The 57671-nt window shown below is 58.0% G+C and carries 47 protein-coding genes, 1 tRNA gene and 2 pseudogenes (2 of these 50 cut by a window edge); 26 read left to right on the top strand and 24 right to left on the bottom strand.

Features of this window, described 5'->3' with window-relative positions; translation table 11 throughout:
• Window positions 1-178, bottom strand: the 5' end (the start) of a protein-coding gene (locus AACY07_RS23270) for an OsmC family protein (RefSeq protein WP_003444470.1). Its footprint begins 245 nt before the window's first position; only the first 178 of its 423 coding nucleotides appear in the window; it begins with the start codon at window positions 176-178; its stop codon lies off the left edge, out of view.
• 222 nt (window positions 179-400) lie between these two features.
• Here AACY07_RS23270 and crp point away from each other — a divergent pair, with 222 nt between their 5' ends.
• Window positions 401-1045, top strand: coding sequence for a cAMP-activated global transcriptional regulator CRP (crp, locus tag AACY07_RS23265; protein WP_019823132.1), 645 nt, complete (start codon window positions 401-403; stop codon window positions 1043-1045).
• Here the strand turns inward: crp and AACY07_RS23260 are convergent.
• The 4 genes from AACY07_RS23260 to AACY07_RS23245 form a co-directional block, all read right to left on the bottom strand.
• The gene (locus tag AACY07_RS23260; protein WP_339478024.1) at window positions 1042-1743 is read right to left on the bottom strand and encodes a lipoate--protein ligase family protein; all 702 of its coding nucleotides are present in this window, start codon (window positions 1741-1743) and stop codon (window positions 1042-1044) included. The genes crp and AACY07_RS23260 overlap by 4 nt on opposite strands.
• Window positions 1744-1878: 135 nt before the next feature.
• On the bottom strand, window positions 1879-2715 hold the full coding sequence (gene trpC / locus AACY07_RS23255; RefSeq protein WP_339478022.1) for an indole-3-glycerol phosphate synthase TrpC: 837 nt from the start codon (window positions 2713-2715) through the stop codon (window positions 1879-1881).
• Window positions 2712-3761: an anthranilate phosphoribosyltransferase gene (gene trpD, locus AACY07_RS23250; RefSeq protein WP_133075326.1), complete on the bottom strand. Its 1050-nt coding sequence runs from the start codon at window positions 3759-3761 to the stop codon at window positions 2712-2714. Before trpD ends, trpC begins: the two co-directional genes overlap by 4 nt.
• A gap of 9 nt (window positions 3762-3770) precedes the next feature.
• Window positions 3771-4364: an aminodeoxychorismate/anthranilate synthase component II gene (locus tag AACY07_RS23245; protein WP_133075325.1), complete on the bottom strand. Its 594-nt coding sequence runs from the start codon at window positions 4362-4364 to the stop codon at window positions 3771-3773.
• Between the two features lie 398 nt (window positions 4365-4762).
• Here AACY07_RS23245 and estP point away from each other — a divergent pair, with 398 nt between their 5' ends.
• Window positions 4763-6682 carry an esterase EstP gene (estP, locus tag AACY07_RS23240; RefSeq protein WP_339478019.1) on the top strand — a complete coding sequence of 640 codons (1920 nt, stop codon included), beginning with the start codon at window positions 4763-4765 and terminating at the stop codon, window positions 6680-6682.
• 163 nt (window positions 6683-6845) lie between these two features.
• Here the strand turns inward: estP and trpE are convergent, their stop codons facing one another.
• The 3 genes from trpE to rpe all read right to left on the bottom strand — a co-directional run bounded on the left by trpE (window position 6846) and on the right by rpe (window position 9887).
• Window positions 6846-8327 (bottom strand): anthranilate synthase component I, encoded by a 1482-nt coding sequence (gene trpE, locus AACY07_RS23235; protein WP_133075323.1) that lies wholly within the window; start codon window positions 8325-8327, stop codon window positions 6846-6848.
• A gap of 70 nt (window positions 8328-8397) precedes the next feature.
• Entirely contained in the window at window positions 8398-9216 is an 819-nt protein-coding gene (locus AACY07_RS23230; protein WP_133075322.1) for a phosphoglycolate phosphatase, read from the bottom strand.
• Window positions 9213-9887, bottom strand: a complete 675-nt coding sequence (rpe, locus tag AACY07_RS23225; protein WP_133075321.1) for a ribulose-phosphate 3-epimerase — start codon at window positions 9885-9887, stop codon at window positions 9213-9215. The genes AACY07_RS23230 and rpe overlap by 4 nt, the downstream gene beginning before the upstream one ends.
• A 260-nt stretch (window positions 9888-10147) precedes the next feature.
• Between rpe and AACY07_RS23220 the strand changes: the two genes are divergently transcribed.
• A complete protein-coding gene (locus AACY07_RS23220; RefSeq protein ID WP_339478016.1) occupies window positions 10148-10606 on the top strand; it encodes an REP-associated tyrosine transposase in 459 nt (152 codons plus the stop codon).
• Here the strand turns inward: AACY07_RS23220 and AACY07_RS23215 are convergent.
• The 6 genes from AACY07_RS23215 to AACY07_RS23190 form a co-directional block, all read right to left on the bottom strand.
• Window positions 10603-11427 (bottom strand): ABC transporter permease, encoded by an 825-nt coding sequence (locus AACY07_RS23215; protein WP_133075319.1) that lies wholly within the window; start codon window positions 11425-11427, stop codon window positions 10603-10605. The two genes, AACY07_RS23220 and AACY07_RS23215, sit on opposite strands and share 4 nt — an antisense overlap.
• A gap of 10 nt (window positions 11428-11437) precedes the next feature.
• Window positions 11438-12685 (bottom strand): ABC transporter permease, encoded by a 1248-nt coding sequence (locus tag AACY07_RS23210; RefSeq protein WP_133075318.1) that lies wholly within the window; start codon window positions 12683-12685, stop codon window positions 11438-11440.
• Window positions 12686-12753: 68 nt separating this feature from the next.
• Complete coding sequence (locus AACY07_RS23205; RefSeq protein ID WP_133075317.1) at window positions 12754-13794, bottom strand: ABC transporter substrate-binding protein; 1041 nt, start codon at window positions 13792-13794, stop codon at window positions 12754-12756.
• Window positions 13795-13834: 40 nt separating this feature from the next.
• Window positions 13835-14959, bottom strand: coding sequence for an ABC transporter ATP-binding protein (locus AACY07_RS23200; protein WP_339478012.1), 1125 nt, complete (start codon window positions 14957-14959; stop codon window positions 13835-13837).
• A 326-nt stretch (window positions 14960-15285) separates the two neighbouring features.
• Window positions 15286-15915 (bottom strand): response regulator transcription factor, encoded by a 630-nt coding sequence (locus tag AACY07_RS23195; protein WP_339478009.1) that lies wholly within the window; start codon window positions 15913-15915, stop codon window positions 15286-15288.
• A gap of 13 nt (window positions 15916-15928) precedes the next feature.
• Complete coding sequence (locus tag AACY07_RS23190) at window positions 15929-18319, bottom strand: PAS domain-containing sensor histidine kinase (protein WP_339478007.1); 2391 nt, start codon at window positions 18317-18319, stop codon at window positions 15929-15931.
• A gap of 74 nt (window positions 18320-18393) precedes the next feature.
• On the opposite strand from AACY07_RS23190, the gene AACY07_RS23185 reads away from it, so the two are divergent.
• Entirely contained in the window at window positions 18394-19377 is a 984-nt protein-coding gene (locus tag AACY07_RS23185; RefSeq protein ID WP_339478005.1) for an alpha/beta hydrolase family protein, read from the top strand.
• A gap of 6 nt (window positions 19378-19383) precedes the next feature.
• On the opposite strand, the gene AACY07_RS23180 is transcribed toward AACY07_RS23185, so the two are convergent.
• The 3 genes from AACY07_RS23180 to AACY07_RS23170 are packed head-to-tail and all read right to left on the bottom strand — an operon-like array spanning window position 19384 to window position 21843.
• Window positions 19384-20148 (bottom strand): TerB family tellurite resistance protein, encoded by a 765-nt coding sequence (locus AACY07_RS23180; RefSeq protein ID WP_339478003.1) that lies wholly within the window; start codon window positions 20146-20148, stop codon window positions 19384-19386.
• A 1-nt stretch (window position 20149) separates the two neighbouring features.
• Complete coding sequence (gene murU, locus AACY07_RS23175; protein WP_339478001.1) at window positions 20150-20821, bottom strand: N-acetylmuramate alpha-1-phosphate uridylyltransferase MurU; 672 nt, start codon at window positions 20819-20821, stop codon at window positions 20150-20152.
• Complete coding sequence (locus AACY07_RS23170) at window positions 20818-21843, bottom strand: aminoglycoside phosphotransferase family protein (RefSeq protein ID WP_133075312.1); 1026 nt, start codon at window positions 21841-21843, stop codon at window positions 20818-20820. The genes murU and AACY07_RS23170 overlap by 4 nt, the downstream gene beginning before the upstream one ends.
• Window positions 21844-21974: 131 nt before the next feature.
• On the opposite strand from AACY07_RS23170, the pseudogene AACY07_RS24355 reads away from it, so the two are divergent.
• The 12 genes and pseudogenes from AACY07_RS24355 to AACY07_RS23115 all read left to right on the top strand — a co-directional run.
• Window positions 21975-22167 (top strand): annotated as a pseudogene (locus AACY07_RS24355) (hypothetical protein); the annotation flags it as partial.
• Between the two features lie 53 nt (window positions 22168-22220).
• Window positions 22221-24728: pseudogene (locus AACY07_RS23165) on the top strand (LPS-assembly protein LptD); the annotation flags it as partial.
• Window positions 24709-26043: a peptidylprolyl isomerase SurA gene (surA, locus tag AACY07_RS23160; RefSeq protein WP_133075310.1), complete on the top strand. Its 1335-nt coding sequence runs from the start codon at window positions 24709-24711 to the stop codon at window positions 26041-26043. The pseudogene AACY07_RS23165 and the gene surA, both read left to right, overlap by 20 nt.
• Window positions 26040-27029, top strand: a complete 990-nt coding sequence (pdxA, locus tag AACY07_RS23155; RefSeq protein WP_339477997.1) for a 4-hydroxythreonine-4-phosphate dehydrogenase PdxA — start codon at window positions 26040-26042, stop codon at window positions 27027-27029. The genes surA and pdxA overlap by 4 nt, the downstream gene beginning before the upstream one ends.
• Window positions 27026-27844 (top strand): 16S rRNA (adenine(1518)-N(6)/adenine(1519)-N(6))-dimethyltransferase RsmA, encoded by an 819-nt coding sequence (gene rsmA / locus AACY07_RS23150; RefSeq protein WP_219262876.1) that lies wholly within the window; start codon window positions 27026-27028, stop codon window positions 27842-27844. The genes pdxA and rsmA overlap by 4 nt, the downstream gene beginning before the upstream one ends.
• 122 nt (window positions 27845-27966) lie before the next feature.
• Entirely contained in the window at window positions 27967-28347 is a 381-nt protein-coding gene (apaG, locus tag AACY07_RS23145; RefSeq protein ID WP_133075307.1) for a Co2+/Mg2+ efflux protein ApaG, read from the top strand.
• Window positions 28347-29228, top strand: coding sequence for a symmetrical bis(5'-nucleosyl)-tetraphosphatase (locus AACY07_RS23140; protein WP_339477994.1), 882 nt, complete (start codon window positions 28347-28349; stop codon window positions 29226-29228). Before apaG ends, AACY07_RS23140 begins: the two co-directional genes overlap by 1 nt.
• Before the next feature lie 33 nt (window positions 29229-29261).
• Window positions 29262-29591, top strand: a complete 330-nt coding sequence (glpE, locus tag AACY07_RS23135; RefSeq protein WP_019823082.1) for a thiosulfate sulfurtransferase GlpE — start codon at window positions 29262-29264, stop codon at window positions 29589-29591.
• 299 nt (window positions 29592-29890) lie between these two features.
• On the top strand, window positions 29891-31813 hold the full coding sequence (locus AACY07_RS23130; RefSeq protein WP_019823081.1) for a PrkA family serine protein kinase: 1923 nt from the start codon (window positions 29891-29893) through the stop codon (window positions 31811-31813).
• 102 nt (window positions 31814-31915) lie between these two features.
• Window positions 31916-33190 (top strand): YeaH/YhbH family protein, encoded by a 1275-nt coding sequence (locus AACY07_RS23125; RefSeq protein ID WP_133075305.1) that lies wholly within the window; start codon window positions 31916-31918, stop codon window positions 33188-33190.
• Window positions 33187-34749, top strand: a complete 1563-nt coding sequence (locus AACY07_RS23120; protein WP_219262874.1) for a SpoVR family protein — start codon at window positions 33187-33189, stop codon at window positions 34747-34749. Before AACY07_RS23125 ends, AACY07_RS23120 begins: the two co-directional genes overlap by 4 nt.
• A 62-nt stretch (window positions 34750-34811) precedes the next feature.
• A complete protein-coding gene (locus AACY07_RS23115; RefSeq protein WP_339477990.1) occupies window positions 34812-36035 on the top strand; it encodes a multifunctional CCA addition/repair protein in 1224 nt (407 codons plus the stop codon).
• Window positions 36036-36166: 131 nt separating this feature from the next.
• Here AACY07_RS23115 and folK read toward each other — a convergent pair whose 3' ends face one another.
• Both folK and folB read right to left on the bottom strand, forming a co-directional pair.
• The gene (folK, locus tag AACY07_RS23110) at window positions 36167-36691 is read right to left on the bottom strand and encodes a 2-amino-4-hydroxy-6-hydroxymethyldihydropteridine diphosphokinase (RefSeq protein WP_339477986.1); all 525 of its coding nucleotides are present in this window, start codon (window positions 36689-36691) and stop codon (window positions 36167-36169) included.
• The gene (gene folB, locus AACY07_RS23105) at window positions 36682-37035 is read right to left on the bottom strand and encodes a dihydroneopterin aldolase (RefSeq protein WP_133075301.1); all 354 of its coding nucleotides are present in this window, start codon (window positions 37033-37035) and stop codon (window positions 36682-36684) included. Before folB ends, folK begins: the two co-directional genes overlap by 10 nt.
• Before the next feature lie 74 nt (window positions 37036-37109).
• Between folB and plsY the strand changes: the two genes are divergently transcribed.
• Window positions 37110-37679, top strand: coding sequence for a glycerol-3-phosphate 1-O-acyltransferase PlsY (plsY, locus tag AACY07_RS23100; RefSeq protein ID WP_339477983.1), 570 nt, complete (start codon window positions 37110-37112; stop codon window positions 37677-37679).
• Between the two features lie 44 nt (window positions 37680-37723).
• On the opposite strand, the gene tsaD is transcribed toward plsY, so the two are convergent.
• Window positions 37724-38749, bottom strand: a complete 1026-nt coding sequence (tsaD, locus tag AACY07_RS23095) for a tRNA (adenosine(37)-N6)-threonylcarbamoyltransferase complex transferase subunit TsaD (RefSeq protein WP_048361129.1) — start codon at window positions 38747-38749, stop codon at window positions 37724-37726.
• A 199-nt stretch (window positions 38750-38948) separates the two neighbouring features.
• Between tsaD and rpsU the strand changes: the two genes are divergently transcribed.
• The 5 genes from rpsU to AACY07_RS23070 all read left to right on the top strand — a co-directional run bounded on the left by rpsU (window position 38949) and on the right by AACY07_RS23070 (window position 47087).
• On the top strand, window positions 38949-39164 hold the full coding sequence (gene rpsU / locus AACY07_RS23090; RefSeq protein ID WP_002551877.1) for a 30S ribosomal protein S21: 216 nt from the start codon (window positions 38949-38951) through the stop codon (window positions 39162-39164).
• Between the two features lie 471 nt (window positions 39165-39635).
• Window positions 39636-41591, top strand: coding sequence for a DNA primase (dnaG, locus tag AACY07_RS23085; RefSeq protein WP_339477980.1), 1956 nt, complete (start codon window positions 39636-39638; stop codon window positions 41589-41591).
• A 67-nt stretch (window positions 41592-41658) separates the two neighbouring features.
• Entirely contained in the window at window positions 41659-43506 is a 1848-nt protein-coding gene (gene rpoD / locus AACY07_RS23080) for an RNA polymerase sigma factor RpoD (RefSeq protein ID WP_048361132.1), read from the top strand.
• Between the two features lie 117 nt (window positions 43507-43623).
• Window positions 43624-46995, top strand: a complete 3372-nt coding sequence (locus AACY07_RS23075) for a bifunctional diguanylate cyclase/phosphodiesterase (RefSeq protein ID WP_339477976.1) — start codon at window positions 43624-43626, stop codon at window positions 46993-46995.
• Window positions 46996-47010: 15 nt separating this feature from the next.
• Window positions 47011-47087, top strand: a tRNA-Ile gene (locus AACY07_RS23070).
• 117 nt (window positions 47088-47204) lie between these two features.
• On the opposite strand, the gene AACY07_RS23065 is transcribed toward AACY07_RS23070, so the two are convergent.
• The 3 genes from AACY07_RS23065 to AACY07_RS23055 all read right to left on the bottom strand — a co-directional run bounded on the left by AACY07_RS23065 (window position 47205) and on the right by AACY07_RS23055 (window position 51214).
• Entirely contained in the window at window positions 47205-49640 is a 2436-nt protein-coding gene (locus tag AACY07_RS23065; protein WP_339477973.1) for a TonB-dependent siderophore receptor, read from the bottom strand.
• A gap of 102 nt (window positions 49641-49742) precedes the next feature.
• On the bottom strand, window positions 49743-50711 hold the full coding sequence (locus AACY07_RS23060) for a FecR family protein (RefSeq protein ID WP_339477970.1): 969 nt from the start codon (window positions 50709-50711) through the stop codon (window positions 49743-49745).
• Window positions 50708-51214, bottom strand: a complete 507-nt coding sequence (locus tag AACY07_RS23055; RefSeq protein WP_339477968.1) for a sigma-70 family RNA polymerase sigma factor — start codon at window positions 51212-51214, stop codon at window positions 50708-50710. The genes AACY07_RS23060 and AACY07_RS23055 overlap by 4 nt, the downstream gene beginning before the upstream one ends.
• 221 nt (window positions 51215-51435) lie before the next feature.
• On the opposite strand from AACY07_RS23055, the gene AACY07_RS23050 reads away from it, so the two are divergent.
• Together AACY07_RS23050 and AACY07_RS23045 are read left to right on the top strand one after the other, a co-directional pair.
• Window positions 51436-52191 carry a response regulator transcription factor gene (locus tag AACY07_RS23050; protein WP_339477966.1) on the top strand — a complete coding sequence of 252 codons (756 nt, stop codon included), beginning with the start codon at window positions 51436-51438 and terminating at the stop codon, window positions 52189-52191.
• Window positions 52192-52223: 32 nt separating this feature from the next.
• On the top strand, window positions 52224-53567 hold the full coding sequence (locus AACY07_RS23045) for an ATP-binding protein (protein WP_445261400.1): 1344 nt from the start codon (window positions 52224-52226) through the stop codon (window positions 53565-53567).
• On the opposite strand, the gene AACY07_RS23040 is transcribed toward AACY07_RS23045, so the two are convergent.
• Window positions 53551-55518 (bottom strand): TonB-dependent receptor domain-containing protein, encoded by a 1968-nt coding sequence (locus AACY07_RS23040; protein ID WP_339477963.1) that lies wholly within the window; start codon window positions 55516-55518, stop codon window positions 53551-53553. The two genes, AACY07_RS23045 and AACY07_RS23040, sit on opposite strands and share 17 nt — an antisense overlap.
• Window positions 55519-55688: 170 nt before the next feature.
• On the opposite strand from AACY07_RS23040, the gene AACY07_RS23035 reads away from it, so the two are divergent.
• The gene (locus tag AACY07_RS23035; protein ID WP_019823049.1) at window positions 55689-56141 is read left to right on the top strand and encodes an Lrp/AsnC family transcriptional regulator; all 453 of its coding nucleotides are present in this window, start codon (window positions 55689-55691) and stop codon (window positions 56139-56141) included.
• Between the two features lie 150 nt (window positions 56142-56291).
• Window positions 56292-57671: the 5' portion of a flavin monoamine oxidase family protein gene (locus tag AACY07_RS23030; RefSeq protein WP_133075290.1), read on the top strand. The gene runs 303 nt beyond the window's last position; only the first 1380 of its 1683 coding nucleotides appear in the window; its start codon is at window positions 56292-56294; the stop codon falls past the right edge of the window.

Raw genomic sequence — 57671 nt, 5'->3', positions numbered from 1 at the left:
GAATGCTGACAACGTCAAAGTTGCTGCAACCCCCGAGACCTAACAACAGCATCTCCATCGGGCGTACGCCCAGATTGCGACCACCGCTTTCAGGCGGGCCATCCATCACAACGACGTGGCCGCTGCCTGACTCGCCCAGAAACATGGCTTCGCCAGCCCATTGAATGCGTGCCTTCATCACCCAGACTCCACTGATTTAAAAGGGGCGCCAGCTTAGCACAGGGTCAGAAACTGATAACTCACCACACTGAAGCGTTTCTCTGGCCTGGCACTCCGAAAATTCTGCAATCCGTACAGAACCTGTCTGGTAAGCTGGCGCCAAATCGCTGGCGCCTGCCAGAAAGCGCTCTATATAAAAATAGATTTAATCCTTACTGTGTACGCTTCTCGGGATACAACCATGGTTGCTCTTACTCCCATACCCAAGATCAAGAACCTCGACAAGTTTTTGACTTTTTGCCAACGCAAACGATATCCAGCCAAGAGTAATATCATTTGTGCAGGTGAGTCTTCACACACCCTGTTCTTCATTATCAAAGGCTCGGTAACGGTTTTGATTGAAGACGAGGAAGGTCGTGAAATGATCATTGCCTATCTCAACAGCGGAGACTTTATTGGCGAATTGGGCCTGTTTGAACAAGCGGGACAAGAGCAGTCACGCAGCGCATGGGTTCGAGCCAAGACCGAGTGCGAAGTTGCAGAGATCAGCTATCCAAAGTTCAGAGAATACACTCAGCAAGAGCCAGAGATTCTTTACGCGCTAAGTGGCCAAATAGCACAACGCCTGCGCAACACTACGCGCAAGGTCGGTGACTTGGCATTCTTTGATGTCACCGGAAGGGTTGCGCGCTGCCTGCTTGAGTTGTGCAAACAACCCGATGCCATGACCCATCCGGACGGCATGCAAATCAAGATCACCCGTCAGGAAATCGGCAGAATCGTCGGTTGTTCTCGAGAGATGGTAGGACGCGTACTAAAAGGTCTGGAAGAACAGAACCTGGTAAACGTCAAAGGCAAAACCATGGTGGTGTTCGGTACACGTTAAGACTTGAGCAAGGGCGCCAGGATCTGTTGATAACTGGCACTCAAGCGCTCAAAGAAGTCGGGGGCCGCAAACGCTTCGTGCAAAGCGATGTGACTGTCGGCAAGACAGCGTTGCTCAAGATCACACAACTGATTGAAACGATTGACCGCCGCCACCATCGACTCACGCTCGTTCTCTACCAGCAATGCACCATGAACCAAACCGACAGGCCGCTGCCCGCCTTGACTCTGACGCCAGCGCTGAGCGGTACCCACCAGTTTCCGGGCATTGAGATTGACGTTGAAACGCCCATCACAGAACGCACCCTCAACTTCACCCAAAGAAGCGGTGCCACCCAACTGCATCAGCAAATCGCAAATCGGCTCGCACAAACGGCGATAGGCCGTTTCGATACGCCCATGATCGCCTTCACTGCGTAAAGGCGCATAAACCAGTGCAATATTGACCGTCGAGGCGGACTGCGGGACAGGCTCGCCGCCCGTCTCACGCAACAGAATCGGCCAGCCGCTGGCAGCCAACTCAATACTGGCCTGCTCAAAACCCGGCAAGCGACTCAGTCGCCGCGGCATGACCAGCGCCCGATCCGTGGGCTGCCAGAACAGCACCCCTGCCTCCAGCTCTGCGGCACAGACCGAGGCCAGTAAATCCTGCTCGGCCTTGAGGCCGGCTTCGACGGTGAGGTGCTGGATGGGTGCCATGGGATTCCTTGTCAGACACTGAGCCGCTGCAGATACAGGTTCGATCGCTGTGGGAGCGGGCTTGAGGCGCCGCAGCCTGCCAGGAAAATCGCGGGGCTGCTATCGCGAGCAAGCCCGCTCCCACAAGGGGATGAGTCAATCCAGAGTCGAACCCGTCACTGGCACAACACGCTCCGGGAAAAACAGACGCTGCAGTTCATTGCCCGGGTTCTCGGCGCGCATAAAGGCTTCACCAACGAGGAACGAATACACCTCGCTGATTTCCATCAGCTCGACATCCGCACGGTTGAGAATGCCGCTCTCGGTAATCACCAGGCGATCACGCGGTACACGGGGCAACAGATCCAGTGTGGTTTCCAGGCTGACTTCAAAAGTGTGCAGGTTGCGGTTGTTGATGCCCACCAACGGCGTATCAAGGGTTTTAAGTGCGCGCTCAAGCTCGTCGCCATCATGCACTTCAACCAACACATCAAGCCCGACGCTTTTGGCGACGGCTGCCAGCTCTGCCATCTTCACGTCGTCCAGGGCGGACACGATCAACAGCACGCAATCGGCCCCCAAGGCACGGGCTTCGACGATTTGATAAGGGTCGATCATGAAATCCTTGCGGATCACCGGCAAGGTACAGGCCGCACGGGCCTGCTGCAGGTACGCGTCGGCACCCTGGAAGTAATCGATATCGGTCAGCACGGATAAACACGTCGCACCGCCCGACTGATAGCTCTTGGCAATGTCGGCAGGCACGAAGTGCTCGCGAATCACGCCTTTGCTCGGTGAAGCCTTTTTGATTTCGGCAATCACTGCAGGCTGTTTTTTCTTGGCCTGCGCCAGCAAGGCATTGGCAAAACCGCGAACAGGATCCGCCTGAGCGGCCATACGTTCAAGCTCGGCCAGGCTCACGCGCGCGCTGCGCTCGGCAACCTCTTGAACTTTACGCGCCAGAATATTTTCCAGAACGGTTGGCACACTCATGCTTCATTCTCCTGCTTGAAAATCGCGGTAAACGCGCCCAGCTCTTCGAGCTTCTCGCGGGCCAATCCGGTGTGCAGCGCATCATGGGCCAACTCCACACCCTCTTTGAGAGTGTAGGCAAGGTCCGCGGCATATAGCGCTGCGCCAGCATTGAGCACAATCATTTCGGCGGCTTTCTGGCCCGCTTCGGTTTTGCGACGACCCAACGCATCGCGGATCAACTCCAACGATTGCTCGGGGCTGTCTACTACCAGGCCGAACAGGCTTTGGCTCTTGATACCAAAATCTTCAGGCTGAACCCAATACTCGGTGATCTCACCGTTTTTCAGCTCTGCCACAAAGGTCGGCGCTGCCAAGCTGAATTCATCCAGCCCGTCTTGCGAGTGCACCACCAGCACATGCTTGCTGCCCAGACGCTGCAGCACTTCAGCCAAGGGACGGCACAGCGCCTGGTTGAACACACCGACCACTTGATGCAACACACCAGCCGGATTCGTAAGCGGGCCAAGCATATTGAACAGGGTTCGCAAGCCAAGGTCGCGACGCGGAATGGCCGCATGCTTCATGGCGCCATGATGGCACTGAGCAAACATAAAGCCGATGCCCACGCTGTCGATGCATCGGGCGACCTGAACCGGGGTCAGGTTCAAATACACACCGGCCGCTTCCAGCAGGTCAGCACTGCCGCTTTTACCGGACACCGCGCGGTTGCCATGCTTGGCCACCGTGCAACCCGCCGCGGAAATCACCAGCGCCGAAGCGGTGGACACGTTGAAAATGTTCGCGCCATCGCCGCCGGTGCCAACGATATCGACCACGCCATCCAGCGTCTTGAGCTCAACCTTGTCTGCCAGTTCGCGCATGACCGTCACGGCACCGACGATTTCGTCGATGCTTTCGCTTTTCATGCGCATGCCCATCATGAATGCGCCAATCTGCGCTTCGGTGCATTGACCGGTCATGATGTCGCGCATTACGTCGCGCATCTCATCGGTGGTCAGGTCGAGGTGGCCGACGATACGGCTCAGGGCTGTCTTGATATCCATATAAAGTCCTTAGCGCGTGCCGCCGGTTTGTTTTAGAAAGTTCGCAAACAGCTCATGACCTTGCTCGGTCAGGATCGACTCAGGGTGAAATTGCACCCCTTCGATATTCAGCGTCTTGTGGCGCAGGCCCATGATTTCGTCCACAGAGCCATCTTCAAGCTGAGTCCAGGCGGTGAGCTCAAGGCAGTCCGGCAGAGTTTCACGCTTGACCACCAGCGAGTGATAACGGGTCACGGTCAGCGGATTGTTCAGGCCCTGGAAAACCCCTGTATCGAGGTGATACACCGGGCTGGTCTTGCCATGCATCACTTGACGGGCGCGGACCACATCGCCGCCAAATGCCTGGCCTATGGACTGATGGCCCAGGCACACGCCCAGGATCGGCAGCTTGCCGGCAAAGTGCTTGATGGCTTCGAGGGAAATACCCGCCTCGTTCGGCGTGCAAGGGCCGGGCGAGACCACAATGCGCTCGGGCTTGAGCGCTTCGATCTGGGCCACGGTCAATTCATCGTTGCGCACCACCTTGACCTCGGCACCCAGCTCGCCGAGGTATTGCACAACGTTGTAAGTAAAAGAGTCGTAATTATCGATCATCAGCAGCATGTTGCTAAACCTCTGAATTCACTGACATTCAAAACTGTTTTCAGAATTCATTACCCGCAGTTTCGATTGCTGGATTGAACACACCAACCGGGGGGCAGCCATTCATGAAAACGCAGGGGGCAGGTCCGGCGGGGCCGGCAGAGAAATATTAGGCGCGCCAACGCCAACGGCCGTGGGCCTTGAGAACTCGCATAAAGAGTTTGCTGATGATCAACACAGGAAGGGTCTCATTTCTACGTCAGGGCACAGTAACGTAGCCTCGCAGAAGGCGCAACACGGGGCAGCAAATACGGGGAAAAACATACGGACAATACTTTGTGTCTTTATTTTACATGAAACACTTAATACAAATTGTTTTGATAGTGTCCGCGCTCCCAACAATAAAAATAGACCTCCTCATGCGCAGACTTTCACTACTCATTCCCCTGGCGGGATGCATCCTGTCCTTCGTTAGCGAACGCGTACTCGCCGCCCCAACCCCCTACTCCACGATGATCGTGTTCGGCGACAGTTTGAGTGACTCGGGGCATTTTCCTGATACCGGCAGCGGCATGCGTTTTACCAATCGCAGCGGGCCTACCTATAGGGGTGAAGCTTACTCGGCAGTAGCACCGATGATTCTGGGATCAAAACTGAGCATCGCGCCCGGCGACTTGAGCCCGTCCACATCACCGGGCAACGCATTCACCGGCGACCCCGATGGTAACAACTGGGCGGTCGGCGGCTACCGTACGGACCAGATTTTTAACTCAATTACCAAAGTATCGAAGGTAGCTGTACCGCAAGGCTGGTTTCTTGGGGGGACCGTATTACGCAGCCGACGCGGCTACCTTGTGGAAAACGGTTTCAAAGCCGACCCCAAAGCGTTGTATTTCATCTCGGGCGGCGGCAACGACTTCCTCGATGAGAGAGTAAGAAACCCCGCCGAGGCAGCTAAAGCCGCGCAGAATCTGGCAGACAGCGCCTTCGCCCTGCAACAGGCGGGGGCGCGTTACATCATGGTCTGGCTGTTGCCTGACCTGGGCCTGACCCCGGCCATTTACGACACACCGGCACAAGCTGGCAGCAGCTACCTCAGCGCGGTGTTCAACACCGAACTGGCCCATCAACTCAGCCAGATAGACGCCGAAATCATCCCCCTCAACGTCCCGCTCCTGTTCCGGGAAGCGGTCTCCGATCCCGCCCGTTTTGGCCAGGCCACCGGGCACAACCTCGTGGCCACTTGCTTCAGCGGTGACGAGTGCACAGAGAACCCGCAATACGGCATCAATAGCCCGACCCCCGACCCAGCCAGGCTGTTGTTCAACGACTCGGTCCACCCCACCGAAGCGGGACAACGCTTAATCGCCGACTATGCCTACTCATTGCTGGCCGCCCCGTGGGAGGTGACGCTGTTACCCGTGATGGCCCAAGGCACACTGAATGCCCACCAGGACCAACTGCGCACCCAGTGGGGCAGCGACAACCTTCAATGGCAAGCCACTGGGCAATGGCGAGCGTTCGTTGCGGGTGGCGGGCAACGCTTGAATATTGACGAGCAGCACACCTCAGTCAGTGCGGATGGCCGGGGCTATAACGTCAATATCGGCACCAGCTATCGACTGGATGAACACTGGCGACTGGGCGTGGCATCCGGATTTTACCGGCAACGCCTCGAAACGGGCGCCAACGAATCGGACTACAAACTCAATAGCTACCTGGGCAGCGTCTTTGCTCAGTACCAACACAATCATTGGTGGGGTGACGCCGCCCTGACCTTGGGCAGGCTCGATTACGACAGCCTCAACCGAAAGTTCGCGCTAGGCGTGAGTGAGGGGGTGGAGAAAGGGCAAGCCGACGGCCACCTGCGGGCATTGAGCACACGCCTGGGTTATGACATCGCACAGGCCTCGGCTTCGTGGCATCTGTCGCCCTTTATCAGCGCCGACTACTCGCGAGTAGAGGTTAATCGTTATGAAGAAAAAGGACGGCGCTCGACCGCTTTGAATTACGAAGAGCAGACACTCGTTTCAAATCGACTTGGCGCGGGCGTACTCGCCAGCTACCAGTTCACCCCGCAGACCCGGGTGTTTGGCGAAGCCGTCCATGAGCACGAGTTCCAGAATGCGACCCAGCGCCTGAGCATCGCGCTGAACAGCCTGCCCAACAACAGCTTCACACTCGAAGGCTACACACCGCAAAGCAACCTTGACCGTATCAGCCTGGGGATCAGCCACAGGCTGACCGCCGACCTTATGCTGCAGGCGGCTTATAACGTGAGGAAGGGTGATGGGGTGGCTCAACAGGGAGCCAACCTCGGGGTCAGCCTGAACTTCTGATAAACAGAAGCTCTTCGTAGCCGCTGCCACAGGCTGCGTCCGGCGGCGTAGCCGTCGTAAAGCCTGCCAACTCGGCCTTTCAGATGAACCGGGCTATCAGGATTTACGATCGCTTCGCAATCGGACGCAGCCTTCGGCAGCTGCTACGACATAGGGTTGGCAATCAATCCCGTGGAGTCTGCTCGGCCAGTGCCACGGCCCGGAACATGGCGCGACGCTTGTTCAGCGTCTCTTCCCACTCAAGGGCCGGGACCGAGTCAGCGACAATGCCGCCGCCAGCCTGCACGTGCAGTTCACCGTTCTTGATCACAGCCGTGCGGATGGCGATTGCCGTGTCCATATTGCCGTTCCAGGCGAAATAACCGACCGCGCCGCCATACACACCACGCTTGACCGGTTCCAGCTCGTCGATGATTTCCATCGCACGGATTTTAGGCGCGCCGGACAACGTGCCCGCCGGCAGAATTGCACGCAGTGCATCCATCGCCGTCAGCCCGCTTTTCAGCTGGCCTGTCACGTTGGACACAATGTGCATCACGTTGGAGTAACGCTCGATCACCATTTTTTCGGTGAGCTTGACCGAGCCGATTTCAGAGACACGGCCCGTGTCGTTACGCCCCAGGTCGATCAGCATCAAGTGCTCGGCGATTTCCTTGTCATCACTGAGCAGGTCCTCTTCGAGCGCCAGATCGGCCTCTTCGGTGGCACCACGAGGGCGGGTTCCGGCAATCGGGCGCACGGTAATCAGGTTGTCTTCAACCCGCACCAGCACTTCTGGCGAGCTGCCCACGACGTGGAAGTCGCCAAAGTTGAAGAAGTACATGTAAGGCGTCGGGTTGAAGCAACGCAGCGCGCGATACAAATCGATCGGCGCAGCCTTGAAGTCGATGGACATGCGCTGCGACGGCACCACTTGCATGCAATCGCCTGCGAGGATGTAGTCCTTGATCGTGTCGACGGCTTTCTCGTAGTCGTTCTGAGTGAAGCTGGAACGGAACACCGGATCAGCCGCTTGCTGTGCCGTGAAGTCCAGGCCACGACGCGGGGTAATCGGCTGACGCAGCTGTTCAAGCAGGGCCTCGAGCCGGGCCTGACCTTCTTCATAAGCATCAGGCTGCGCCGGATCGACCAGCACGATCGCGTGCATCTTGCCGGCCAGGTTATCGAAGACCACCACGGCGTCAGACACCATCAGCAGGATATCCGGCACGCCCAGTGGATCAGGGTTCGGGCATTTGCCCAGACGCTTCTCCACATAACGCACGCAGTCATAACCGAAATACCCCACCAGGCCACCGTTGAAGCGCGGCAAACCGGCAATGGTAGGCACGTTGTAACGGGCCTTGAATTCTTCAACGAACGTCAGCGGATCTTGCGCTTCGCAGGCTTCAATCTCGACACCGTCATGGGTCACGCTGATCTGGTGATCATGCACCCGCAGCACCGTGCGGCATGGCAAGCCAATGATCGAATAACGACCCCACTTTTCGCCGCCCTGCACCGACTCCAGCAAATAGGAGTTGGGCTTATCGGCCAGCTTCAGGTAGATCGACAGCGGCGTGTCGAAATCAGCCAGGGTTTCGCGTGCAAGGGGGATACGGTTGTAGCCGGCAGCGGCCAAACGCAGGAATTCTTCGCGGATCATGAGGTGCCTCGTGGTCTGAGGGTAAAACGGTCAGGTATGCAAACGTGCCGACTATGCGGCCAGATTCAAGTCAGGCGCGCCAACGCCAACGGGCCAGGGCCTTGATAACTTTCATCCAGAGTTTGCGAGTGACCACCACGATAGAATCTCTTCGAGAGGGGGAAACAGAATTGCCCAACGTTATCTCAGGCGCAGAATCTAAGCAACCGGCTATCAGTTCTTGCAGGTTGCCAATCACCATATCCGGTGACTCTTCTTCAATCGGACGACCGTGGTTGTAGCCGTAGCTCAACGCGACGCAACGAACGCCGGCAGCCTTGGCCGCCAGTACGTCATTGCGTGAGTCGCCGACAAACATCGACTGGGCCGGGGTGGCGCCAGCCATTTTCATCACGAACAACAGCGCGGCCGGGTCAGGTTTTTTCTGTGGCAGGGTGTCGCCACCGATAATCCAGCGAAAAAACCGCCCCAGCTTCAGCTCATCGAGCAAGGGCGCGACAAAGCGCTCGGGCTTGTTGGTGATCAGGGCCATTTCAACGCCCTGCTTTTGCAGCCACTTGAGGCTTTCGCGTACACCGGGATAGACCTTGGTGTGTTCATGGCCGCCGTCGTAGGCCTCCATGAAAATCTCCAGTGCCTGCTCGGCCTGCGCGTCATCAACACCGCTGCCGTCCATATTGCCGGCCAGGGCACGGCGCACCAGCATCGGCGCACCATTACCGATCCACAACCGCACGTTTTCAATCCCGGCGGGTGGTCGACCCAGCTTGAGCAGCATGGTCTCCACGGCCTCTGCCAAATCCGGTACCGAGTCAATCAGGGTGCCATCCAGATCGAACATCACCAATTTTGGCAGCTGGCCCTGAAGTAGCTGCTCAAAGCGGCTCATGGGCGGGCCAACGCAAGCTCGGCACGCATTTTCTGAATGACTTCTTCGTAGTTTGGCGTGTTGAAAATGGCGGAACCGGCGACAAAGGTGTCGGCACCGGCTTCAGCGATTTCACGGATATTGCCAACGTTCACGCCGCCGTCGATTTCCAGGCGAATCTCGCGGCCGGATGCATCGATCAGCGCGCGGGCTTCACGCAGCTTGTTCAGGGTGCCGGGGATGAATTTTTGCCCGCCAAAGCCTGGGTTGACGCTCATCAGCAAGATCATGTCGACCTTGTCCATCACGTACTTGAGCACATCCAGCGGCGTTGCCGGGTTGAATACCAGACCTGCCTTGCAGCCGCCTTCGCGGATCAGTTGCAGGGAGCGGTCGATGTGCTGGGTCGCTTCGGGGTGGAACGTGATGTAAGTGGCGCCGGCTTCGATAAAGTCGCCGATGATCCGGTCAACCGGGCTGACCATCAGATGCGCATCGATAGGGGCAGTGACGCCGTACTTGCGCAGGGCGGAGCAGACCATCGGGCCGATGGTCAGGTTGGGTACGTAATGATTGTCCATGACATCGAAGTGAACGATATCAGCACCCGCGGCGAGTACGTTGTCCACTTCTTCGCCAAGGCGGGCGAAATCGGCGGAAAGAATCGATGGGGCAATAGCGAAGGGCTGCATGACGCACCTTTTAGTGGGCTAAACACGGTGGCGCGCATTGTATACCGCTGGCTATGTGCCGCACACCGCCTTACGGTCGCTTCGCGACCGATCGCAGCCTTCGGCAGCGACTACAAAGACACACATAATCTGTAGTCGCTGCCGAAGGCTGCGAAAAGGACCCAAGCACTTTTCTGCAATATTTTGCGAATAAAGGATCAAGCCACTCCCTCGTTAGCCATCTAGGTTAAACAAATACCCACTGCGTCGAGGGCAAAGGAATGCCACGAGTATTTACCAGCAACCAACTGCTAAAAGGCCGCTACTCCGAACCCGGCCGCGTCTATCTGCTCACCACCGTTACTGAACAAAGACGTCCGGTTTTTTGCGACTTCCATCTGGGGCGCCTGTTGGTGAATCAACTCAGGCAAGCTCATGACGAAGGCATCGTCAGGTCCATAGCCTGGGTGGTCATGCCCGACCACTGCCACTGGCTCTTAGAGCTACGCCGTAAAACCTTGGGCGAGTTGATGTGCCGCTTCAAATCACGCAGCAGCGTAACGGTCAATCAGGCATGTCAATCCAGCGGACGGCTCTGGCAAAAGGGTTATCACGACAGGGCAGTCAGGCAAGAAGAGGACATAAAAAACATAGCCCGCTACATCATCAAAAAACCGATCCGCGCCCAATTGACCACGCGGATCGGTGATTACCCCTTGTGGGATGCTTGCTGGTTCTAGGCTTGTGCCGTGCGTAGCTTCTCGCTACGCCCGCGTAACCATTCAAGCGTAAGCAACAACACCACCGAAAACGCAATCAGCAAGGTCGCAGCCGCTGCAATGGTAGGGCTGAGGTTTTCGCGGATGCCGCTGAACATCTGCCGTGGCAAGGTCGCCTGTTCAGGGCCAGCCAGAAACAGGGTGACCACTACTTCATCAAACGATGTTGCAAAGGCAAACAACGCTCCCGAAATCACCCCCGGGGCAATGAGTGGCAATGTCACTCGGCGAAAGGCCGTCAACGGTGAGGCTCCCAGGCTGGCAGCCGCCCGAACCAGATTGTGGTTGAAGCCCTGCAATGTCGCCGACACGGTAATGATCACAAACGGCACACCCAAGACCGCATGCACCACGATCAGCGAGATGTAGCTGTTACCCAGTCCCAGCGGCGCAAAAAACAGGTAACTGGCCACACCAATGATCACCACCGGCACCACCATCGGCGAAATCACCAGGGCCATCACCAGTGCCTTGCCCGGAAAGTCACTTCGGGTCAGGCCGATCGCCGCCAGCGTGCCGAATACCATCGCCAGTACGGTCGCCAACGGGGCCACGATCACGCTGTTTTTCAGGGCACGCATCCACTCCGCTGAGGCGAAGAAATCCTGATACCAGTGCAGCGAAAAACCCTGCAACGGATACACCAGGAAACTGCCCGAGTTGAACGACAACGGAATAATCACCAGCACCGGTAAAATCAGGAACAACAGAATCAGCCCGCAAAGAATGCGCAAGCTGTAGAACCAGACCCGCTCAACGGGTGACATATAGGGGCTCAGCATGGCGCTCTCCTTAACTCAAACGCAGGCGGCTGGCGCCTACCAGCCAGTTGTACATCAGGTACAGCACGACGGTAGCCAGCAATAACAAGCCACCCAATGCTGTCGCCATGCCCCAGTTGATGCTGGTGTTGGTGTAGAACGCCACGAAGTAGCTGACCATCTGGTCGTTCGGGCTGCCGAGCAAGGCCGGGGTGATGTAGTAGCCAATAGCAATGATGAACACCAGCAAGCAACCTGCTCCTATACCGGCGTAGGTCTGTGGGAAGTACACCCGCCAGAAGCTCGCAAACGGATGACAACCCAGCGAGATGGCTGCACGCATATAGGTAGGCGATATGCCTTTCATCACGCTGTAGATTGGCAGGATCATGAACGGCAACAGAATGTGCACCATCGCGATGTAAACCCCGGTGCGGTTAAACACCAGCTCCAGCGGCTTGTCGATCAGGCCCATGCTGAGCAACGCGCTGTTGATCAGACCACCTGACTGCAGCAACACAATCCAGGACGCGACCCGCACCAGCACCGAGGTCCAGAACGGCAACAGCACCAGAATCATCAACAGGTTGCTTTGCCGTGTTGGCAAGTTGGCCAGCAAATACGCCAACGGGTAGGCCAGCACCAGACAAATACAGGTGATCACAAAGCCCATCCAGAAGGTACGGGCGAAGATGTCCAGGTAGATCGACTGATCGGGAGTGGCCTGGGCGATTTCACCCAGATCATCGATGCGGTGATCGACCGCCGCCAGCAGATAAAACGCAGTCACACTGGAGCTGTTGCGCTTGATCGCCTGCCAGTACGCCGGGTCGCCCCAACGTTCATCAATCACTTCCATCGCATCTTTGTAAGACTCAGGGGCCGCCTTGAATGGCAGCGCCTTGGCGGTTTTCATCAACAGGCTGCGATAGCCGGCCAATTCCATATTCAGACGCTTGGACAAATCGCCCAAGACTTGATTCTTGCGGGCTTCGGCCAAGTCTTCACTCAGGGCCTTGTACACAGGCTCGGCGGGCAAGCCCTTGCCATCCCAGCTCTCCACGGCAACCACCGTGCGCGGCAAACCTTCGACCACCTCCGGGTTACCGACACTTTTGTAGAGCAATGCCGCAATCGGTACCAGAAACACCAGCAGCAAAAAGATCACCAAGGGGGCAATCAGCGCCTGCGCCTTCCAGCGGTTGATCCGCTCGGCATGCGCCAGGCGCTTCTTCAAGGTGGGGCTGGAGACCTCGTTCAGGGGAACGGCGACGGCCATGGCGAACTCCGAAAAACTTTAAACGATGGCAGTGCGACCCAATGGATCGCACCGCATGTCAGCGCTGCTTACTTGGCAGCCCAGGCGTTGAAACGCTGTTCCAGTTGCTCGCCGTTGTCAGCCCAGAAGCTGACATCGATCTGCACCTGGTTGGCGATGTTTTGCGGGGCTGTAGGCATGTCGGCCTGAACCTCTTTAGGCAGCAATGGCATCGCCTCCTTGTTGGCCGGGCCGTAAGCGATGTTTTGCGAATAGACGCTTTGCTGTTGTGGCAACAGGGTGAACGCCATGAACTTCTTCGCCGCGTCCGCCTTGGCTTTGCCCAGGCCTTTAGGGATGGCCCATGCATCAAAATCGTAGATGCCGCCGTTCCACACGATTTTCAGATTGCTTTCTTTTTGCACGGCAGCGATTCGACCGTTGTAGGCCGAACTCATCACCACATCACCAGAGGCCAGGTATTGAGGCGGCTGTGCGCCCGCTTCCCACCACTGAATGCTCGGCTTGAGCTCATCGAGCTTTTTAAAGGCACGGTTCTGACCGTCCTTGCTCGCCAGCACGGTGTACACATCCTTGGGCGCGACGCCATCAGCCATCAACGCGAATTCCAGGGTGTACTTGGCGCCTTTGCGCAGCCCGCGTTTACCCGGGAAGGTCTTGGTGTCCCAGAAATCCGCCCAGCTGGTTGGCGCGGTTTTCAGTTTGTCGGCGTTGTAGGCCAGAACGGTGGACCACACAAAGAAGCCCGCCCCACAGGACTGAATCGCGCCTTTGACGTATTGATCAGGATTGCCGAACAGCGCCGGGTCCAGGGGTTCGAACATGTCCTCGTCGCAACCGCGGGACAGCTCCGGAGATTCCACTTCTACCAGATCCCAGGAGATGCTTTTGGTGTCGACCATGGCCTTGATCTTGGCCATTTCACCGTTGTATTCCCCGGCGATGATCTTGCCGTCGCCCTTGGCTTCCCAAGGGGCGTAAAACGCTTTGACCTGGGCGGCCTTGTTTGCGCCGCCAAACGACACCACGGTCAGATCGGTTGCGGCCAGTGCATTGGCCGCAAACATCAGGCCCAGACTTAAGGCCGTGAACTTGAAGGATGTATGCATTGTTATTCTCCACTGTGCAGGGTTGGTGAAGCCGGGGCGATCAATTCGCCTCTAAGAGAGGGTCCAGCGCACGTACATGTTCGACCTGCCAGCCCAGCGGCACGACATCGCCGACGGCCAGGGTGGGGTCCAGCTCGGCAATCGGCTGTTTCACAAAGAAATCGTTCATGCCGCAGACCTCCAGGCGCACCCGGACGTGGTCGCCCAGGTAGATAAACTCCTCAACCCGACCCGAGAACCGATTGGTGCACGACTCGCTGGAACCATTGAGGCTGATACGTTCAGGGCGAATCGACAGGGTGACCGGATCACCTGTACGACCGACATTCACCGCCAGTGCCTGGACTTTCTCGCCCCGGCTCAGCTCGACTACGCAGCGATCGCCGTCCTGGCTGAGCAGGCGGCCATTGAGGCGGTTGTTCTCGCCGATAAAGTTGGCAACAAAAGTGTTTTTTGGCTCTTCATAGAGCATGCGCGGTGGGGCGATTTGCTGGATTTCACCTTGGTGAAACACGGCAACGCGGTCGGACATGGTCAGCGCTTCACCCTGATCATGGGTCACGTAGACCACGGTCACGCCCAGGCGTTGGTGCAGGTGTTTGATTTCCATCTGCATGTGTTCGCGCAGTTGCTTGTCCAAAGCCCCCAAAGGTTCGTCCATCAGCACCAGCTGCGGCTCGAACACCAGCGCACGGGCCAGCGCCACACGCTGTTGCTGGCCGCCAGACAGCTGGGCCGGGTAGCGCTGGGCGAAGGCGTCGAGCTGAACCATGCTCAGCACCCGCTTGACCCGCTCACTGATATCGGTTCGGTTCAGCCCGCGTACCGACAGGGGGAAGCCGAGGTTTTCGGCCACGGTCATGTGCGGGAACAGCGCATAGTTTTGAAACACCATGCCGATGTCGCGCTTGTGCGGCGGCACGTTATTGATCGAACGCCCGGCCAGCAAAATCTCACCGGCGGTTGGCGTTTCGAAACCGGCCAACATCATCAGGCTGGTGGTTTTGCCCGAACCGGAAGGCCCGAGCAAGGTCAGGAACTCGCCTTTGCGAATCTCCAGATTGAGATCTTTGACGATCAGGTTTTCACCGTCGTAGCTCTTTTGCACGCCACGAAAGCTGACCAGAATCTCATCCGCCCCAGCGCTTGCACCGACCTCACTCATAACCACACCTTTTGTTTTGGACTGCCGTAGCCCAAGACTAAAGAAGCGGCTACCCCACAGAAATCGGGGGGCGAGAGAGATTCACATCAGGAGGCTGGAAGGCTTTGGGTAGGGATTGCCCTACAGAGATGTCGTAAACGGAACGGTTAGGCGCGGCAAACCCTGCAACATGGCACAGGGGTGGCCAATCAGGGTCGTAAACAGACATGTTCGATGGTTGTGGGAGCGGGAGCGGGCTTGCTCGCGATTCAGGCGCTACGGTCTGTCAGGGAAATCGCGGGGAAGCCATCGCGAGCAAGCCCGCTTCCAAAAGAGAATGTTGGACGTCAGACCAGCTTGTGCTCCATCGCGTATTTCACCAGCTCGGCCAGCGACGTGACGTTGAGCTTTTGCATCAGGCGCGCCTTGTGGGTGCTGATGGTCTTGCTGCTCAGCGCCAGCTGCTGGGCAATGTCATTGACGTTAACGCCCTGGGCCAGGCGCTTGAACACCGAAAATTCACGCTCGGACAGCAAGGCATGCAAAGGGCGCGAATCGGTCAGGCCCACTTCAAACACCATGCGGTCAGCCAGGTCCGGGTCGATATAGCGCCCCCCTGCCGCCACTTTGCGGATCGCCATCAGCAATAGCGCCGGGTCGCTGTCTTTGGTGGCATAACCCGCCGCCCCAAACTTCAGCGCCCGCGCCGCCATTTGCGCTTCATCGTGCATCGACAACACCAGAATTGCCGGTGGATTGTTCAAGGCCCGAATACGCGGTATCGCCTCAAGGCCATTGACCCCGGGCATGGAGATGTCCAGCAGCACGACTTCGCACGGCACATGACGCAAGGTTTCCAGCAACTGTTCCCCATTGCTGGCCTCACCCACCACCAGCAGGTCTTTGGCCAGGCCGATCAATTGCTTGATCCCTTCACGCACAATGGTGTGGTCTTCCGCTACCAGTACACGAATCACGGGCAATTCCTCATCAACTTTTATCAACCAAAGGCACGCGTACAATCAGGGTCGTCCCCTCCCCCGGAACACTGTGCAGAGACAAGGTTCCGCCCAGCATCAAGACCCGCTCACGCATCCCCACGACGCCGAAGGACGTCGGCCTGCCAGTATCAGGCACAAAGCCTTGCCCATCATCGCTGATGTTCAGGCACAGCTCCTTGCCTTCCACACTCAAGGTCAGCTCAACCGTGTGCGCGTGAGCATGGCGCATCACATTGGTCAGCGCTTCTTGCAAGATACGAAACAAGCCCACTTCCTTGGCCGCTCCAAGCGGCGGCAAGTGCTCCGGCACCTGCACCAGACACGGGATGTGCGTGCGCGCCTCGAAGCGCCTGGCCTGCCACTCGATGGCCGAACTGATACCTGCATCCAGAATCGGCGGGCGCAGTGACGTGGCCACATCGCGCACCAACTGAAAGAGCTGGGCAATCAGCCTTTTCATGCTGTTGAGCCGCTCATTCAACCCCGGATCAAGCTGCGCGTAAGCCAGCTCGCACATCGAGGTTTCCAGTTTGAGCACCGTCAACATCTGCCCCAGCTCATCATGAACCTCACGGGCGATGCGCGCTTTCTCTTCTTCGCGCACACTTTCGAGGTGCGCCGACAATTCACGCAACTGACCGCGGGAACTGTCCAGCTCAAGTTCAATGCGCTTGCTTTCGCTGATATCCCAGACAATGCCGTCCCACACTACGGTGCCATCATCCAGGCGACGGGTTATCGCCTTGATTTCGGCCCAACGCTGCTGCCCCTGACGGGTCAATATCCGACCCTGCCATGACCAGTCACTGTCGCTGTCGAGCGCCATGTCCTGCACACGATGGTAGTCAGCCCTATCATCAGGATGCACCAGGCTGCGCAGGCCTACCTCGCGCAGGCGCAGTGTTGCCGGAGAAAAACCGGCAAGGCTTTCACTGCCCTCACTGATATAGGGGAAATCCAGTTCACCCGTCAGCAACGAACGCTCCAGACGAAAGACCAGCCCCGGTACGTTGGCAGCAATGCCCTGCAAGCGCGCATCACTTTCTTGCAAGGCGGCCTGCACCCGGTGCCGCTCAGTGATGTCATTGAGGTACACGACCAAGTACTCCGACGTCTGAAAGCGCAGAAAGCTCAAGGTCACATCGGCGGGAAACTCACTGCCATCGGCCCGCACGCAGAGGGTTTCACTGCGGTGAACACCCTCTTTGTGATTGCGCGCACGCCGCCACATATTCAGCCAACGGTCCATGTTCAGACCCGGTTCAAAATCGCTTAACGGTCGATCCAGCACGGCACCCGGCTGATAGCCGAGCATGTCTTCAGCCGCTCGATTGGCATAGCGCACGTGGCTGTCCCAATTGACCCACAAGATACCCACCGGGCTTTGGTCGATTGAGAACTGGCTCAAGCGCAGCGCCTGGGCGCTGGCCGTACGCACGACAAGATCTTCGCGGGCGCTGAGTAACGCGCGCTCCAGGGCCGTTTGCTGGCGACGCTGCCACACCACAATCGCCATGCTGGCCAGCAACAACGCACCCATCAGTAAACTCAGGTTCTGCCAAAAGCCGGGCGATGGCCCAAGGTGCGGATACTTGGGCTGCAGCCAGCGGCTGTGCAGTTGCTCCATGTCCCGTGCCGGGATCGCATGCAGCCCGCGCTCAACGATACCGGCCAACTGGGGCCAGTCGCGGCGCGTCGCAACCCGCAACAGCTGGGGCAAGCCGACATCACCCACCACGGCCAGCTCCGCGAACTCCGGCTCGACCGACAAACGACTGAGCTGGGCTTCATCGATAACGGCATAAGTCGCTTGCTGACTGAGCAGCAGTTGCAGAGCCTGACGCTCCAGAGGCACACCTTGAAGGTTGAGGCCGGGGTAACTGCTGCGCAAAAAATCGGCCGTGGCGCTGGGCATGCGTACCGCGACCCGGGTCTGGCTGTCGACCCGCTCCAGGTCCACGGAACCGGTGCCATTACGTGTGCCCACCAACAACTGCGGCACACGCATGTAAGGATCGGAAAACTGCCACAAACGCAAACCGGCCGGGGTCTGGGTCAAGCCGGGCACAAGATCGATTTCTCCGGCGCGGGCAGCTTGCTCCAGTTGCGCCAGGTCCTGATAGTTACGCCATATCAGCTCAACATCCAGCGCCTGGGCCAGCCACTTCATCAGCTCGACGTTGGCGCCCGAAAGCTGCTGTAACCGTTGATCAAACTTGGCATAGGGCGCCTGCAAGACAAGCCCTACCCGAAGTTCCTTGTGCTGGGCCAGCCACTCGCGCTGATCCGCCGACAATTGGGCCGCAGGCACAGGCGCCGCATTGCCCATTAAGGGCAGCCATAACCAGCCGATAACCCACAGATAGCAAAAACGTCTCATCTAAACGCTCACACCCTGACAAATACTGATCAACCCATTACGCTGCCGGGACTACTTCTGGCCTGGAATCACTGATGTTTTCTTATCGTCTGGTACTACCGGCCTTGTACATGTCGCTGCTGTTGCCACTCGCCTCGCCAGTGTTTGCAACAGAAGCCGAGGCCGATGCCCAGCCCAAACCTGCCGTGCGTGAACCGCTGCCCGAGCGCAGCCAGGAAGACGCAGCGGCCCTTGAGCGACAGGTTCCGCAACACGAACAGCAACAGCTTCAAGCCCCAGGGGACAGCTTTCTTGCCCTCTGGAAACCCGCCAACAGCACCGCCCCTCAAGGTGCGGTGATCATCATTCCCGGGGCCGGTGAAACCGCCGACTGGCCGCTGGTTGTCGGCCCTCTGCGCAACAAGCTGCCGGACGCCAACTGGGCCAGCCTGAGCCTGAGCTTGCCGGACATGCAAAGCGAAGCCAGTCAGGCACGGGAAGTCGAACCAGAAAAAACTCCTACGACATTAGCGACAGACAGTAGCAGCAAAGCAGCCAGCACCACAGCCAAACCCATCGAGCAGGCGGCCAGTGCAGGCACCGAAAGTCCGGAGCCCGAGAGCATTGAAACCGTTGATGCTTTGAGCGAAGCGGATGCCGAGCGCATCTTTGCCCGCATCGACGCGGCCATCTCCTTTGCCCAGAAACAAAACATGCGCAGTATTGTTTTGCTCGGCCACGGCTCAGGCGCCTACTGGGCATCGCGCTATATCAGCGCAAAGCACCCGGCCCAGATTCAGAAACTGGTCATGATTTCTGCGCACAAACCCGCCCAGGCAAAATCAGAGCTGAGCCAACTGACTCCCGCCCTCGACGTGGCACTGCTGGATATTTTCTACAAGGACCAGCCACTTGCCCGCGAAGCCGCCTTGCAACGATTGCAGGCAAGCAAGCGAGCCAACGGTTCGAATTTCAAGCAGGTAGGATTGTTCGCCATCCCGGGGAATCGGGATGGCGAACAGGAGCAACTGTTTCGTCGTGTTCGCGGCTGGCTCAGCCCCCAGCCTGTGGACAAGTAAGCGCCGTTAAAAACCGTGCTGTTCACGGATAAAGGCGTAGGCCTGATGCAGCTCACGGGTTTTTTCCGTGGCCTCTCGTACCTGCAGCGTACTGGCACCTGTGCCAGCAACCTTGTCCGGATGGTGACGGCTGAGCAATCGTCGATAGGCACGTTTGATCTGCGCAGGATCACTGGTAGCCGTAACCCCAAGCAAGGTCAGCGATTGCTGATAAGTCCCGCCGCGAGTCGCCACCGGCTTTTTAGGGGCGTCATATTCGCCCCCCAGTGCCAGAACCTGTTGCCGTGTCCAGCCCAGCCAGCTCCCCCAGCGCGTGATCAACTCACGCTCCTGGGGGGCAACGCGGCCATCAGCCAGTATCATCCGCCAGCAGGCGCGCAACACACCTTCTGCCGCATGGGGCTGAGCTTTAAGACGCCGCAGGTAGCCGCGCAACGAATCATTACCTGACTTGCCGCGATTGAACGCCGCAATGGCACGCTTCTGGGCTGCGGGCTCCATGTCGAGCTGACGCATTTCAAGCCGCGCCTGCTCGATGTGCCTGTCCACGACTCGCCCTCCACTTTTCGCCAGTCGACCGAGCAGCACAAATAACAGCTCATCGTTGCGCAACACCGGCCGGGCACCCAGGCGCTCAAGCAAATGCGCCCAACTGTGCAGCTGCAAGCGCCGGTCCAGCGCTTGCCCCAATAAAGCCCCGAGCATGGCCCCCGGAATGCTGGCTATAAAAAACCCCACTCCGGCTCCAACGAGAGTCCCTGGCCACAGCATTTTAGCGGGAACCCTCAATCAGCGACTCGACCTCGGCCAGACGTTCATGGGTGCCCACATCGACCCAGTGCCCGAGCAAACGCTCACCCGTTACTTGCCCTGCAACCATCGCCTTGCGCAACAGCGGCGCCAGCTTGAAAGCACCTGCCGTGCATTCCCTGAACAACTCCGGGTGGAGCACGGCAATACCGCTGTAGGTCAACGTATCGCTACCTGACACACCATCTTCAACCTGCTTGCCGTTCAGGCAGAAATCACCGGTGGGGTGATGCGCCGGGTTATCCACCAATACCAGGTGGGCCAGCCCCGTCAGCGGTTGACGCAAGGCGCCAAAGTCGTAATCGGTCCAGATATCACCGTTCACCACCGCAAAAGGCTCAGCACCCAACAATGGCAACGCCTTGAAAATCCCGCCACCTGTTTCAAGTGGCTCGCCCTCAGGGGAGTAACGGATGCTGACGCCAAAGCGCGAACCGTCCCCCAGGTGATCTTCAATTTGCTGGCCCAGCCAAGCGTGATTGATCACGATCTCGGTAAACCCCGCCGCCGCCAGTGCCCGCAGGTGGTACTCGATAAGTGGCACACCGCCAGCGCAAATCAATGGCTTTGGTGTGTGCAGGGTCAGTGGCCGCAAGCGCTCGCCCTTGCCGGCAGCCAGAATCATCGCTTTCATGCATCGGCCTCGCTGACGAGTCCAAGGCTGGCGAACAGCTCACCCAACTCGGCCAACTCAGGACGCCGCGCCAACACGCCTTCTATATAAGAGAAGAAGCGCGGCACATCGGCCAGGTAGCGCGGTTTGCCATCACGGTGACAAATGCGGGCAAAAATGCCGATCACTTTCAAGTGCCGCTGCACACCCATCAGGTCGCTGGCGCGCAGGAACTCTTCAAAGTTCGATTGCACCGGGATGCCCAGGGGCAATGCCAGCTTCCAGTAATCCTGCAGCCAGGCACGCACGCGCTCTTCGGGCCAACTCAGAAAGGCGTCCTTGAACAGGCAGGTGATGTCATACGTCACCGGGCCATACACGGCGTCCTGAAAATCCAGCACACCGGGATTGGGAATACTGAGCATCAGGTTGCGTGGCATAAAGTCGCGGTGCACCAGCACCTTGGGCTGTGCCAGCGCACTGTCGATCAGCAGTGTGCTGACCCGTTGCCAGGCAGCCAGTTGCTGTTCATTGAAGTCAACACCCAGGTGAGCCCGTACGTACCACTCGGGGAACAGCTCAAGCTCGCGGCGCAACAAGGCCACGTCATAGCTGGGCAACGGCTCGACCATCGGCAGTTGCTGAAACGCCAGCAAGGCTTCGATCGCATCCTTGAACAGCTCATCGGCATTGGTGCTGTTAATCACGTCGAGAAAGGTTTTATTGCCCAGATCGTTGAGCAAAAGAAAGCCGCGATCGAGGTCCTGGGCATAAACTTTCGGTACGTTTATCTGGCAAGTACGCAACAAATCGGCAATATCGACGAAAGGTTTGCAGTTTTCCTGGGGCGGCGGCGCATCCATGACGACAAAACTGCGACCCTCGCCTTCCCAGCGAAAATAGCGTCTGAAACTCGCATCGCTACTGGCAGCAGTCAGCGTGGCCGGGGGCACAGCACCCCACCCCTCATTCGCGAACAAGGTTGCCAACTGCTCATCCAGCCAAACTTTCAGGTGTTGCAAGCGTACATCTTGGTCAGGCATTACAAGGGTCTCCGACGGTGCTAGCCGTCAAGCGGGTCATGCTTTATTATCCAGAATCTTTTCCAGACCATCGATAGGCGTGCGGTCCCCCACCGCGGGCTGATGGCACGCAGGAAGCCCGGACTAATAAGATGGCATTGAAATCCCCCGCGTTTCGTAAAAAATTTCCGTTGCTGGTAACCGGCAGTTTGCTGGCCATGCAACCTCTAGCCACGCCGTTCGCGTTTGCCGAGGAGCAGTATGACTGTTCCGTGTCGGCTTCGGGTGGCTGGGATTGCGCACCAAAAAACAGCGTGGCGCAACTGCCACCGCGTCCGGCCCATGCCGACGGGTCTGTAGGTGCAAGCGGTGAAACCAGCGAGCAGGTCAAGCAGGCCCCGCTGGTGACTGAGGCCAAAGGCCGTGCGCTAAAAGCGCGCAGTGACGACTACAGCCATCTCGACTGGGTGCCACGTGACAAACTGACCGCAGCGCAACTGGCCGAAACCGGTCCGTACTGCGCCGGTTCGTACGTAGAGCCCATCCGTCCGGGCATGAACGACACGACCAGCAAAAGCGATTCCCCGACCTTTATCGGCGCCAAGGCCTCCCGCTATCAGCAGGAAGAGCAGGTCGCGACCCTGGCCGGTGACGTCGTAATGCGTCAGGGCAGCATGCAGATCGAAGCCGACGAAGCCAGCCTGTATCAGGCTGAAAGCCGTGGCGAGCTCACTGGCAAGGTTCGCCTGCGCGACAACGGGGCCCTGATCGTCGGCGACCACGCCGATGTTCAACTGGACACGGGTGCGGCCAAGGTCGACAACGCCGAATACGTGCTGCACAAGTCGCGCATTCGCGGCAGTGCGCTGTACGCCAAGCGTGCCGAAGACTCGATCATCCGCCTCAAGGATGGTACGTACACCACGTGCGAACCCAGCAGCAACGCCTGGCAACTCAAGGGCAACAACATCACGTTGAACCCGGCTACCGGCTTCGGTACGGCGACCAACGTGACGCTGCGGGTCAAGGACATTCCGGTGTTCTACACCCCGTACATCTACTTCCCGATCGACGATCGTCGTCAGTCCGGTTTCCTGCCGCCTTCCTTCAGCAGCAGCTCCGACACCGGCTTCATGCTCGTGACCCCGTACTACTTCAACCTGGCACCCAACTACGATGCCACGTTGTACCCGCGCTACATGACCAAGCGCGGCTTGTTGATGGAAGGCGAGTTCCGTTACCTGACCGAGTCCAGCGAAGGCCAGTTCGGTGCCGCGTACCTCAACGACGATAACGACGACCGCAAGCGCCAGACCGACTACACCGACAAGCGCTACATGCTCAACTGGCAGCACAAGGGTGGCCTCGATTCCCGCGTACTGACCGAAGTCGACTACACCAAGATCAGCGACCCGTATTACTTCCAGGACCTGGAAAGTGATCAGATCGGCGTTGAAAGCCGTGACTACCTGAACCAGCAAGGTGCCGTCAGCTACCGTGGCGACAGCTATACCGCCAGGCTGAACGCACAGGCCTATCAACTGGCTACTGTTACTCAGATCACGCCTTACAACATGCTGCCGCAGCTGACCCTCAATGGTGCACTGCCACAGCAACCGGGCGGCCTGAACATCGCCTACAACACCGAGCTGGTTCGATTCGATCGCAGCCTCGAAAACGGCAGTTACACCAACGAAGATGGCACGGTAGATCCTCGCCTCGACAACAACGTAACGGGTCTGGCTCGAGCCAACGGTACGCGCATGAACCTGGCCCCGAGTGTCAGCCTGCCGCTGAACTGGAGCTACGGCTACCTCACGCCGTCCCTCAAGTACATGTACACCCAGTACGACCTGGATCTGGATGGTACCGGCAAGACCCAATTGACCACTGCAGGTGGAAAATTCGACAGCTCGGTTAGCCGCAACGTGCCAATCGCCAGCGTCGACAGCGGGCTGTACTTCGACCGCAACACCAACTGGTTCGGCACCAACTACCGCCAGACCCTGGAGCCGCGTGCGTTCTATCTGTATGTCCCTGAGCGCAATCAGGACAACATCCCGATTTTCGACACCAGCGAAAGCACCTTCAGCTATTCCTCGCTGTGGCGTGACAACCGCTTCACCGGTACTGACCGCGTCGGTGACGAGAACAAGCTGTCGTTGGGTCTGACCAGCCGCCTGATCGAAGACAACGGTTTTGAACGTCAACGCATCAGCGTGGGCCAGGCCTACTACTTCAAGGACCGCAAGGTTCAGTTGCCGGGCATCGATGCCGACCGTGCAGACGCAACCTCCAATGTGTCACCGTATGCACTGGAGTACGCCTATCGCTTCAACCGCGACTGGCGTGCAACTGCCGACTACAACTGGGATCCGGAAAGCCACAGCCCGCGTTCAGGCAGTGCGATGATGCACTACCAGCCTGAAGACAACCCGAACAAGGTGGTCAACATCGGCTATCGCTATCGCAACGACCAGGTTCGCTACGACCAGTACACCGGTAAGTGGACTGTGGGCGGCGGCGATTACCTGTCTCCAGGGCAGCCGGGCTACATCAAGGATTACTACAAAATCCAGCAGCACGATTTCTCGGTTATCTGGCCGATCGTGCCTCAATGGAATGCCATCAGCCGCTGGCAGTACGACTACAACCGCAACCGTACCCTGGAAGCCTTCGGTGGCTTCGAATACGACAACTGCTGCTGGAAGCTTCGTCTGATCAGCCGTTATTGGGTATCCAACGACGAGTACACCCAAGCAGCCCCTCAAAATGAGAAGGGCGACCATGGTCTCTTCCTCCAAGTTGTGCTGAAAGGTCTCGGTGGCGTTGTTGGCACCAAAGTAGAGAGCTTCCTCGACAAAGGCATCCAAGGTTATCGTGAACGTGAAGATCAAGCTTTCTGAGTGTCTGCGCCCGCTAATGCTGGGCGCGTTGTTCCTGGGTACTGCAGCCAGCGCTGCGGTACAACCCCTGGATAAAGTGGTGGCCATTGTCGATAACGACGTGATCATGCAGAGCCAACTGGATCAGCGCGTCCACGAAGTTCAGCAAACCATCGCCAAACGTGGGCAGGGTGTTCCCCCTGCCAGCGTTCTGGACCAGCAGGTGCTTGAACGCCTGATCGTCGAAAACCTGCAACTGCAGATCGGCGAGCGTTCAGGCATCCGTATCACGGATGAAGAACTGAACCAGGCCATCGGCACCATTGCCCAGCGCAATAACATGACCATCGAACAGTTCCGTCAGGCTCTGGCCCGCGACGGCCTGTCTTATGAAGATGCCCGCGAGCAGGTACGTCGCGAGATGATCATCAGCCGTGTGCGTCAACGTCGTGTGGCTGAGCGCATCCAGGTCACGGATCAGGAAGTGAAAAACTTCCTGGCTTCGGATCTGGGCAAAATGCAGATGTCCGAAGAGTACAACCTGGCCAACATCCTGATTCCAACGCCTGAAAGCGCGAGTTCAGATGCCATCCAGAACGCCGCCAAGCAAGCCGAAGATGTCTACAACAAGCTCAAGCAAGGCGCGGACTTCGGGCAAATGGCTATCGCTCGCTCCGGCAGCGACACGGCACTGGAAGGCGGCGACATGGGCTGGCGTAAAGCAGCTCAACTGCCACCTCCTTTTGACCGCATGCTCAGCGAGATGCCTGTGGGTGACGTTACACCGCCAGTGCGTACGCCTGGCGGCTTCATCATTCTCAAGCTGAATGCAAAACGCGGCGGCGAGACAGTGGTTGTGGACGAAGTGCATGTTCGCCACATCCTGATCAAGCCAAGCGAAATTCGCAGCGAAGCGGCCACCAAGGCGTTGGCAGAGAAACTTTACGAGCGCATCAGCGCCGGCGAAGACTTTGCAGAATTGGCTAAAAACTACTCCGAAGACCCGGGTTCCGCTCTTAACGGCGGTGATCTGAACTGGGTTGATCCCAACTCGCTGGTACCCGAGTTCCGCGAAGCAATGGCCGACACACCACAAGGCGTGCTGTCCAAACCCTTCAAAAGCCAATACGGCTGGCATGTACTGGAAGTCCTTGGCCGTCGCGCCACTGACAGCACCACCCAGGCACGCGAGCAACAGGCAATGAACGCTTTGCGTAACCGCAAGTACGACGAAGAGCTGCAATCCTGGCTGCGTCAGATCCGCGACGAAGCCTACGTTGAAATCAAGCTGCCAGGCGCAACCGGAACTGACAGCGCAGATCAGGCCGCGCAGTGAAAGCACAGCGCTTTGCCCTGACACCCGGTGAACCGGCAGGCATAGGTCCAGACCTGTGCCTGCTGCTCGCCTCGCAGCAACAGCCACACCCCCTGATTGCCATCACCAGCCGCGACCTGCTCCTTGAGCGGGCCGCGCAGCTCGGTGTGGCTGTCAGCCTGCTGCCTGTAGGGCCTGGCAACTGGCCCGAACAACCGGCGCCTGCAGGCAGTTTGTACGTGTGGGATACCCCCCTGAATGCCACCGTCACCGCTGGCACGCTGGACAAGGCCAACGCAGTCTTTGTACTGCAAACCCTGACCCGCGCCGCCCAAGGCTGCCTGAGTGGCGACTTTGCAGGAATGATCACCGCCCCCGTGCACAAAGGCGTGATCAACGAAGCGGGCATTCCGTTTTCTGGCCATACCGAATTCCTCGCTGACCTGACTCATACCGAGCAAGTGGTAATGATGCTTGCCACTCGCGGACTGCGCGTAGCTCTGGTCACGACTCACCTGCCACTTCGTCAGGTCAGCGATGCAATCACCCCCGAGCGACTGATGCGGGTTACCCGTATCCTGCACGCCGACCTGCAACAAAAATTCGGCATTGCCCAACCGCGTATCCTGGTCTGCGGGCTAAACCCCCATGCCGGTGAAGGCGGGCACTTGGGCCATGAAGAAATCGACATCATCGAACCAACCCTGGAGCGCCTGCGCAGCGAGGGCATGGACCTGCGTGGCCCGCTGCCTGCCGACACTCTGTTTACCCCCAAATATCTGGAACACTGCGACGCAGTGCTGGCGATGTACCACGACCAAGGCCTGCCCGTACTCAAGTACAAAGGGTTTGGTGCCGCAGTCAACATCACCCTGGGCTTACCGATTATCCGCACCTCTGTCGACCACGGTACCGCCCTGGATCTGGCAGGTAGCGGCAAAATCGACACCGGCAGCCTGCAAGTCGCCCTGGAAACCGCCTACCAGATGGCCGAGACCCGTATATGAACGAGCAATACCAACACAAGGCGCGCAAGCGCTTTGGCCAGAACTTCCTGCACGATGCAGGCGTTATTGACCGTATCCTGCGCGCCATCCACGCCAAGGCTGACGATCGCCTGCTGGAAATCGGCCCGGGCCAGGGCGCCCTGACCGAAGGCATTCTCAACAGCGGTGGTCAACTTGACGTCGTGGAACTCGACAAAGACCTGATCCCGATTCTTAATCGGCAGTTCGCAGGGATGAGCAACTTCACCCTGCACCAGGGTGACGCGCTGAAGTTCGACTTCAAAAGCCTCAACGCTGCACCCCGTACTCTGCGAGTGGTCGGCAACCTGCCGTACAACATCTCCACACCGCTGATTTTTCACCTGCTGAAAAATGCCGACCTGATCCGCGACATGCACTTCATGCTGCAAAAAGAAGTGGTTGAACGCATGGCCGCCGGTCCTGGTGGTGGCGACTGGGGTCGTCTTTCGATCATGGTCCAGTACCACTGCCGCGTCGAACACCTGTTCAACGTAGGCCCGGGTGCATTCAATCCGCCGCCAAAAGTTGATTCGGCAATTGTCCGACTGGTGCCGCACGAAGTGCTGCCACATCCAGCCAAGGACCATCGACTGCTTGAACGCGTGGTTCGTGAAGCGTTCAACCAGCGTCGTAAAACCCTGCGCAACACCCTCAAAGCCTTGCTCAGCAACGATGAAATCGAAGCCGCTGGCGTTGATGGCAGCAAACGTCCGGAGCAACTCGACCTTGCCGCCTTTGTGCGCCTGGCCGACAAGCTCAGCGAACAGCCTGTCGTAGCGCCCTCTGCCGACTGATTGCCGAGAAAAACGGGTACTGGGCCGGACGCAACGTCTGGCCTAGTACACGTTGTTTGGCCTAGACTCAGGCATCAGTTTTATCCCGAACTGTGTCTTCGCTTTCACGTAAGGCCTCTCGCATGCACGATCCCCGCTACCTGGTCGACGTCAGTGTCGTCACGCGTTACCTGCCAGAACAATCGCAGCCTGAACATCAGCGTTTTGCCTTTGCCTATACCATCACGGTGCGCAACAACGGCTCAATACCCGCAAAACTACTGTCCCGGCATTGGGTAATCACCGACGGCGATGGCCATGTAGAAGAAGTTCGTGGCGCTGGCGTTGTGGGTTTGCAGCCTACAATCGCCCCCGGTAGCGAGCATTCCTACAGCAGCGGTTCGGTCATCACGACCAAAGTCGGCACCATGCAAGGCAGCTACCTGATGCATGCCGACGACGGTCATGAGTTCAAAGCCGTCATTGCGCCCTTCCGCCTTGCGGTCCCCGGGGCCCTGCACTGATGGCGGTATATGCCGTTGGCGATCTGCAAGGCTGCTTGAAGCCTCTTAAACGCCTGCTCGAACGCGTAGCCTTCGCCCCTGACAAAGACAAGCTCTGGCTGGTGGGCGACCTGGTCAACCGTGGCCCGGAATCGCTGGAAACCCTGCGCTTTTTGTACCGCATGCGAGAATCACTGGTGTGCGTGCTGGGCAACCATGACCTACACCTGCTGGCCGTGGGCCATAACGCCGAGCGCCTGAAAAAAGGCGATACCCTGCGTGAAATCCTCCAGGCTCCCGATTGTGATGAACTGCTGAGCTGGTTACGCCAGCAACCTCTTCTGCATCACGATGCCGAGCGCAATATTGCACTGGTGCATGCCGGAATACCGCCGCAGTGGACACTGAAAAAAGCCCTCAAGTGTGCCAGTGAAGTTGAACATGCGTTGCGTGACGACAACCTCATCGGGCCTTACCTGGACGGCATGTACGGCAACGACCCTGCCAAGTGGGACAACGAACTGACGGGCGTCACCCGTTTACGGGTTATCACCAACTATTTCACCCGGATGCGTTTTTGTACCCGAGAAGGCAAGCTCGACCTCAAAAGCAAAGAAGGCATCGGTAGCGCACCGCCAGGCTATGCGCCTTGGTTCAGTTATAAAGAACGCAAAACCCAAGGGCTCAAGATCATCTTTGGGCATTGGGCAGCGCTGGAAGGCAACTGCAAGGAGCCTGGCATCTTCGCTCTCGATACTGGCTGTGTCTGGGGAGGCGCCATGACTCTGCTCAACGTCGATACCGGTCAGCGCCTGATCTGCGATTGCGACGACCCGGCCCTTGCGGCGCCCTCCATCGCCCTGCAAACCGCCCCACCTTCCCAACCCTTGGGCGCCAGCTAACCGCGCCCGCTGTCAGGCCACAGGAATCTCCCCATGACCGAATTCAAACGTATCCCGCCAGAGCAGGCCCAGGCCTTGCGAGAACAAGGCGCCGTCGTAGTTGATGTGCGTGATCCACAGGCCTTTGCCGCCAGCCATATCAGCGGCGCGAAGCACCTGGACAACCACTCACTGCATGACTTCATCGCCAACGCCGACCTCGACGCCCCTCTGATCGTTGCTTGTTACCACGGCAACTCCAGCCAAAGCGCCGCGGCGTATTTGGTGAGCCAGGGTTTTAGCGAGGTCTACAGCCTTGATGGCGGCTTCGAACTGTGGCGTGCAACTTATCCGAACGAAACCGCGCAAAGCACTGCCGAATAATATTTTTTTCAGCGCCAGCCCCCGTGATCAGAGGGCTGGCGCCCTTCCTGACCAACGGTCAGGCGCAACAATTCATGCATCTCGCCTTGACCTCCCGGATTACCAACTATCCTTTACCTCAGGCCATCCAAATCTGGGGAGAGCCGGTACACCGGCGAATGGATCATCGGTAGTAACTTCAAGGGCTTAGCCACCTTGATGGTGTCCTGGGGGGTACACAGCAGCTGAAATGCTGCTGCATGCCAGCACTCGAACTGACCGATCTATCGCCGACTCCACGTATCGAGCGAGGTGACGTCATGAGTATTTTTAGCCACTTCCAACAACGCTTTGAATCCACACGCCAGGAAGAGCTCACGCTCCAGGAGTATCTGGAGCTGTGCAAGCAAGACAAAAGCACTTATGCCTCTGCTGCTGAAAGGCTACTGCTGGCCATTGGTGAACCGGAACTGCTGGACACCTCAAACGACTCTCGTCTGTCACGAATCTTCTCCAACAAGGTGATTCGTCGTTATCCGGCCTTTGAAGACTTCCATGGGATGGAAGAATGCATTGACCAGATCGTCTCCTACTTCCGCCATGCTGCGCAGGGCCTGGAAGAGAAGAAACAAATCCTCTACCTGCTGGGCCCGGTCGGGGGCGGCAAGTCATCCCTTGCCGAAAAGCTCAAGCAACTGATCGAAAAGGTGCCTTTCTACGCGATCAAGGGCTCGCCGGTCTTCGAATCGCCTTTGGGGCTGTTCAACGCCACAGAAGATGGCGCGATCCTCGAAGAAGATTTCGGCATCCCGAAACGCTACTTGAGCACCATCATGTCGCCGTGGGCCACCAAGCGACTGGCCGAATTTGGTGGTGACATCAGCCAGTTCCGCGTAGTGAAACTCTATCCCTCGATTCTCAACCAGATCGGTGTCGCCAAAACCGAACCCGGCGATGAAAACAACCAGGACATTTCAGCCCTGGTCGGCAAGGTTGATATTCGAAAACTGGAAGAATTCCCGCAGAACGACGCCGATGCCTACAGCTATTCGGGCGCGCTGTGCCGGTCCAACCAGGGCCTGATGGAATTCGTGGAGATGTTCAAGGCGCCGATCAAGGTGCTGCACCCACTGCTGACTGCCACTCAAGAGGGCAACTACAACAGTACCGAAGGTCTGGGGGCCATTCCGTTTACCGGCATCCTGTTGGCCCACTCAAACGAATCGGAGTGGCACACCTTCCGCAACAACAAGAACAACGAAGCGTTTATCGACCGGATCTACATCGTCAAAGTGCCGTACTGCCTGCGCGTCAGTGACGAAGTAAAAATCTACGACAAACTGCTGTTCAACAGCTCACTGGCCAAAGCCCATTGCGCACCCGACACCCTGAAAATGCTGGCCCAGTTCACTGTTCTTTCGCGCCTCAAAGAGCCGGAAAACTCCAACATCTACTCCAAGATGCGGGTATATGACGGTGAGAACCTAAAGGACACCGATCCGAAAGCCAAATCCATTCAGGAATACCGCGACAACGCGGGCGTCGACGAAGGCATGAACGGGCTTTCGACCCGATTCGCGTTCAAGATCCTGTCCAAGGTATTCAACTTCGATCCCCACGAAATTGCAGCAAACCCCGTTCACCTGCTCTATGTACTCGAACAGCAGATCGAGCAGGAACAGTTCCAGGCCGAAACCCGTGAGCGCTACCTGCGCTTCCTCAAGGAATACCTGGCGCCGCGCTACATCGAGTTTATCGGCAAGGAAATCCAGACGGCTTACCTGGAGTCCTACAGCGAATACGGGCAAAACATCTTCGATCGCTACGTGCTGTACGCCGACTTCTGGATTCAGGACCAGGAATACCGCGATCCGGAAACCGGTGAGATCCTCAACCGCGTAGCCCTGAACGAAGAACTGGAAAAAATCGAAAAACCGGCCGGCATCAGCAACCCGAAAGATTTCCGCAACGAAATCGTCAATTTCGTTCTGCGTGCCCGCGCCAACAACAACGGCAAGAACCCTACCTGGCTCAGCTACGAGAAGTTGCGCGTGGTGATCGAGAAGAAAATGTTCTCCAACACCGAGGACCTGCTGCCGGTTATCAGTTTCAACGCCAAGGCGAGCAAAGAGGACCAACAGAAACATAACGACTTCGTCACTCGAATGGTCGAACGCGGCTATACCGACAAACAAGTACGGCTGCTCTCCGAGTGGTACCTGCGGGTCCGCAAGTCGCAGTGAGGCAGCTGTAAGCCTCAAGCCTCAAGCTGCAAGGACCAGGCACGCGCAATTGCCTGGACTTGTAGCTTGCAGCTCACAACTTGAAGCTGCCCGGAGGGCCTAATGAGCTATGTGATCGACCGACGCCTCAATGGCAAGAACAAGAGCACGGTAAACCGTCAGCGCTTTCTGCGGCGCTACCGTGACCACATCAAAAAGGCCGTAGAAGAGGCCGTGGGCCGCCGCTCCATAACGGATATGGAACATGGCGAGCAAATCAGCATTCCCGGCCGCGATATCGATGAGCCGGTGCTTCACCATGGGCGCGGTGGCAAGCAAACCGTAGTTCACCCTGGCAACAAGGAGTTCACCAGCGGCGAACACATTCCCCGGCCTCAAGGCGGAGCGGGCGGCGGCGGTGGACCCGGAAAAGCTGGCAATTCCGGCGAAGGCATGGATGAGTTCGTATTCCAGATTACCCAGGAAGAGTTCCTCGAATTCATGTTCGAAGACCTTGAACTCCCCAATCTGGTCAAACGCAACCTGACCGGAACTGACACCTTTAAAACCGTACGCGCCGGTATCAGCAACGAGGGCAACCCGTCTCGCATCAATATCATTCGTACCTTGCGCTCAGCTCACGCCCGGCGCATTGCCCTTTCAGGCAGCAGTCGGGCAAAACTCAGGGAGGCCAAGGCTGAGCTGGAACGATTAAAACGCGAAGAGCCCGATAACTTCGGCGATATCAAAGCCGTAGAGGCAGAAATCGAGAAACTTAGCGCACGAATTCACCGCGTACCTTTCCTCGATACCTTTGACCTCAAGTACAACCTGCTGGTCAAGCAACCCAACCCCAGCTCCAAGGCCGTCATGTTCTGCCTGATGGACGTTTCTGGCTCCATGACCCAAGCCACGAAAGACATTGCCAAACGATTTTTCATCTTGCTGTACCTGTTCCTGAAGCGGAACTACGACAAGATCGACGTCGTGTTTATTCGCCACCACACCAGTGCACGCGAAGTGGATGAAGAGGAGTTTTTCTATTCAAGAGAAACCGGCGGCACCATCGTCTCAAGCGCACTCAAACTGATGCAGGAGATCATGGCCGAGCGCTACCCCACCAACGAGTGGAATATCTACGCAGCGCAAGCCTCTGACGGGGACAACTGGAACGATGACTCACCCATTTGCCGCGACATTCTGATCAACCAGATCATGCCATTCGTGCAGTACTACACTTATGTAGAGATTACACCGCGCGAACATCAGGCCCTCTGGTACGAATACGAACGCATCAGCGAGGCGTTTTCCGACACCTTCGCGCAGCAACAACTGGTCTCGGCCGGCGATATATATCCGGTCTTCCGTGAACTCTTCCAGCGCAGGTTAGTGACATGACCGCCAAAGAGAATAAACGCCAACCCATCTCCACTGGCTCAGAGTGGACCTTTGACCTGATCCAGGCTTACGACCGTGAAATCGGTCGCCTGGCCGAACGCTATGCGCTGGATACCTATCCCAACCAGATCGAAGTGATTACTGCCGAACAGATGATGGATGCCTACGCTTCAGTGGGCATGCCGCTGGGGTATCACCACTGGTCCTATGGCAAACACTTTTTGAGCACCGAAAAGTCATACACCCGTGGGCAGATGGGGCTGGCCTACGAAATCGTCATCAACTCTGACCCGTGCATTGCTTACCTGATGGAAGAAAACACCATCTGCATGCAAGCACTGGTGGTGGCCCATGCGTGCTATGGGCATAACAGCTTCTTCAAGGGCAACTACCTGTTTCGCACCTGGACGGACGCCAGTTCGATCATCGACTATCTGGTGTTCGCCAAGCAGTACATCATGCAATGTGAGGAGCGCCACGGCATCGATGCGGTCGAAGACCTGCTCGACTCCTGCCATGCCTTGATGAACTACGGTGTAGACCGCTACAAACGACCCGATCCGATTTCAGCTGAAGAGGAACGCCGTCGCCAAAAAGAGCGCGAAGAGCATCTGCAAAAGCAGATTAACGATTTGTGGCGCACCATCCCTAAAAGCGCAGACAAACTAAGCGAGAAAGATAACGCCCGCTTCCCCGACGAACCTCAGGAAAACATCCTTTATTTCATAGAAAAACACGCGCCGCTGCTGGAGCCCTGGCAACGCGAAGTTGTGCGTATTGTGCGCAAGATTGCACAGTACTTTTACCCACAACGGCAAACGCAAGTGATGAACGAGGGCTGGGCCACTTTCTGGCACTACACCTTGATGAACGACCTCTACGACGAAGGCCTGGTGACTGAAGGCTTCATGATGGAGTTCCTCATTTCCCACACCAGCGTGGTGTTCCAACCCGGCTTTGACAGCCCTTACTACAGCGGCATCAACCCTTACGCACTGGGGTTTGCAATGTATTGCGACATCCGGCGCATTTGCGAACACCCAACCGACGAGGACCGTTACTGGTTCCCTGACCTGGCAGGCAGCGACTGGCTATCAAGCATCAAGTTCGCCATGAGCAGCTTCAAGGACGAGAGTTTTATCCTGCAATACCTGTCACCCAAAGTAATCCGCGATCTGAAATTGTTCAGCATCATGGACGACGATCAAAAAGACGACTTGCTGGTACCCGCCATTCACGACGAGAACGGTTACCGCATCATTCGTGAAACCCTGGCTGCCCAGTACAACCTGGGCAATCGTGAACCCAACATACAAATCTGGAGTATCGACCGCCGTGGCGACCGCTCCCTGACCCTGCGCCACCAGCAACATGACCGCAAACCCTTGGGCGAATCAACCGACGAGGTCTTGAAACACCTGCACCGCTTGTGGGGCTTCGATATCCATCTTGAAACACTGCAAGGCGACCAGGTCGTGAAAGTCCATCATGTCCCACCAAAAGGCGATCACGGCGACAATGATCGCGGCCGACTGGATATGGGCGCCATTCACCTGTAATGCACACAAGCCTCCGTTAACACGGCACACGCGCTATCCTGTCGTGCTAACGGAGGTTTTTTATGCAGATCTATAAAGTTGGCGGCGCTGTACGTGATCGCCTGCTGGGCAAGCCTGTCACCGATATTGACTGGGTAGTCGTTGGCGCAACAGCCGAACAAATGCAAGCCTTGGGGTATCGCCCTGTAGGTTCAGACTTCCCGGTATTTCTTCACCCCAAAACCGGCGACGAATACGCTCTGGCACGTACGGAGCGTAAAAGCGGTCATGGTTATGGCGGCTTTATTTTTCATGCCAGCCCCGACGTCACCCTGGAAGAAGACCTGATACGCCGCGACCTGACCATCAACGCAATGGCTGAGGACGATGCTGGCAATATAACTGACCCTTACAATGGTCAGCGCGATCTTGAAGACCGTGTTTTACGCCACGTTTCCCCCGCATTCGCCGAAGATCCTCTCAGAGTCCTGCGGGTGGCCCGCTTCGCAGCACGCTACGCGAGCCTTGGTTTCAACATCGCACCAGAAACGCTGGAATTGATGCGCCAGCTGTCCAGATCCGGCGAGCTGCAAGCCTTGACCCCCGAGCGCTGCTGGAAAGAAATTTCCCGCGCCCTGATGGAAGACCAACCTCAGGTATTTATTGAAGTGCTGCGCAGCTGTGACGCACTGGAGGTGCTGCTGCCAGAGGTGAATGCACTGTTTGGTGTGCCACAGCCCCCTGCCCACCACCCGGAAATCGACAGCGGCGTGCATACCCTGAGCGTGCTGGAGCAATCGGCGCTGCACCAGCAACCACTGACCGTTCGCTGGGCGTGCCTTCTGCACGACCTTGGCAAGGGGCTTACGCCGGAGAAAGACTGGCCCAGACACATTGCCCACGAGCACAAGGGACTACGCCTGATCAAAGCCGTAAATGATCGCTACAAAGTGCCAAGGGATTGCCAGGAATTGGCATTGCTGGTGGGCGAGTATCACACCCACGGCCATCGTGCTCTTGAGCTCAAGGCTTCGACGCTACTCGAGTTACTGCAGCGCTTTGACGTGTACCGCCGCCCGCAGCGATTCGAGGAGTTCATCGTGGCATGCGAGATGGACGCCAAAGGGCGTCTTGGACTGGAAAACCGGCCGTATCCGCAAGCTGACTACCTACGCGGTGCTGCACGGGCCGCACTGGCCGTGGCCGTGCAACCACTGCTGGAGCAGGGCTTCAAAGGCCCAGAACTGGGTGAGGCACTCAAGCGCGAACGACTTAAGGCACTGCAAGCCTACAAGGATGCCTTGTAGAGCAAATCTTGTGGGAGCGGGCTTGCTCGCGATGGTATCGATGCGGTCTGACGCAAAGACCGCAGCGCCAGTATCGCGAGCAAGCCCGCTCCCACAAAAAAGCAGCACCCTGCTGCACATTCAAACGACCTTCAGCCTGCCAGCATCTCCAGCGGCGTCAACTGCTCACCCCGCCATTCAAACGCAGCAGGTGCGAGCACTTGATCGATCTGTGCCTCTGCCCACAGCTGAGCAAGGGTCTTGCCCACACCTGGATGCACTTTGTCTGGCGCTATCAACGATAGCGGCCACAACACAAAAGCATTCTTGAGAATCTCGGCACGGGGCAAGGTCAATCCGTCAAAACCCCCCACCAGATCACCGTAAAACAGCACGTCGATATCCAGTGGCAATCCTTTACGATCTTGAGCATAACGTCCGTTATCAGCTTCGATCAGCTTCAATCGTCGACTCAACTCAATCAGTGGCAAATCGGTTTTCGCCGCCACCACCAGATTGAAAAAAGGCCCGCTTTTGATACCCACAGGCTGACTTTCGAAAACCGCAGAGCAACACATATCGCGCAAAAAACCGGTCAGTGCATCAAGCCCCGCCAGCAAATGCTTTTCGCGCTCGACATTACTGCCCAGCCCGAGATAAACCTGAGTTAGCGACATCCGCGCTCAATCTCCACGCCAACCCCTGTGGCCGCCGCAACGGCGCCGGGCTTGGTCAGCTTGAGGTGCAGCCAGGGAATGTTGAACTCACTCATCAACACCTCTGCCAGACGCTCCGCAAAGGTTTCCACCAGTTGAAATTGAGCGTGCTCGGCAAATGCCTGAATACGCGTGGAAACGCTCGCATAATCGAGAGCCAGCGTCAGGTCATCGCCAGCGGCAGCCGGACGGTTATCCCACGCAAAACTCAGGTCAAGACGCAGGCACTGACGGATGCCGCGCTCCCAGTCATAAGCACCAATTACGGTGTCGACTTCCAGGCCTTCGATAAACACTCTGTCCAAGCACTCTTCTCCGCAGCACGACAAGGGCGCAATGCGCCGTTAGAATCAGGGCGTCCTCGCCCGGAATAGTTAGCATGTTTTGGTTACTGGCGATCCTCGCCTACCTGCTTGGCTCTCTGTCCTTTGCCATTTTGCTCAGCCGCCTGACGGGAACTCCCGATCCGCGAATGAGTGGCTCCGGCAATGCCGGCGCAACCAACATGTTGCGTCTGGCTGGCAAAAAACTTGCCGTCCTGACCTTGCTCGGCGACCTGTGCAAGGGGCTTTTACCCGTCATTCTGGCCTGCCAACTGGATTTCTCGCTCCAGGACCAAGCCTGGATCGGTAGCTGCGCCGTCGTAGGACACATGTACCCTGCGTACTTCCGCTTTCGCGGCGGCAAAGGTGTCGCCACGGCTGCCGGCATGCTGCTGGGGCTATACCCTCCCGCGGCATTGCTGGCTGTCGCAGCATGGCTGCTAACCTTTCAGCTGACCCGTACCAGCTCACTGGCAGCGTTGATCGCCACACCCCTGACCCTGCCATTGCTGGCCTGGCAAGAGCCTGCCGCCGTGCTGCCCATGAGCGTCCTGACGGCACTGATTGTCTGGCGCCACCGCGGCAATTTACGCGACCTGATGGCTGGGCGCGAACGCCATTTCTGAATCTTGCCCGTGAAAAAACCTCACGCTCGATCCAACCCCGGCTCTCACAGGGGCTTCAGCTGCTCCATCGGCCAGCGTGCCTGCACGCTGATTGCCAATGTTTCGTGCTGGCCAGCCTGCAAACGCTGACAACCCGCAAACGCAATCATCGCGCCATTATCCGTGCAAAATTCCGGGCGAGCGTAGTAAACGTTACCCTTCATCTCGCCGAGCATTTTTTCCAGGGATACACGCAACGCCTTGTTGGCGCTCACACCACCAGCAATCACCAGGCGCTTCATGCCCGCGTGCTTCAAGGCGCGCTTGCACTTGATCGTCAGCGTCTCGACCACAGCCTGCTGGAACGCCAGGGAAATATCGCAACGGGTTTGCTCGGTATCGTCGCCCGCGGCCACACAGCGCTGCCACGTGTTCAAGGCGAAGGTTTTGAGGCCGCTGAAGCTAAACTGCAGCCCCGGACGATCAGTCATGGGGCGCGGGAATACAAAACGCCCCGCAACGCCCTGAGCGGCCAGTCGCGCGATCTCAGGGCCACCTGGATAGTTGAGCCCCATCATCTTCGCGGTCTTGTCGAACGCCTCACCCGCAGCATCGTCCAGCGTCTCGCCCAGCAACTCGTACTGGCCGATACCATCAACGCGAACCAGCTGCGTGTGACCGCCCGATACCAACAAAGCGACGAACGGAAATTCCGGAGGCTGTTCTTCCAGCATCGGAGCCAATAAATGGCCTTCCATGTGATGGACACCGAGGGCCGGAATACCCCAGGCAAAAGCCAGCGCCTGAGCGCAAGAAGCCCCAACCAGAAGGGCTCCGACCAATCCTGGACCCGCCGTGTAGGCTATGGCGTCGATCTCGGTCGGCACACAATCGGCCTCGGCCAGCACCTGACGAATCAAGGGCAGCATGCGCTTGACGTGATCCCTTGAAGCCAGCTCCGGCACCACACCGCCATAGGCGCGGTGAAGGTCGATCTGACTGAACAGTGCATCGGCCAAAAGCCCGCGCTCACTGTCGTATAGCGCGACGCCGGTTTCGTCGCAGGAGGTTTCTAATCCCAGTACTAGCATGGGTTTACGCCTTGTAGAGGCTAAATTCGAAGGCGCGCATAATAGTCGCCACTCCCGCCCCCGGCCAGCGGTTTTCGATCAGAGGCTTTGCATTCCGGGCGATGAGGGGTTAACATCCGCAACCCTTAAAAACCGACGTCTTTCAACGCGATTTTTGCCTTGAGACGTTGACCCCGGTAATGAATGAAGGTAGCTCTGGATGCCAGCCGTCAAAGTAAAAGAGAACGAACCCTTCGACGTAGCTCTGCGTCGTTTCAAGCGCTCCTGCGAAAAAGCCGGTGTTCTGGCTGAAGTTCGCAGCCGCGAATTTTACGAGAAGCCGACTTCCGAGCGTAAACGCAAAGCAGCAGCTGCTGTTAAGCGTCACGCGAAGAAAGTTCAGCGCGAGCAGCGCCGCGCCGTACGTCTGTACTAATACACAGACGTTCGTAGCACGCTTCTGCCAAGCCCGGCCTAAAGCCGGGCCGTAGGCAGTTGTTGAAGGTTACATGCTTTATCGTCAAGGCCGCAGATGCGACCGCGACAAGCGTTACATCACGTCAGACCTGGCCTAATAGCCAGCGGTGCACGTCTTTACTGACGAGCCTTCCAAGGCTACCGACGAGCACACCTCTCTGATTTTCCCTAAAGACGATCAGCCCAAGGCACCTCTCCAGTGCCTGCTTATGAGCTATCCGAGACCAGCCATTGGTCAGTGCCGGACTCAGAGCGTGAAAATTACCGATCCCATTCACTCTGATTAAAATGAGCAGACCGGGTTTCGACAGATACACTTCCCCGAAATAATTGAGCTGACGCCCCACGATCGAGCAGAGCATTCGCCTGCACGCGCGATGCCCAAGCCCTTTATACGGACCCATTTCTGCGCAGTGATGACGAGAACGCCATGGCCGGGTTAATCCCCCAGAGCTTTATTGACGACCTTCTGAACCGTACCGATATCGTCGATGTCGTCAGCTCTCGCGTGCAAATGAAGAAAGCCGGCAAAAATTACACGGCCTGCTGCCCCTTCCACAAAGAAAAAACGCCGTCTTTCAGCGTCAGCCCCGACAAACAGTTCTATTACTGCTTTGGCTGCGGCGCGGGCGGCAACGCCCTCGGCTTCATCATGGACCACGACAACCTGGATTTCCCCCAGGCCGTCGAAGAACTGGCCAAAGCCGCCGGCATGGAGATCCCGCGAGAAGAAAGTGGCCGCCCACACAAGCCGCGGCAGCCGACTGACTCTCCGCTCTATCCACTTCTGACCGCTGCTGCCGATTTTTATCGCCAGGCATTAAAAACTCATCCTGCACGCAAAGCTGCTGTGGACTACCTGAAGGGCCGCGGCCTGACCGGCGAAATCGCCCGCGACTTCGGTCTCGGATTCGCCCCGCCAGGCTGGGACAATCTGTACAAACACCTAAGCAGCGACACACTGCAGCAAAAAGCCATGATCGATGCGGGCTTGCTGGTGGAAAACGCCGAGACCGGCAAGCGCTATGACCGCTTTCGTGATCGCGTCATGTTTCCGATCCGCGACAGTCGTGGCCGCATCATCGCCTTTGGTGGCAGGGTCCTGGGCGATGACAAACCCAAATACCTGAACTCCCCGGAAACGCCAGTCTTTCATAAAGGCCAGGAACTGTACGGGCTGTTCGAAGCACGCAAGTTCAATCGCAGCCTCGACGAAATCATCGTGGTTGAAGGCTACATGGACGTCATTGCCCTGGCCCAGCAAGGCCTGCGCAATGCCGTCGCAACACTGGGCACCGCCACCAGCGAAGAACACATGAAGCGCTTGTTCCGCGTGGTACCCAGTGTTTTGTTCTGCTTTGACGGCGACCAGGCAGGCCGCAATGCTGCCTGGCGCGCACTGGAGGCCACACTCCCTTGCCTGCAGGATGGACGGCGCGCACGCTTTTTGTTTCTGCCTGAAGGCGAGGACCCGGACACACTGGTGCGCTCCGAAGGTACCGACGCCTTCAAGGCACGCATCAACCAGCACGCACAACCACTGGCCGATTACTTCTTCCAGCAGTTAACCGAAGAAGCAGACCCGCGCTCGCTTGAAGGCAAAGCCCATATGGCCACGCTGGCAGCACCGCTGATCGACAAAGTCCCAGGCGCCAACCTGCGGACCTTGATGCGCCAGCGCCTGAGCGAAATTACCGGCCTGACCAGCGAGACCGTCAGTCAGCTGGCGCAAAACGCACCTGCGAAGCCCCAGACTCAACCGACCTACGACCCCGGCATTGATTACGATGCAATGCCCGACTACAGCGACTTCCAGCAACCGGACATGTACATCCCGCAACAGGAATGGACGCCGAAAAAGCCTGGCGCTGGCGGTAAAAAGTGGGAAAACAAACCCTGGGACAAAAAAGGCAAGCGTGGCGGCGAACGCGAGCAGGCCTGGATCCCCGTAGGCGTTGAACCGCCTACACTGACAGCCCTGCGCACCCTGCTGCACCATCCGCAACTGGCCAAAAAAGTTGAGGATGCCGGGCACTTTGCTGCAGAAGACCAGACTAACAATCAGTTACTGATTGCGCTGGTAGAGGCCGTACAGAAAAATCCTAAGCTAAGCTCTATACAGCTACTGTCCCGCTGGCACGGCACTGAACAGGGCCGCTTGCTGCAAAGACTGCTGGAAAAGGAATGGCTAATTGATGCCGATAACCTTGAACAACAGTTTTTCGACACCATAACTAGCTTGTCAGCTCGTCAACGCGAGCGAAATCTAGAGCAACTTCTTCGAAAAGCACGTCAAGGCGAGCTAAGTAGCGAGGAAAAAAATCAGTTACGCGACCTTCTAAGTCGCAATAATCCCGCATCAAACCCGACCTCAACTGGCGCGTGAGGTCATAGCTAAGGTATAATCCTCGGCTTGTTTTTTGCCCGCCAAGACCTTCAGTGGATAGGGTGTTATGTCCGGAAAAGCGCAACAGCAGTCTCGTATCAAAGAGTTGATCACCCTCGGCCGTGAGCAGAAGTATCTGACTTACGCAGAGGTCAACGACCACCTGCCCGAAGATATTTCAGATCCGGAGCAAGTGGAAGACATCATCCGCATGATTAATGACATGGGGATCCCCGTACACGAGAGTGCTCCGGATGCGGACGCCCTTATGTTGGCCGATGCCGACACCGACGAAGCAGCTGCTGAAGAAGCAGCTGCCGCGTTGGCGGCAGTAGAGACCGACATTGGTCGTACTACCGACCCTGTGCGCATGTATATGCGTGAAATGGGCACGGTAGAACTGCTGACACGTGAAGGCGAAATCGAAATCGCCAAGCGTATCGAAGAAGGCATCCGTGAAGTGATGGGCGCAATTGCGCACTTCCCTGGCACGGTTGACCATATTCTCTCCGAGTACACTCGCGTCACCACCGAAGGTGGTCGCCTGTCCGACGTTCTGAGCGGTTATATCGACCCGGACGATGGTATTGCGCCGCCTGCAGCCGAAGTGCCGCCTCCTGTCGACCCAAAGGTGAAAGCCGAAGGTGATGACGAAGAGGACGATAAGGAAGAGTCCACCGAGGAAGAGGAAGAGGTCGAAAGCGGCCCCGATCCGATCATCGCGGCTCAGCGCTTTGGCGCCGTTTCCGATCAGATGGAACTCGCTCGCAAGGCACTGAAAAAGCACGGTCGTGGCAGCAAGCAGGCAATTGCCGAGCTGGTTGCACTGGCAGAGCTATTCATGCCGATCAAACTGGTCCCGAAGCAATTCGAAGGCCTGGTTGAGCGTGTTCGCAGCGCCCTGGAGCGTCTGCGTGCACAAGAGCGCGCCATCATGCAGCTGTGTGTACGTGATGCACGCATGCCGCGTACCGATTTCCTGCGCCTGTTCCCGGGCAACGAAGTCGACGAAAGCTGGAGCGACGCGCTGGCCAAAGGCAAAAGCAAATATGCTGAAGCCATTGGTCGCCTGCAACCGGACATCATCCGTTGCCAGCAAAAGCTGTCTGCCCTGGAAGCAGAAACCGGCCTGAAGATTGCCGAGATCAAGGACATCAACCGTCGTATGTCGATCGGTGAGGCCAAGGCCCGCCGCGCGAAGAAAGAAATGGTTGAAGCCAACTTGCGTCTGGTTATCTCCATCGCCAAGAAGTACACCAACCGTGGCTTGCAGTTCCTCGACCTGATCCAGGAAGGCAACATCGGCTTGATGAAAGCGGTAGACAAGTTTGAATACCGCCGCGGCTACAAATTCTCGACTTATGCCACCTGGTGGATCCGTCAGGCGATCACTCGCTCGATCGCCGACCAGGCCCGCACCATCCGTATTCCGGTGCACATGATCGAGACGATCAACAAGCTCAACCGTATTTCCCGCCAGATGTTGCAGGAAATGGGTCGCGAACCGACCCCGGAAGAGCTGGGCGAACGCATGGAAATGCCTGAGGATAAAATCCGTAAGGTATTGAAGATCGCTAAAGAGCCGATCTCCATGGAAACCCCGATCGGTGATGACGAAGACTCCCATCTGGGTGACTTCATCGAAGACTCGACCATGCAGTCGCCAATCGATGTAGCCACTGTTGAGAGCCTTAAAGAAGCGACACGCGATGTACTCGGCGGCCTCACAGCCCGTGAAGCCAAGGTACTGCGCATGCGTTTCGGTATCGACATGAATACCGACCACACCCTCGAGGAGGTTGGTAAACAGTTCGACGTTACCCGTGAACGGATTCGTCAGATCGAAGCCAAAGCGTTGCGCAAGCTGCGCCACCCGACGAGAAGCGAGCATTTGCGCTCCTTCCTCGACGAGTGATAACAAAACCCCCGGCCCTGCCGGGGGTTTTGCTTTATAGCTAACACCCTTCCTGCTCCCTCCCCCTGCCACAGCCCGACTACACTGGATGCATCCAGGCGTTTTAAAGAGACGCGCATGTCACGATTGCTGGCCATCCTGCTACTGTCGCTTGTCGTTTGGACTACGGGTTCCCATGCCCTGACGTTCACCGATGATGAACAACAGTGGCTCAAAGACCATCCTGAGCTGCTCCTTGGTATCGACACCACGTGGCCGCCCTTTGAGTTCCGCGATCAGGAAGGCAACTACAAGGGCCTTGCCGCCGATTACATACAGCTGATCAGCGACCGGCTGGGTATAACCTTCAAACCGGTGGCAGCCCCAAGCTGGAGCGAAGTGCTGGAGCAGACCAAAGAAGGCAAGATCGACTTGCTGCCCGGCATCATGTCGACACCTGAACGTCAAAAGTACCTGGCATTTACCCGCCCCTATCTGGACTTCCCCATCGTCATCCTCGCCCACAAGGGTGGCGCGTCTCCGAAAAACATCGAAGACCTCTACGGCCTCAGGGTCGGCGTCATTGAAAACTACGCCCCCCATGAGCTTCTGCGCGCGCAATACCCGGACCTGAACATCGTCGCACTGCCCAACGTCAGTTCGGCCCTGCAGGCGCTGGCCACGGACCAGGTCGATGCGATGGTCGGTGACCTGGCTTCCAGCGTATGGAGCCTGCGCCAGCTCAAACTCGATGGTCTTTACGTCAGTGGCGAAACGCCTTTTCGCTTTCAACTGGCAATGGCCGTTCCCAAAAGTCAGACCGTACTGCTCGAACTGCTGGACAAGGTGCTGGCTGACATAAGCCCCAGTGAAACCGAAAGCATTCAGCAGCACTGGGTCGGCAACATCAGTGACTACCGGGCCTTGTGGCGCACCTTGCTGGTGTATGTCCTTCCCGGCGCGCTGCTATTGATCACCGTGCTGCTCATTGTCGTGCGCATCAATCGGCGCCTGAGCTCTGAAATTTCCCGGCGAACGGCCCTGGAACAAGAACTGCGCAGCAGCGAGCATCACTACAGGGGAATGATTGAAAGCCTTTCAGCTATCGCCTGGGAGGCACCACTGAACGGCGGCACCTATACCTATGTCTCGCCCCAGGCCGAAGCGTTGCTGGGCTACCCGATTGCAGACTGGCTAAGTATGGGCTTCTGGAATCGAATCCTGCATCCCGACGACCTGGCCCGAGCCCGGGACTTCCGCGAAAAGGAAGTCAACGCCAACTGCGACCACAGCCTGGACTATCGCGTGATCACCGCTGACGGCAACACGCTGTGGCTGCGCGACATCGCCAGCATCACAACCCATAACCTGCAGGTCGTACTGCGCGGCCTGATGATCAATATCAGCGAAACCAAGCAGACCGAAGAGGCCTTGCGCTTATCCGAAGAGAAGTTCGCCAAAGTATTCCATGCCTCACCCAATGGCCTGTTGGTGAGCCGAAAAAGTGACGGCCTGCTGATAGAGATAAACGAAGGTTTCAGCCGTCTCAGTGGTTATGACAGTGCCAGCGCCTTGCACCACTCAACGTTTGACCTGCATCTATGGGTAGATTTCCAGCAGCGGCGCGAAGTGCTGCGACTACTGGAACAGGACGGCTTTGTACGGGACTTCAGCTGTAACTTCCGTCATAAAGACGGGCACATTCGCCTCTGCGAGATCTCCAGCTACCCACTGATGATCGGAGCTGAACACTGCATTCTGACCATCATTCACGACATCACCGAACGTCACCAGATGCAGGAAAAACTCCTGCAAACGGCCACCGTCTTTGAAAGCACGGCCGAAGGCATCATCTTTACCGACCCCCAGCAAAAAATCACTGCAGTGAACCGGGCCTTCACCGAAATCACCGGCTACAGCGAGAGTGAAGCACTGGGTCAGACCCCGAGAATCCTGGCGTCAGGCCAACACGACCGGGTATTTTTTGCAGCCATGTGGCATCAACTGTCGAACGCCGACAACTGGCAGGGCGAAATCAGCAACAAACGCAAAAATGGCGAAATCTACCCCAACTGGTTGACCATTAGCGCCGTGCGCAACAGCGACAACCTGATCACCCACTTTGTGGCCGTATTTTCTGATATTTCCAGCCTCAAACATGCTCAGGCACGCCTTGACCACCAGGCCCATCACGACCCGCTGACCAACCTTCCCAACCGTTTACTGTTTGAAAACCGGTTGTGCGAAGTACTGGCCGATCAGAGGCGAAACGGCCAGCGCAGTGCCGTGCTGTTTCTGGACCTTGATCGATTCAAAAACATCAACGACAGCCTCGGGCATCCAGTGGGCGACCTTCTGCTGAAAGGCATCGCAACCCGCCTCAAGGAACAGCTGCGCGACATCGACACAGTGGCCCGCCTGGGCGGGGATGAGTTCATCATTTTGCTGCCCGGGCTCAAACAAGCCAACGATGCGCAAATGATTGCCAACAAGTTGCTGGCGTGTTTCAACGCGCCCTTCCTGGCAGGCGAGCACGAGCTTTTCATAAGTGCCAGCATCGGCACCAGCGTATTCCCGGACGATGGCGACGACGTCGCCACACTCGTCAAAAATGCCGACCTGGCGATGTACCACTCCAAACTCAAAGGGCGCAACCGCGTCGAACGCTACAGCCACGACCTTGGCTCACAAGCCAGTGCGCGGGTCGTCCTGAGCCATGAGCTGCGCCGAGCCCTGGAACGCGGCCAGGTATCACTGTTGTACCTACCCAAAATCAGCCTGGATGACTGCAGCGTGGTCGGGGCCGAAGCTCTGCTGCACTGGATCCACCCCATACTCGGAGAAATCCCCCACGAGCGCTTGATTCATCTGGCCGAAGAAAACGGCATGATCATACAAATAGGGGATTGGATGCTTGAACGCGCCTGCCAGCAACTGCACTCATGGAACCAGGTGTACGTCCCCTTTGGAGCGATCTCAGTCAACCTCGCAAGCGCTCAACTGCACCAACCCGGCTTACTGGAGCACGTACAGCACCTGCTCAAGACCTGCATGCTCAAGCCCGGCTACCTGCAACTTAAAATCACTGAAAGCTTTATTACGTGCCAGGCCGAAGAAGCCTGTGAAGCCCTGCATCGACTCAAACAACTGGGGGTAAGACTGTCCATTGACGATTTCGGCACCGGCAACTCGTCCCTCAGCTACCTCAAGCGCTTGCCGCTGGACACGCTGAAAATCGACTCGTCTTTTATCAAGGGCCTGCCCGATGACGCACACGATGCCGCTATTGTTCGCGCCATCATTACACTGGGGCACAGCCTGCAATTGACCATCATCGCGGACGGCGTAGAAACCGGGGCACAGCGTGCATTCCTGGCCCAAGCCGGTTGCGAACAAATCCAGGGCGCCATCGTCAGCCCCCCTCTGTCTGCTGAAAAATTCGCAGCAACCTTCCTTCGTATGACTATTTCAGATTTTTCGGATAGCACTACCGAGAAACCGTCGTTATAATCCGCGGCCTACTGAGGGCCTATAGCTCAGTTGGTTAGAGCAGGGGACTCATAATCCCTTGGTCGTAGGTTCGAGTCCTACTGGGCCCACCAAACTCAAAGCCGCGCACTGCGCGGCTTTTGTGTTTCCGGGGTTTGAGATTTTGCTTTTCAAAACACCCTAAAAACCGCTTTCCGTCCACAAACCGTCCACACCCTTGATTCGCGACATCAGAACGTTGGCGTGTATTTCACGCTGAACATTACGTTACGCGGATCACCGTAGTTGTTGTTGCCATTGAGCTGGTTATAGCCCGCAGTGAAGTAGGTTTTGTCGAACAGGTTGTTGGCGTTCATCGCCAGTTCGATCTCCGGCGTCATCTGGTAGCCGACACGGGCATTCCACACGGCGTAACCCGGCACGTTCACGGAGCTGTCATAGCCAATCGTATGGGTTTGAGCGGTGAAGCCAAGGCCCGTGCTCACGCGGCTCCAGTCACCGCTGAACTGGTAGTTGCTCCACACCCGCAGCATGTGTTTTGGCGTCCACCAACTGAAGATTTTGCCTTCGCTTTCCGGGTCTTTAAGGTATTTGGTGGTGTTGTAGGTGTAGCCCGCAAACAGTTGCAGGCTGTCGGTCACTTCACCGCTGATTTCAGCCTCGATCCCCTGGCTGCGCACTTTCCCTGACGCGATTGAGCAGTACCAACCGTCGCAGAGCTGGGGCGATTGCATGTCAGGGACGGCACGGTTTTCCTGGTCATAACGGAACACCGCCAGGGAGGTGTTGACCCGGCCGTCCATCAACTCACCCTTGATGCCGACTTCGTAGTTGCTGCCGATCACCGGCTTGAGCACAGGGCCCGTTACGGTGCGGGCAGTCTGTGGTTCGAAAACGTCGGTGTAGCTGGCGTAGACGGCCCACTCGCGGCTCAGGTCATAGACGATGCCTGCGTAAGGGGTGACTTGCCCGGTTTCGTTGGTGGTGCTGTCCGGGTTGGCGGTAATGCCGGACGCTTTCTGGGTCCAGTACTTGTAGCTGTAGTCGTACCAACTGACCCGGGAACCCAGCACCAGGGTCAGGGAGTCGACCGGCTTGACTCGCCAACTGCCATAGAGCCCTTTTTGGCGAATGTCATAGTTGCTCGGAGTGCCCTGCCCCCCTGGGGAATTAATTAGGCCTTCGTAGCTGATGTCAGGACGGTCATGGTCGATACCGAAAATAGTGTCAGTGCTGTCATTGAAGGTACGGGCGTATTGGTCGTCCGTGGTCAGCTTCGAGTAATTGCCGCCGACCATGATTTCCTGCTGCATGGACCAGGCTTCGAATTTGCCGGTGAGGTTCATGTCCAGGCCGACTTTGGTGGAGTCGAAGTCCGAGTAAAAATCGGCGTACTGCACGCCGCTGCCATCCGCGGCCAAGCCCTTGAGGGTGGATTGCACCCGCTGGTTCTTAGCTATATTGCTCTCGGTCTGGCGCACGGCGCCGACCTTGAAAGCCCAGTCGTCGTTGAATCTGTGCTCCAGATCGGCATAAAGGGTGGTCACATCGATCTGAGAGTGGTTCCACTTCGCGCCGGTGTAGGTGCTGCGCGGCAGATCGATTGCCTTACTGTCAGCGTAACGCGGGAAGCCGCGAACCATCGGCCGTGATTCGCCGCTGGAGTGGCTGACAGCCAGGCCCAAGGTGGTGTCGTCACGCAAATCGAAGTCCAGGGCACCGTACAGCGAGGTGGTTTTACTCCAGGCGGAATCGACGAACGAGTGGCTGTCGTCCTGGTCGGCCACGAAGCGTCCACGGACCGTGCCGGTCTGGTTCAGCGGTCCGCCGGCGTCCAGTTGCAAGCCGTAATGATCCCAGGAGCCCGCCTTGCCGGTGAGGGTCAGAGTGGGTGCGATCTGCCCGCGTTTGCGCACCAGATTCACCGCGCCACCAGGGCTGCCGGTGCCTTGCAGCAGACCGGATGCGCCACGCAGCACTTCCATGCGATCGAAGAAGATCAGGTCCTGGGTTGCCCAGTTGCCCAGTGCATAGGTGTTGCGCGGGATCGGTACACCGTCGTATTGCCAGTCGTCGATCTGGAACCCGCGCGAACTGAGGATCATGCCTTTGCCCACGCCCTGTGCGCCGACCAGTCCGGTGGTCTTGTTGGCCGCGTCCTTGAGGTCTGTCAGACCTTGATCGTCCAGCTGCTTGCGGGTCACTACCGTGATCGACTGCGGGATTTCCTTGAGGGTGTGGGTGCCCTTGCCGATGGTCACCGCCCGCGAGGTGTAGGAGCCAGAACCTTCGGTGGTGGCGTCGGTGCTGAGTTCAACGATGTTGGTAGCCCCCAGTTGCAGCGCGGCAGTGCTGTCCATGACCGGCTCGACGCTGAAGTTGCCCTGGCCCGTCACTCGCAATTGCAAGCCGCTGCCCGACAATGCCTGTTGCATCGCCTGCTCGGCGGGCATCTTGCCGACCACCGCAGGCGCCTGCTTGCCCTTTACCAGCGACGGCTCCAGCGAAACGATGTGTCCACTCTGGCTGGCAATGGCATTCAGGGTGCTGGCGAGCGGGCCGGACGGCAGATTGAAGGTCAGATCCTGCGCTTGCGCCAGAGTGGAACTGGCCAGCGCAGCCAGGGTGACGGCAACGCAAAGGGGATGGGGCCACGGGTTGAACACAGCGTTCTCCTGAAAATGTGAAAGTGTCAGGAGATAGGTGGGGCGAGAAATGAAAACCAGACACGAATGAGAGCGATTTTCAAAAATAACGCTTCAGCCGTGCTATTTCCCACGAATCAATGTCAACCAGGGGCTGTAGCGATCAACACGAATCGGCAGGGTTTCTGCCAGTGCCGCAAACACCCGATCCGGATTGTCTAGCGGGAATACCCCCTGGACACGAAGGTTGCGAACTTCGGGAGCCACCCGCACAAAGCCGCGACTGTAAGGACGCAGTGCGTTGACGACCGCCTCCAGCGGGTCGTCCAGCACGTTCAAGCGCCCGATCATCCAGTCAGCCCGATGATGTTGATCACCGGCGAGCGGAGCAATGCTGCCGGCTTGCATGACGGCTGACTGGCCTTCCTGCAAATCAATGCTGGTGCCGTCGAACAGCCGGACGTTGACCGAGTGCTGCAACACCACTACCCGCGTGGCGCCGTGTTCCTGGGCCACGAGGAATCGAGTCCCCAGAGCGCGAATTTCACCTTCTGCGGTGCGCACGCTCAGCGGACGAAGAGGATCGGCAGCGACCTGAATTACCAGCTCGCCGTGTCGCAAAATCACCAGGCGGCGCTGGGTATCGAAGCGCAGGTCCACCGAACTCTCGGCATTCAGGCTCAGGCGACTGCCGTCGGCCAGAGTGAAGTCCTGACGCTGGCCGCGCCCGGTGTGCAGGTCAGCCAGCAGCGAGTCACCCCACGGGCTGCGCGCACCGACCCAGGTAGCCCCGCCGAGCAAGCCAAGCCCTGCAATTACCCTGAGCGCATCGCGGCGCGAAGCCTTGGGTTGGAGCAATAGTTGGCGCGCTTCTGCGGCCTGGCCGGGCACCCGTCGATCCAGTGTGCGAACGGCACCGAAGGAAGCACCCAGTCGCTCCTGCAAAGTGGCCCAGGCCTGGGCGTGGGCGGGATCGAGTACCAGCCAGGCATTGAAACGCTTCTGCAGCGACACATCCGGTTCGCCCGCACGCAGGCGCACCATCCAGTCGATCGCCTGCTCGCTGACAGGGTCAAGACGCCGCTTGCTCATGATGCACCTTCGCTCAGATAGCACTGACGCAAAGCCTGCTTCATGTAGCGGCTCACCGTGCGCTCGGACAGCTCCAGCTTGCGGGCAATCTCCACGTAGCTCAGGCCATCCAGCTGGCTGTAGAGGAAGGCCGCCTTGACCAGCATCGGCAGGCCGTCAATCGCCCGATCGATGGCCACCAGGGCTTCGATCAACAGCAATTGTTCTTCCGGGGACGGCGCCAGCGCTTCGGGCAACGTGGACAGGCGTTCGAGGTAGGCCAACTCCAGCTTGCGCCGACGATGACGATCGAAGATCAGGCGTCGGGCAATGGTCGACAGGTAGGCACGGGGCTGCTCGATGGCGTCCGGGTCTACCCGTGCCACCAGTAACTGGCAAAACGTATCGGCAACCGTGTCCTCGGCATCGGCGTGATTGCGCAAATGCCGCTGGATATGAGACAGCAGCCAACGATGATGATCGCTGAAAAAAAAGCCCAACTTGCTGGTCGAAGGAGGTTGCACCGAGCGGCCCACCAGATGTAAGTGCGAATTATTCTCAATCTTACCCGCAGGACGATCGCCACTTCAATACTTGGTTACAACTCCCTGCCCCCTTAGATACGAGCTTTGGCAGGCTCGTTGAGGCAGGGGATCAGCGCTCCGTAGCCTCTGCGCACAGAGATACAACTGAGAAATGCTAGTAGTATCATTGCCATCTGTTTCTCCCGGTATTTCTACCCGCCATGACCCCCCTTCCCCCGAACACGGCGCCCTGCGTACTCATCGTCGACGACAGCCGCAAAATTCGCGAACCGCTGGCCGCGTACCTGCGCCGCCACACGTTTGATGTGCGCACGGCAGCGGACGCCGCGGGCATGTGGCAATTGCTCAAGCAACACGCCTTTGACGTGATCATTCTCGATGTGTCGTTACCCGATGGCGATGGCTTTGACTTGTGCAGCAGGCTGCATCGGCGCGCCGACACGCCGGTGATTCTGCTGACCGCCCGGGACACTTCGGCAGATCGGGTACGTGGCCTCGACCTGGGAGCAGACGACTATGTGACCAAACCCTTTGAACCGAGGGAGCTGGTTGCGCGGATCAACAGTGTGTTGCGTCGCCACCGTCCTGGCGCCGCGAAGCAGGTTGCATCGGCAAGCGCCCTGAAGATGAGCCCCTGTTATCGGTTCGCTGGCTGGCTGTATAACCCCAGTCACGCCACGCTGACCCGTGATCAAGGGGCGCAGATTGTGCTCAGCACGGTGGAGAACAAACTGCTGCAGGTGTTTCTCGACCAACCCAATACGCTGCTGCCTCGCGAGCGCCTGATTGACCTCACGACCGCCACCGACAGTGATGTCAGCGATCGCGCCATCGACCGCCAGGTCAGTCGCCTGCGCCGCAAGCTGGCGTTCAGCGCCGGGGAGCCCGAGTTACTGCGCACAGTCTGGGGCGGCGGTTATCTGTTTGCGGCCGATGTCACGTTGCAAGCGCCATGAATCGTCTGCGCGCCCTGTGGCCCCGCAAGATGCTGCATCAACTCAGTGCGTTGTTGTTGCTCGCGCTGCTCGCCTCCAATGTCATCGCCATTGTGTTTGTGCAACACACCGGCGCGTTGATCCATCCCCTGTCGCGCACCATGAGCCTGGAGCGATTGGTGACCGCCCATCATGTGGCCATGGAAGCCCGGGACGAGGTCTTCGACCGGCTGCTGGGGGCGATCACCAGCGCAGATGCACGTTTCTGGATCTCCACCCAGGCCGACGTCGAACCCTTTGCCATGCGTGCCGAAGAACAGCGAATGGCTAACGCCCTGCGCGAGCAACTGCAACTGCCCCAGGACGTGCGCGTGGCCATGCAACTGGAACGGGTCAGCGGCGACCATGCCCGGGGGCGCGTGTTCAGCCCCGACGGCTGGGCCCCCCTGCGGCTGCGCAGCAGTATCGAATTGCCCGACGGCCGCTACCTCAACGCCCTGCAACATCCGGCAGGCGCCTACGAATGGGGAAATATGCTGGCGTACAGTCTGCCGGTGACGACCGTTCCGGTGCTGTTGATCGTGATGTTCTGCATCAGCCGCGTAGTGCGTCCGGTCAAGACCCTGGCCCAGGCCACCGAACGCGTCAGCCGCGGGGAATGGATTGCGCCACTGCCTCTGACCGGCCCACAAGAAGCACGTGACCTGACGGCGGCCTTTAACACCATGCAAGCCAATATCGCCCGCCATGTCGAAGGCCGTACCCGAATGCTCGCGGCGCTCAGCCACGACCTGAACACGCCCATCACTGAACTGCGGCTGCTGCTGGAACTGCTGGAAGAGAGCCCGGCCCGCGAGGACATGCTCGAAAGCCTGGATGAGTTGAGTGCGATGGTAGGTGCAACCCTCAACTTCGTTCGTGACGATGCCGTGCAGGAGCCCACGCTGACAATTGTGCTGAATGACATGCTGGAGGATCTGGCCAAGCGCTACCGACTCATGAAGCAGCCGGTCACCTGGTCAGGCGCGGCGCCGATCATGCTCACCTGCCGTCCCCTGGCGTTGAAGCGGGCCTTGACCAACCTGATCGACAACGCACTGCGTCACGCCGCAGATGCCACGTTGACGCTGTACCAGGAGGACCCCGGCACCCTGCGACTGGAAATTCTCGATCACGGCCAGGGCCTGCCGCAAGAATGGCTCAGCAAAGTGTTCGAGCCCTTCGTACAGTTTGGCGCCGCCGACGGCTCTCACAATGGCGGCATCGGCCTGGGCCTGGCCATCGCCCGCGCCTGCGTGCAAGCCCACGGCGGCGAACTGCTGCTGGAAAATCGACCGCCCGCCGGGTTGTGCGCCGTGGTCAGGCTGCCGATGGCCCCGGTCAGAAGTTCAGCGTAGCCCCCATCCACAAGGTGCGACCGTAGTTCACCGTGCCGTAGGTTTCGTCGTCCAGACGCTTGTCCGTCAGGTTGTTCAGTGAGCTGTTCAACGTGATCGAGTCTGTGAGTTCGTAAGAGCCGCCGATATCAGCCGTGGTGTAACCCGGTGCAGGCACGTCAGCAAGGGTGTTGCCGGTTTCTTCACCGTAATAGCTGACGGACGCCCAGGCCTGGGCACGGTCCGTCACCACCCACTCGCCGCGCACGCTTGCTTTCTGTTTGGGAGTCAACGCCAGCGGGGCGCCGGCGTTAGCGCCGCTTTTCTGTTCAGAGTCGGTGTAGGTGTAGTTGGCCTTGAGCAAGACGCTGTCGCTGACATCCCATTGACCGGTCAGCTCAACGCCCTGGATCACGGCCTTGTCGACATTGACGCGATCCATGACGATGTAGCCATTCCATCGCTCATCAGTGGTGACGGTAGAGAGTTTGTCTTTGAAGTCGTTGTAGAACACCGTCGCGCCAGCCGACAAATTGTCGCGATTGGACCACAGCGCGGACATTTCGTAGTTGGTGCTCGACTCGGGCTTGAGGTCCGGGTTGCCAAACATCACGAAGCGATTGCGGCGCAGGTAGGCGTAGTCCTTGACCACGGCACGCAGCTCCGGCGCCTTGAAGCCACGGGCGATGCCGCCCTTGAGGGTCCAGTTGTCGGTTGCGCGCCACACCCCGTAGATTCGTGGATTGGCGTGGGTGCCGTACTGTTCGTGGTGGTCCAGGCGCAATCCGGTGGTCAGGGCAAAGGTATCGGTCATCGCCCATTCGTTTTCGGCAAACACGGCCTTCTGTACCACTGAGAACTCGTAATCGACGCGATCACCCAGGCCCTGGTTCCAGTCGGTCAGTTGGCTTTCATTCCACTGCACACCGACGGTGCTGACATTGTGCGCGGTCGGCACCACCAGTTTGGCGTCAAACACCGTGCTCTTGATCTCGGGCTTGCGGCCGTAGATATCCGTTTGCGCAGGTGTCGCCTTGCCCTCGCGGCTGGACGTTTCCTGGAACAACGCCATGTCCGACGTCGCCCAGCCCCAGCGCCCCTGATGTGACAGCGACCAGTGATCGCGATTGTTCTCTTGTTCGCGGGTGGCCCAGTTTGCGCTCACGCCATCGCCGTTCTTGAGGCGCGTGGCGCCCGCTTCCAGCAGGATGTCGTGGTCGACTGTCGGGGTGAATGCCAGCCGCGCGGTCAGGTCACGATGATCGGCATTGCTGAAACCATTGGTTTGCTCGATGTCGTCGTCCGCCTGACGGTCCAGATAACGGCCCCAGACCTGCAAACCGAGAAAATCCTCGCGCAGCGGACCACTGAGGTAGAACTGGGTCTGGCGGGCATTCCCCTGGTCGCTGTGCTGGCGCGCCGAGTAGTCGTAGCCCACAGAGCCGCCCCACTGGGGAGACACTTTGCGGGTGATCACGTTAATCACCCCGCCAATGGCATCCGAGCCATACAGCGATGACATCGGCCCTCGAACCACCTCGATGCGCTCAATGGCCGCGGCTGGCGGCACGAAGCTCTGCTCATAACCGCTGTTGCCGTTGACCCGCGACTCACGGGCGCTCTGGCGTTTGCCATCGACCAGAATCAGGGTGTAATCGGCTGGCATGCCACGAATGGAGATATCCGTCTCATTGGCCCCGCCGTTGACCACTACGCCTTCAACGTCACGCACGGCGTCGCCCAGGTCCCGATAGGATTTGCGGCGAAGCGTCTCCCCATCAATCACCGTGATCGAGGCGGGCGCATCCTCGATGCTCTGCTCGTAACCGGAAGCCGTAACGACCATTTCATCAAGGGTCAGTGCTTGCGGATCTGCCGCCTGGGCAGAAGTCCCCAGCGTGCCGGATGCGCCTGCAGCCAAGGCCAGACGAACCCACAGGGGCAATGGGTGAAAGCGAAGAGACGAATGCATGAAGCGTCCTTATGATTCAACTTAAAAGAGAATCGTAATCATCTACACCCCTGTAGATTGGACAAAATGTGACAACCCCGGCGCTCACTCTTAAAATCCGCCCGCCAGCAAAGTGGTGCCGCAGCCCTGTACCATGACCGCCCACCACGCCCATGCCTTTGGAGCTTCACGTGCCTGATACCCGCCCTCCCGCGCTGGATGAAATCGACCGCCAATTGATTGCGGCCTTGCAGCTCAATGCACGGGAAAGCGTTGCGATGCTGGCTCGCCAGTTGGGAATTGCGCGCACCACCGTGACATCTCGGCTGGCACGACTGGAGAAAACGTCGGTGATCACGGGTTACGGGGTTCGCCTGGGGCAGCGCTTGATTGATGGCGGCTTGCAGGCTTATGTCGGGATTACCGTACAGCCACGCTCAGGCAAAGAGGTGGTCCGGCGCTTGAGCGCAATGGCCCAGGTGCAGCAACTGTGCGCGGTCAGTGGCGAGTTCGATTACGTGGCCTGGCTGCGCAGTGATTCTCCCGAGCAACTGGACCAATTGCTCGACCAGATCGGCAGCGTCGAGGGCGTCGAGAAAACCACCACCTCCATCATCCTCAGCAGCAAAGTTGATCGCGGATAAGTCACTTCGACTGCCAGCTTCGTCACATTGACTAAACAAAAGCCATAACGACGACAGTTTGCGTCTTATTACCGTGTTCCACGCTCCCTATCATGGTGCCTGTCTTTTCCTATACTCAACGTTATGCGTGAGTCGCCAGCAAGGTCAGCCATGAACAAGAATAATCGCCACCCTAACGACGGCAAAAAACCCATCACCATCTTCGGCCCGGACTTTCCGTTTGCCTTTGATGACTGGATCGAACACCCGGCGGGCCTGGGCAGCATCCCGGCACACAAGCTTGGGGCTGAGGTGGCGATTGTCGGCGCCGGGATGGCCGGGATGGTGGCGGCTTATGAGCTGATGAAACTGGGCCTCAAACCCGTGGTGTATGAAGCGTCGAAGATGGGCGGACGTCTGCGCTCGCAAGCCTTTGAGGGCAGCGAAGGGGTTATCGCCGAACTCGGCGGCATGCGTTTCCCGGTGTCTTCCACGGCGTTTTATCACTACGTCGACAAGCTGGGCCTGGAGACCAAACCCTTCCCCAACCCGCTGACGCCCGCGTCGGGCAGCACCGTGATTGACCTTGAAGGCCAGACTTTCTACGCACAAAAACTGGCGGACCTGCCTGCGCTGTTTCAGGAAGTGGCCGATGCCTGGGCAGACGCACTGGAAGCGGGCTCACGCTTTGGCGATATTCAGCAGGCCATCCGCGACCGAGACGTGCCTCGCCTGAAAGAGCTGTGGAACACCCTGGTCCCCCTGTGGGACGACCGCACGTTCTACGACTTCGTCGCCACGTCCAAGGCCTTCGCCAAGCTGTCGTTCCAGCACCGCGAAGTGTTTGGCCAGGTGGGGTTCGGCACCGGTGGCTGGGACTCCGACTTCCCCAACTCGATGCTCGAGATTTTCCGTGTGGTGATGACCAACTGCGACGATCACCAACACCTGGTGGTTGGCGGTGTTGAGCAAGTACCCCTGGGGATCTGGCGTCACGCGCCCGAGCGCTGCGCCCATTGGCCTGCTGGCACCAGTCTGAGTTCGCTCCACCACGGCGCACCACGTACCGGGGTCAAGGCCATCTCTCGTTCAGAGGACGGGATGTTTTCCGTCACCGACATACTCGGGGTGACTCGTCCATATGAAGCGGTGCTGGTGACCTGTCAAAGCTGGCTGCTGACCACCCAGATCGAATGTGAAGAGTCGCTGTTCTCCCAAAAAGTGTGGATGGCACTGGACCGTACACGCTACATGCAATCCTCCAAAACCTTTGTCATGGTCGACCGCCCGTTCTGGAAAGACAAAGACCCCGAGACTGGCCGTGACCTGATGAGCATGACCCTCACTGATCGCCTGACCCGCGGCACTTACCTGTTCGACAACGGTGACGACAAGCCGGGGGTGATTTGCCTGTCGTACTCGTGGATGAGCGATGCGCTGAAAATGCTCCCGCACCCAGTGGAAAAGCGCGTGAAGCTGGCCCTCGATTCGTTGAAAAAGATTTACCCCAAAGTGGACATCGCCAGCCGCATCATCGGCGATCCGATCACG

The sequence above is a fragment of the Pseudomonas sp. RL_5y_Pfl2_69 genome (genome assembly GCF_963970465.1).
Lineage (GTDB): Bacteria > Pseudomonadota > Gammaproteobacteria > Pseudomonadales > Pseudomonadaceae > Aquipseudomonas.
The sequence above is the reverse complement of the archived record's forward strand: the minus strand, read 5'-3'. Positions and strand labels throughout refer to the sequence as shown.

Bases quoted from the DNA above. Each gene is read 5' to 3' on its own strand.
- folK (WP_339477986.1), bottom strand. From the start codon at position 36,691: ATGTCGCTAACTCAGGTTTATCTCGGGCTGGGCAGTAATGTCGAGCGC.
- AACY07_RS23220 (WP_339478016.1), top strand. From the start codon at position 10,148: ATGCCACGAGTATTTACCAGCAACCAACTGCTAAAAGGCCGCTACTCC.
- AACY07_RS23190 (WP_339478007.1), bottom strand. From the start codon at position 18,319: ATGAGACGTTTTTGCTATCTGTGGGTTATCGGCTGGTTATGGCTGCCC.
- AACY07_RS23060 (WP_339477970.1), bottom strand. From the start codon at position 50,711: ATGAGCAAGCGGCGTCTTGACCCTGTCAGCGAGCAGGCGATCGACTGG.
- apaG (WP_133075307.1), top strand. From the start codon at position 27,967: ATGCACGATCCCCGCTACCTGGTCGACGTCAGTGTCGTCACGCGTTAC.
- AACY07_RS23140 (WP_339477994.1), top strand. From the start codon at position 28,347: ATGGCGGTATATGCCGTTGGCGATCTGCAAGGCTGCTTGAAGCCTCTT.
- plsY (WP_339477983.1), top strand. From the start codon at position 37,110: ATGTTTTGGTTACTGGCGATCCTCGCCTACCTGCTTGGCTCTCTGTCC.
- tsaD (WP_048361129.1), bottom strand. From the start codon at position 38,749: ATGCTAGTACTGGGATTAGAAACCTCCTGCGACGAAACCGGCGTCGCG.
- rpoD (WP_048361132.1), top strand. From the start codon at position 41,659: ATGTCCGGAAAAGCGCAACAGCAGTCTCGTATCAAAGAGTTGATCACC.
- murU (WP_339478001.1), bottom strand. From the start codon at position 20,821: ATGAAAGCGATGATTCTGGCTGCCGGCAAGGGCGAGCGCTTGCGGCCA.
- AACY07_RS23205 (WP_133075317.1), bottom strand. From the start codon at position 13,794: ATGCATACATCCTTCAAGTTCACGGCCTTAAGTCTGGGCCTGATGTTT.
- AACY07_RS23075 (WP_339477976.1), top strand. From the start codon at position 43,624: ATGTCACGATTGCTGGCCATCCTGCTACTGTCGCTTGTCGTTTGGACT.
- AACY07_RS23260 (WP_339478024.1), bottom strand. From the start codon at position 1,743: ATGGCACCCATCCAGCACCTCACCGTCGAAGCCGGCCTCAAGGCCGAG.
- estP (WP_339478019.1), top strand. From the start codon at position 4,763: ATGCGCAGACTTTCACTACTCATTCCCCTGGCGGGATGCATCCTGTCC.
- rpsU (WP_002551877.1), top strand. From the start codon at position 38,949: ATGCCAGCCGTCAAAGTAAAAGAGAACGAACCCTTCGACGTAGCTCTG.
- AACY07_RS23230 (WP_133075322.1), bottom strand. From the start codon at position 9,216: ATGAGCCGCTTTGAGCAGCTACTTCAGGGCCAGCTGCCAAAATTGGTG.
- glpE (WP_019823082.1), top strand. From the start codon at position 29,262: ATGACCGAATTCAAACGTATCCCGCCAGAGCAGGCCCAGGCCTTGCGA.
- AACY07_RS23215 (WP_133075319.1), bottom strand. From the start codon at position 11,427: ATGCTGAGCCCCTATATGTCACCCGTTGAGCGGGTCTGGTTCTACAGC.
- AACY07_RS23200 (WP_339478012.1), bottom strand. From the start codon at position 14,959: ATGAGTGAGGTCGGTGCAAGCGCTGGGGCGGATGAGATTCTGGTCAGC.
- dnaG (WP_339477980.1), top strand. From the start codon at position 39,636: ATGGCCGGGTTAATCCCCCAGAGCTTTATTGACGACCTTCTGAACCGT.
- AACY07_RS23130 (WP_019823081.1), top strand. From the start codon at position 29,891: ATGAGTATTTTTAGCCACTTCCAACAACGCTTTGAATCCACACGCCAG.
- AACY07_RS23115 (WP_339477990.1), top strand. From the start codon at position 34,812: ATGCAGATCTATAAAGTTGGCGGCGCTGTACGTGATCGCCTGCTGGGC.
- AACY07_RS23210 (WP_133075318.1), bottom strand. From the start codon at position 12,685: ATGGCCGTCGCCGTTCCCCTGAACGAGGTCTCCAGCCCCACCTTGAAG.
- AACY07_RS23050 (WP_339477966.1), top strand. From the start codon at position 51,436: ATGACCCCCCTTCCCCCGAACACGGCGCCCTGCGTACTCATCGTCGAC.
- AACY07_RS23245 (WP_133075325.1), bottom strand. From the start codon at position 4,364: ATGCTGCTGATGATCGATAATTACGACTCTTTTACTTACAACGTTGTG.
- AACY07_RS23185 (WP_339478005.1), top strand. From the start codon at position 18,394: ATGTTTTCTTATCGTCTGGTACTACCGGCCTTGTACATGTCGCTGCTG.
- AACY07_RS23125 (WP_133075305.1), top strand. From the start codon at position 31,916: ATGAGCTATGTGATCGACCGACGCCTCAATGGCAAGAACAAGAGCACG.
- AACY07_RS23040 (WP_339477963.1), bottom strand. From the start codon at position 55,518: ATGCATTCGTCTCTTCGCTTTCACCCATTGCCCCTGTGGGTTCGTCTG.
- trpE (WP_133075323.1), bottom strand. From the start codon at position 8,327: ATGATCCGCGAAGAATTCCTGCGTTTGGCCGCTGCCGGCTACAACCGT.
- trpD (WP_133075326.1), bottom strand. From the start codon at position 3,761: ATGGATATCAAGACAGCCCTGAGCCGTATCGTCGGCCACCTCGACCTG.
- crp (WP_019823132.1), top strand. From the start codon at position 401: ATGGTTGCTCTTACTCCCATACCCAAGATCAAGAACCTCGACAAGTTT.
- trpC (WP_339478022.1), bottom strand. From the start codon at position 2,715: ATGAGTGTGCCAACCGTTCTGGAAAATATTCTGGCGCGTAAAGTTCAA.
- AACY07_RS23180 (WP_339478003.1), bottom strand. From the start codon at position 20,148: ATGCTGTGGCCAGGGACTCTCGTTGGAGCCGGAGTGGGGTTTTTTATA.
- AACY07_RS23120 (WP_219262874.1), top strand. From the start codon at position 33,187: ATGACCGCCAAAGAGAATAAACGCCAACCCATCTCCACTGGCTCAGAG.
- AACY07_RS23170 (WP_133075312.1), bottom strand. From the start codon at position 21,843: ATGCCTGACCAAGATGTACGCTTGCAACACCTGAAAGTTTGGCTGGAT.
- rsmA (WP_219262876.1), top strand. From the start codon at position 27,026: ATGAACGAGCAATACCAACACAAGGCGCGCAAGCGCTTTGGCCAGAAC.
- rpe (WP_133075321.1), bottom strand. From the start codon at position 9,887: ATGCAGCCCTTCGCTATTGCCCCATCGATTCTTTCCGCCGATTTCGCC.